This window comes from Occultella aeris (assembly GCF_902703175.1).
Classification (GTDB): domain Bacteria; phylum Actinomycetota; class Actinomycetes; order Actinomycetales; family Beutenbergiaceae; genus Occultella; species Occultella aeris.
On sequence record NZ_CACRYJ010000071.1, the window covers coordinates 1 to 57671 of the forward strand.

The 57671-nt window shown below is 71.4% G+C and carries 44 protein-coding genes (1 of these 44 running past the window's edge); 12 read left to right on the forward strand and 32 right to left on the reverse strand.

Annotated features, from left to right (window positions below; translation table 11 throughout):
- Window positions 1-45: 45 nt before the first annotated feature.
- Entirely contained in the window at window positions 46-2004 is a 1959-nt protein-coding gene (locus tag HALOF300_RS25670; protein ID WP_156743732.1) for an alpha/beta hydrolase family protein, read from the reverse strand.
- Between the two features lie 92 nt (window positions 2005-2096).
- Between HALOF300_RS25670 and HALOF300_RS25675 the strand changes: the two genes are divergently transcribed.
- Window positions 2097-3380, forward strand: coding sequence for a serpin family protein (locus HALOF300_RS25675; RefSeq protein ID WP_197522850.1), 1284 nt, complete (start codon window positions 2097-2099; stop codon window positions 3378-3380).
- Window positions 3381-3420: 40 nt separating this feature from the next.
- Here HALOF300_RS25675 and HALOF300_RS25680 read toward each other — a convergent pair whose 3' ends face one another.
- On the reverse strand, window positions 3421-4875 hold the full coding sequence (locus tag HALOF300_RS25680; RefSeq protein WP_156743734.1) for a GuaB1 family IMP dehydrogenase-related protein: 1455 nt from the start codon (window positions 4873-4875) through the stop codon (window positions 3421-3423).
- A 52-nt stretch (window positions 4876-4927) separates the two neighbouring features.
- Here HALOF300_RS25680 and HALOF300_RS25685 point away from each other — a divergent pair, with 52 nt between their 5' ends.
- Window positions 4928-6619 carry a long-chain-fatty-acid--CoA ligase gene (locus HALOF300_RS25685; protein WP_156743735.1) on the forward strand — a complete coding sequence of 564 codons (1692 nt, stop codon included), beginning with the start codon at window positions 4928-4930 and terminating at the stop codon, window positions 6617-6619.
- A gap of 27 nt (window positions 6620-6646) precedes the next feature.
- Window positions 6647-6976 (forward strand): MazG nucleotide pyrophosphohydrolase domain-containing protein, encoded by a 330-nt coding sequence (locus HALOF300_RS25690; RefSeq protein ID WP_231955779.1) that lies wholly within the window; start codon window positions 6647-6649, stop codon window positions 6974-6976.
- On the opposite strand, the gene HALOF300_RS25695 is transcribed toward HALOF300_RS25690, so the two are convergent.
- From HALOF300_RS25695 to HALOF300_RS25710, 4 genes are all read right to left on the reverse strand, one after another.
- Window positions 6973-7866: a carbohydrate ABC transporter permease gene (locus HALOF300_RS25695; protein ID WP_156743736.1), complete on the reverse strand. Its 894-nt coding sequence runs from the start codon at window positions 7864-7866 to the stop codon at window positions 6973-6975. The genes HALOF300_RS25690 and HALOF300_RS25695 overlap by 4 nt on opposite strands.
- On the reverse strand, window positions 7863-8891 hold the full coding sequence (locus HALOF300_RS25700; protein ID WP_231955780.1) for a carbohydrate ABC transporter permease: 1029 nt from the start codon (window positions 8889-8891) through the stop codon (window positions 7863-7865). The genes HALOF300_RS25695 and HALOF300_RS25700 overlap by 4 nt, the downstream gene beginning before the upstream one ends.
- Before the next feature lie 8 nt (window positions 8892-8899).
- The gene (locus tag HALOF300_RS25705) at window positions 8900-10222 is read right to left on the reverse strand and encodes a sugar ABC transporter substrate-binding protein (protein ID WP_231955781.1); all 1323 of its coding nucleotides are present in this window, start codon (window positions 10220-10222) and stop codon (window positions 8900-8902) included.
- A 65-nt stretch (window positions 10223-10287) separates the two neighbouring features.
- Window positions 10288-11298 carry a LacI family DNA-binding transcriptional regulator gene (locus tag HALOF300_RS25710; protein ID WP_231955782.1) on the reverse strand — a complete coding sequence of 337 codons (1011 nt, stop codon included), beginning with the start codon at window positions 11296-11298 and terminating at the stop codon, window positions 10288-10290.
- A gap of 171 nt (window positions 11299-11469) precedes the next feature.
- Between HALOF300_RS25710 and HALOF300_RS25715 the strand changes: the two genes are divergently transcribed.
- From HALOF300_RS25715 to HALOF300_RS25730, 4 genes are all read left to right on the forward strand, one after another.
- Window positions 11470-13587: a glycogen debranching N-terminal domain-containing protein gene (locus HALOF300_RS25715; protein ID WP_231955783.1), complete on the forward strand. Its 2118-nt coding sequence runs from the start codon at window positions 11470-11472 to the stop codon at window positions 13585-13587.
- A 92-nt stretch (window positions 13588-13679) separates the two neighbouring features.
- A complete protein-coding gene (locus HALOF300_RS25720) occupies window positions 13680-14348 on the forward strand; it encodes a YqaJ viral recombinase family protein (protein WP_156743739.1) in 669 nt (222 codons plus the stop codon).
- An 80-nt stretch (window positions 14349-14428) separates the two neighbouring features.
- On the forward strand, window positions 14429-16339 hold the full coding sequence (dxs, locus tag HALOF300_RS25725; RefSeq protein ID WP_156743740.1) for a 1-deoxy-D-xylulose-5-phosphate synthase: 1911 nt from the start codon (window positions 14429-14431) through the stop codon (window positions 16337-16339).
- 31 nt (window positions 16340-16370) lie between these two features.
- A complete protein-coding gene (locus tag HALOF300_RS25730; protein ID WP_156743741.1) occupies window positions 16371-17378 on the forward strand; it encodes a ribose-phosphate diphosphokinase in 1008 nt (335 codons plus the stop codon).
- Here the strand turns inward: HALOF300_RS25730 and HALOF300_RS25735 are convergent.
- Both HALOF300_RS25735 and HALOF300_RS25740 read right to left on the reverse strand, forming a co-directional pair.
- On the reverse strand, window positions 17351-19411 hold the full coding sequence (locus HALOF300_RS25735; protein ID WP_156743742.1) for a 3-hydroxyacyl-CoA dehydrogenase NAD-binding domain-containing protein: 2061 nt from the start codon (window positions 19409-19411) through the stop codon (window positions 17351-17353). The genes HALOF300_RS25730 and HALOF300_RS25735 overlap by 28 nt on opposite strands.
- Window positions 19408-20634, reverse strand: a complete 1227-nt coding sequence (locus tag HALOF300_RS25740) for a thiolase family protein (RefSeq protein ID WP_156743743.1) — start codon at window positions 20632-20634, stop codon at window positions 19408-19410. The genes HALOF300_RS25735 and HALOF300_RS25740 overlap by 4 nt, the downstream gene beginning before the upstream one ends.
- 193 nt (window positions 20635-20827) lie before the next feature.
- On the opposite strand from HALOF300_RS25740, the gene pflB reads away from it, so the two are divergent.
- Both pflB and pflA read left to right on the forward strand, forming a co-directional pair.
- Window positions 20828-23083: a formate C-acetyltransferase gene (gene pflB, locus HALOF300_RS25745; protein ID WP_156743744.1), complete on the forward strand. Its 2256-nt coding sequence runs from the start codon at window positions 20828-20830 to the stop codon at window positions 23081-23083.
- Complete coding sequence (gene pflA, locus HALOF300_RS25750) at window positions 23083-23874, forward strand: pyruvate formate-lyase-activating protein (RefSeq protein WP_156743745.1); 792 nt, start codon at window positions 23083-23085, stop codon at window positions 23872-23874. The genes pflB and pflA overlap by 1 nt, the downstream gene beginning before the upstream one ends.
- A 13-nt stretch (window positions 23875-23887) precedes the next feature.
- Here the strand turns inward: pflA and HALOF300_RS25755 are convergent, their stop codons facing one another.
- The 3 genes from HALOF300_RS25755 to HALOF300_RS25765 form a co-directional block, all read right to left on the reverse strand.
- Complete coding sequence (locus tag HALOF300_RS25755) at window positions 23888-25054, reverse strand: hypothetical protein (RefSeq protein ID WP_156743746.1); 1167 nt, start codon at window positions 25052-25054, stop codon at window positions 23888-23890.
- 154 nt (window positions 25055-25208) lie between these two features.
- The gene (locus HALOF300_RS25760) at window positions 25209-26480 is read right to left on the reverse strand and encodes an HRDC domain-containing protein (RefSeq protein WP_156743747.1); all 1272 of its coding nucleotides are present in this window, start codon (window positions 26478-26480) and stop codon (window positions 25209-25211) included.
- Entirely contained in the window at window positions 26477-27055 is a 579-nt protein-coding gene (locus HALOF300_RS25765) for a DUF3000 domain-containing protein (protein ID WP_154794315.1), read from the reverse strand. The genes HALOF300_RS25760 and HALOF300_RS25765 overlap by 4 nt, the downstream gene beginning before the upstream one ends.
- 143 nt (window positions 27056-27198) lie before the next feature.
- Between HALOF300_RS25765 and HALOF300_RS25770 the strand changes: the two genes are divergently transcribed.
- The gene (locus HALOF300_RS25770) at window positions 27199-28440 is read left to right on the forward strand and encodes a carboxylate--amine ligase (protein ID WP_156743748.1); all 1242 of its coding nucleotides are present in this window, start codon (window positions 27199-27201) and stop codon (window positions 28438-28440) included.
- 26 nt (window positions 28441-28466) lie between these two features.
- Here HALOF300_RS25770 and HALOF300_RS25775 read toward each other — a convergent pair whose 3' ends face one another.
- The 4 genes from HALOF300_RS25775 to HALOF300_RS25790 all read right to left on the reverse strand — a co-directional run bounded on the left by HALOF300_RS25775 (window position 28467) and on the right by HALOF300_RS25790 (window position 31987).
- Entirely contained in the window at window positions 28467-28946 is a 480-nt protein-coding gene (locus tag HALOF300_RS25775; RefSeq protein WP_156743749.1) for a hypothetical protein, read from the reverse strand.
- A gap of 26 nt (window positions 28947-28972) precedes the next feature.
- Window positions 28973-30886 (reverse strand): HNH endonuclease signature motif containing protein, encoded by a 1914-nt coding sequence (locus HALOF300_RS25780; RefSeq protein WP_331716265.1) that lies wholly within the window; start codon window positions 30884-30886, stop codon window positions 28973-28975.
- Window positions 30859-31389: a hypothetical protein gene (locus HALOF300_RS25785; RefSeq protein ID WP_156743751.1), complete on the reverse strand. Its 531-nt coding sequence runs from the start codon at window positions 31387-31389 to the stop codon at window positions 30859-30861. Before HALOF300_RS25785 ends, HALOF300_RS25780 begins: the two co-directional genes overlap by 28 nt.
- Window positions 31390-31558: 169 nt before the next feature.
- The gene (locus HALOF300_RS25790) at window positions 31559-31987 is read right to left on the reverse strand and encodes an HIT family protein (RefSeq protein ID WP_156743752.1); all 429 of its coding nucleotides are present in this window, start codon (window positions 31985-31987) and stop codon (window positions 31559-31561) included.
- 111 nt (window positions 31988-32098) lie between these two features.
- Between HALOF300_RS25790 and HALOF300_RS25795 the strand changes: the two genes are divergently transcribed.
- Window positions 32099-32629, forward strand: a complete 531-nt coding sequence (locus HALOF300_RS25795) for a hypothetical protein (protein ID WP_156743753.1) — start codon at window positions 32099-32101, stop codon at window positions 32627-32629.
- A gap of 66 nt (window positions 32630-32695) precedes the next feature.
- On the opposite strand, the gene HALOF300_RS25800 is transcribed toward HALOF300_RS25795, so the two are convergent.
- The 4 genes from HALOF300_RS25800 to HALOF300_RS25815 are packed head-to-tail and all read right to left on the reverse strand — an operon-like array spanning window position 32696 to window position 36539.
- Complete coding sequence (locus HALOF300_RS25800; protein WP_156743754.1) at window positions 32696-33451, reverse strand: iron ABC transporter ATP-binding protein; 756 nt, start codon at window positions 33449-33451, stop codon at window positions 32696-32698.
- Window positions 33448-34506, reverse strand: coding sequence for an iron chelate uptake ABC transporter family permease subunit (locus tag HALOF300_RS25805; protein ID WP_156743755.1), 1059 nt, complete (start codon window positions 34504-34506; stop codon window positions 33448-33450). The genes HALOF300_RS25800 and HALOF300_RS25805 overlap by 4 nt, the downstream gene beginning before the upstream one ends.
- Window positions 34499-35488 (reverse strand): ABC transporter permease, encoded by a 990-nt coding sequence (locus HALOF300_RS25810; RefSeq protein ID WP_156743756.1) that lies wholly within the window; start codon window positions 35486-35488, stop codon window positions 34499-34501. The genes HALOF300_RS25805 and HALOF300_RS25810 overlap by 8 nt, the downstream gene beginning before the upstream one ends.
- A gap of 10 nt (window positions 35489-35498) precedes the next feature.
- Window positions 35499-36539, reverse strand: a complete 1041-nt coding sequence (locus tag HALOF300_RS25815) for a siderophore ABC transporter substrate-binding protein (protein ID WP_156743757.1) — start codon at window positions 36537-36539, stop codon at window positions 35499-35501.
- A gap of 217 nt (window positions 36540-36756) precedes the next feature.
- Here HALOF300_RS25815 and HALOF300_RS25820 point away from each other — a divergent pair, with 217 nt between their 5' ends.
- Entirely contained in the window at window positions 36757-37653 is an 897-nt protein-coding gene (locus HALOF300_RS25820; protein ID WP_231955784.1) for an aminodeoxychorismate lyase, read from the forward strand.
- A 26-nt stretch (window positions 37654-37679) separates the two neighbouring features.
- Here the strand turns inward: HALOF300_RS25820 and treZ are convergent, their stop codons facing one another.
- The 13 genes from treZ to pnuC all read right to left on the reverse strand — a co-directional run.
- Window positions 37680-39470, reverse strand: coding sequence for a malto-oligosyltrehalose trehalohydrolase (gene treZ, locus HALOF300_RS25825; protein ID WP_231955785.1), 1791 nt, complete (start codon window positions 39468-39470; stop codon window positions 37680-37682).
- Window positions 39467-41959, reverse strand: coding sequence for a malto-oligosyltrehalose synthase (gene treY, locus HALOF300_RS25830; protein ID WP_156743759.1), 2493 nt, complete (start codon window positions 41957-41959; stop codon window positions 39467-39469). The genes treZ and treY overlap by 4 nt, the downstream gene beginning before the upstream one ends.
- Entirely contained in the window at window positions 41956-44172 is a 2217-nt protein-coding gene (gene glgX / locus HALOF300_RS25835; protein ID WP_156743760.1) for a glycogen debranching protein GlgX, read from the reverse strand. Before glgX ends, treY begins: the two co-directional genes overlap by 4 nt.
- Before the next feature lie 50 nt (window positions 44173-44222).
- A complete protein-coding gene (locus tag HALOF300_RS25840; RefSeq protein WP_156743761.1) occupies window positions 44223-45803 on the reverse strand; it encodes a molybdopterin-dependent oxidoreductase in 1581 nt (526 codons plus the stop codon).
- A 70-nt stretch (window positions 45804-45873) separates the two neighbouring features.
- Entirely contained in the window at window positions 45874-48021 is a 2148-nt protein-coding gene (locus tag HALOF300_RS25845) for a DEAD/DEAH box helicase (RefSeq protein ID WP_156743762.1), read from the reverse strand.
- A gap of 213 nt (window positions 48022-48234) precedes the next feature.
- Window positions 48235-49941, reverse strand: coding sequence for an FAD-dependent oxidoreductase (locus HALOF300_RS25850; RefSeq protein ID WP_231955786.1), 1707 nt, complete (start codon window positions 49939-49941; stop codon window positions 48235-48237).
- 28 nt (window positions 49942-49969) lie between these two features.
- The gene (locus HALOF300_RS25855) at window positions 49970-51403 is read right to left on the reverse strand and encodes an AMP-binding protein (RefSeq protein ID WP_231955787.1); all 1434 of its coding nucleotides are present in this window, start codon (window positions 51401-51403) and stop codon (window positions 49970-49972) included.
- Entirely contained in the window at window positions 51396-52019 is a 624-nt protein-coding gene (locus HALOF300_RS25860) for a hypothetical protein (RefSeq protein WP_156743763.1), read from the reverse strand. The genes HALOF300_RS25855 and HALOF300_RS25860 overlap by 8 nt, the downstream gene beginning before the upstream one ends.
- Window positions 52016-53782, reverse strand: a complete 1767-nt coding sequence (locus HALOF300_RS25865; protein ID WP_156743764.1) for a hypothetical protein — start codon at window positions 53780-53782, stop codon at window positions 52016-52018. The genes HALOF300_RS25860 and HALOF300_RS25865 overlap by 4 nt, the downstream gene beginning before the upstream one ends.
- Window positions 53779-54816 carry a serine/threonine-protein kinase gene (locus HALOF300_RS25870; protein ID WP_156743765.1) on the reverse strand — a complete coding sequence of 346 codons (1038 nt, stop codon included), beginning with the start codon at window positions 54814-54816 and terminating at the stop codon, window positions 53779-53781. The genes HALOF300_RS25865 and HALOF300_RS25870 overlap by 4 nt, the downstream gene beginning before the upstream one ends.
- Entirely contained in the window at window positions 54813-56453 is a 1641-nt protein-coding gene (locus tag HALOF300_RS25875) for a MoxR family ATPase (RefSeq protein WP_156743766.1), read from the reverse strand. The genes HALOF300_RS25870 and HALOF300_RS25875 overlap by 4 nt, the downstream gene beginning before the upstream one ends.
- Window positions 56450-57511, reverse strand: a complete 1062-nt coding sequence (locus HALOF300_RS25880; protein ID WP_156743767.1) for an AAA family ATPase — start codon at window positions 57509-57511, stop codon at window positions 56450-56452. Before HALOF300_RS25880 ends, HALOF300_RS25875 begins: the two co-directional genes overlap by 4 nt.
- Window positions 57508-57671, reverse strand: the final stretch of a protein-coding gene (gene pnuC / locus HALOF300_RS25885) for a nicotinamide riboside transporter PnuC (protein WP_156743768.1). It continues 484 nt past the right edge of the window; the window shows 164 of its 648 coding nt (coding positions 485-648); its start codon lies beyond the right edge, outside the window; its stop codon occupies window positions 57508-57510. The genes HALOF300_RS25880 and pnuC overlap by 4 nt, the downstream gene beginning before the upstream one ends.

Genomic DNA, 57671 nt, shown 5'->3' on the forward strand with positions numbered 1-57671 from the left:
GGGCGGGAGACCGAGCCGGCCGACCCACCCGCGGGTCGGGTCGGGTCAGGCCGGGGTGAAGCCGAAGGCCCGGCCGTAGAAGGCCAGTTCCGCGGTCGCGGCGGCCTGGATGTTCTCGGCGCGACGGAAGCCGTGGCCCTCGCCGTCGAACATGACCAGCTCCACGTGCAGGCCCTTGTCCGCCACGGCCTTGGCCATCGACTCGGCCTGGTTCGGGGGGACCACCCGGTCATCGGTGCCCTGGAGCAGGATCATCGGGGCGCTGAGCCGGTCGGTGTGGTGGATCGGGGAGCGGGCCAGGTACCGGTCCCGCTGCTGCGGGTACGGCCCGATCAGCGAGTCGAGGTAGAGACACTCGAACTTGTGGGTGTCCCGGGCCAGGGCCTCGAGGTCGCCGATGCCGTACAGGCTCGCGCCGGCCGTGAACGTGTCGGTGAACGTCAGCGCCGCGAGGGTCGTGAACCCGCCGGCGCTGCCGCCCCGGATCGCCAGGCGGGCGCCGTCGACCCGGCCGGTATCCGCCAGCCACCGGGCCCCGGCGGCGCAGTCCCGCACGTCCGCGACGCCCCAGGCGCCCCGCAAGCGGTCCCGGTAGGCGCGGCCGTACCCGGTGCTGCCGCTGTAGTTCACGTCCAGGACGGCGAAGCCCCGCGTGGTCCAGAACTGCACGCTCGGCCGGAATCCTGGGGAGGTGGCCCCGGTGGGTCCGCCGTGGCTGAACACCAGCAACGGTGGCAGCTCCCCGGCCGGTCCGGCTGCGCGGGCGGACGTGGGCGGATAGAAGAAGCCGTGCGCGATGCCGACCTCGGAGCGCCACCGGACCGCCTCCGGCCTGGACACGTCGGCCGGGTCCAGGTGCAGCTCGGAGGAGGACCTCAGCACGTTGACGTGCCCGCCGACGAGGTCGAGCTCGACGATCGCACCCGGCTGCGTCGCCGACTCGCCGATGAAGACCACCCGGTCGCCGTGCGCACGCACCGGACCCCACGGCTCCCAGTCGCCGTCCCAGCGCTCCAGCTGGCCGTTCGCAGTCAGCATCGCGCCGAGGAACCGATGCCCGCCGCTGGACCAGGACACGACCAGGTGCGCTTCGTCGAGGATGTCGTGGGTGCGCGGCCCGAAGCCCCACTGCGGCAGCGAGAAGTCCGCCTCGGCCGGGTGCAGGTGCCGGGTGCGGGCCTCACCCTCGACGAACTCGGTGCGGTACAGGTTCCACCAGCCGGTGCGGTCGTCGACGTGGATGAGGTCACCGGTCGGGGTCCACTGCGGCTCGGCCGCGCTCACGCCGGGACCGCCGGCGAGCGAGCGCTCGTGCAGGAGCCGGCTACCACCGTCGGCAACGGAGGCCACGTGCAGCGTGGTCGAGTCCCAGGGCATGCTCGGGTGGTCCCAGGAGATCCAGGCCAGCAGCGCACCGTCCGCCGAAAGCCGCGGCGAGGTGACGAAGTCGGGGCCGTCCACCAGCACCGCGATGGCGGCCGGGTCGGCGACGCCGCTGCCGTCGAGCGGGACGGAGACAAGGGTTGCCCGCGGGTCGGTCCGCTGGCCGCCGGGAGCGCCGTGGTCCTCGGCGACGGCGTAGACGACCCCGCGCTCGGCGTCGACCTCGAGATCGGCGTACCGGCGGCCGTCCGCCGGCACCAGTGGGACCGGGCGGGCGAAGGAGCCATCGCCATCGCGGTCGACCCGGTACAGCAGGTCGTCCTCGCGGCGGGACAGCACCACCCCGGTGGGCGTCACCGCGTAGGACGCCCCGCCGTACTCGTGGGCGCGGGTGCGCACGTCGAACGTCGCGTCGACGACGTCGGTGACGGCGCCCCCGGCCTCGTGCCGCACGAGCGCCTGCCGCCCGCCCTCGCTCGGCCGCCCCTCGATCCAGTAGGTCGCGTCGCCGTCGAGGGCGACCTCGGCGAGCCGGACCGTCCCCGCGGTGAGCTCGGTGACTCCGAGTGGGGAGGGCCATGCGCCGAACGGCGCACGAGTGCGGGTGTCGGTCTCGGTCATGGACCCATCCTTCACCATCGGGGCAATGCGCACCCCCGGTAGGCTGCACGGCCATGGGACGCGGGTCGATGGGGACGGGTGGACGACGGTCGATGGGGGCACGGGCGAGCGTGGCAGGGCTGGGCATCATGGCGTTGGTCCTGGCCGGCTGCACCAGCCCGAACGGGACCACGCCGGGCGTGGAGATCCTTCAGTCGCGTTCACCACGGGCTGCCGTGGCCGTGACCGACGTGCCGGCCGCGGCCGCCGCCACCGTCGCCGCGACCTCGGGGCTCGGCGCGCGGCTCATGGACGCGACCCGAGACGAGAACCTCGTCGTGTCCCCGATCTCGATCCTGGTCGCGTTCGGAATGCTGCGGGAGGGAGCCGCCACCACCACCGCGGCCGAGCTGGACGCCGTGCTGGGCTTTCCCGCCGAACAGCGCGGGGAGGCGATGAACGCCCTGCTCCGCCAGCTCGAACTCCACGACGGCGACCCGGGCGAGGTGCCCGCCGGCGAGGTCCCGGACGTGCCGGTGCTGCACGTGGCCGATCAGGTGTTCCTGCAGGATGGGTTCGCCGTGCAGCAGCCGTTCCTGGACGCCCTCGCCACCCACTACGGCGCGAACGCGGTCCAGGTGGACTTCACCGCGGCCGGCCGCGCGGGCGGGCGCGCCGTCGTCGAGGACTGGGTCGCCGAGCACACCGGAGGACTGATCGACGCGGCGCCGGTGCCGTTCGACCGGAGCACCCGGCTCGCGCTGCTCAACACGGTCTACCTTGCCGCGGCCTGGCAGCAGCCGTTCAGCGGCGGGACGTCGCCGGGGCAGTTCCACCGGCCCGACGGCACGACGGCGACGGCGCAGTTCCTCGAGGAGACCCGTGACCTGGCGTACTTCATCACGCCGCACGGCACCGCTGCGGTGCGGATCCCGTACACCGCGGACTTCGCCATGGACGTGGTGCTCGCCCCCGAGGGCCGGTGGGACCCGGCCGGGTGGCCAGTGATCGCGGCCGGCCTCGATGCCGGGTCGGCCGGCCCCGTACCGGTGGAGCTCACGCTGCCCACCTGGGAGCACACCACCAGCCTCGACCTGAAGTCGATGCTGCGGGAGGCGGGGCTGTCGGAGACCCTCGGCGTGACCTCGGACCTGAGCGGCATCGCGCCGGATCTGTACGTCTCGGCGGCGGCACACGAGGCCACGATCACCGTGGACTCCGCCGGCACCGTGGCCGCGGCCGTCACCTCGGTCGCCGTCGGCCCGACCAGCGCACAGGAGACGTCGCCCGCGGTGGTGTTCCGCGCGGACCGCCAGTTCGCCTACCGGATCGTGCACCTGCCCACCGCTCTGCCGGTGTTCATGGGACAGGTGGTGGACCCGGGCGAAGGACCATGACGCCCGGCCGTGACACCCGGATCGCTCGCAGGTTGGTGGCTCACCAGCCCGCGGGCAGCGGGCGACCCTCGTCGTAACCGACCGTCGACTGCAGACCGACCAGCGCCTTGTCCGCGAACTCCGCCACCGAGCGCGCCCCCGCGTACGTGCATGAGCTGCGCAGACCGGAGGTGATGTGGTCGAGCAGGTCCTCCACGCCGGGACGATCAGGGTCCAGGTACATCCGCGAGGACGAGATCCCCTCCTCGTAGAGCGCCTTGCGGGCCCGCTCGAACGGGGTGGACGTACTGGACGTGCGGGCGGCGACCGCGCGGGCCGAGGCCATCCCGAAGCTCTCCTTGTACGTGCGTCCGTCGGCGTCGGTGTGCAGGTCGCCGGTGGACTCGTGGGTGCCGGCGAACCAGGACCCGATCATCACCTGCGACGCCCCGGCGGCGAGAGCGAGGGCGACGTCCCGGGGGTAACGGACCCCGCCGTCGGCCCAGACGTGGGCGCCCAGTTCCTTGGCGCGCGCCGCGCACTCGAGCACCGCCGAGAACTGCGGGCGGCCGACGGCCGTCATCATCCGCGTGGTGCACATCGCGCCCGGGCCGACCCCGACCTTGACGATGTCGGCACCGGCCTCGACGAGGTCGCTGACGCCGTCGGGCGTGACGACGTTGCCGGCCACGACCGGAACCTGCGGGTCGAGCGAACGGACGGCGCGCAGCGCCTCGATCATCTTCGACTGGTGGCCGTGTGCGGTGTCGACCACGAGCACGTCCGCGCCGGCCTCGAGCAGCCCCGTGGCGTGCGCGGCGACGTCCCCGTTCACCCCGATCGCGGCGCCGACGCGCATCCGGCCCGCGGCGTCGACGGCGGGCGTGTAGATCGATGAGCGCAGGGCCCCGGTACGGGTCAGCACACCGACCAGGACGCCCTCGGCGTCGACAACGGGGGAGAACCGGCGCCGGGCGGCGTACTGGGTCTCGAACGCGGTGCGCAGGGCGTCCGGGCCCTCGAGGACGCGTAGGTCCAGCACCGTCGGGTCCGGCGTCATCACCTCGTGCGCCTGGGCGAACTGGTCGACGCCCTGACAGTCGCGGCGGGTGACCACGCCGATCGGCCGACCGTCGGAGACGACCACGGCGGCGCCGTGGGAGCGCTTGTCGATGAGCGTCAGGATCGTGTGCACCGTGTCCGTGCGACCCACGGTCACCGGCGTCTCGAGGACCGTGTGCCGGGCCTTCACGGAGGCGATCGTGCGGCTGACCTCGTCCAGGGGCACGTCCTGGGGCAGGATCGCCAGGCCGCCGCGGCGCGCCACGGTCTCGGCCATCCGGCGGCCGCTGATCGCGGTCATGTTCGCCACCACCACGGGGATCGTGGTGCCGGTGCCGTCGGAGCTGGCCAGGTCCACGTCGAACCGGGACGCGACGTCGGAGTAGGACGGCGCGAGGAACACGTCGCCGTAGGTCAGGTCGTGGGTGATCGTGTGGCCGGGCAGGAAGCGCATGACCGCCAGCCTATCCGGGCGGCCGCGTCCGGGGACGACTAGGGTCGGGACCATGAGCGATCCGATCCGGCCCTGGGTCAAGAACTATCAGGAGGGGGTCCCGGCCACGATCGATCTCCCCACCGAATCCCTTCCCCGGATGCTCGACGACTCGGTGCAGCGGTTCTCCACGAAGGTGGCGATGGAGTTCTTCGGTGCCCGCACCACCTACGCCGAGCTGGGGGACCAGGTCGCGCGGGCGGCGGAGGGACTGCGCCGGCTCGGTGTCGGGCCGGGGGACCGGGTGGCGCTGGTGCTCCCGAACTGCCCGCAGTACCTGGTCGCGTTCTATGCGGCACTGCGCCTGGGTGCCGTGGTTGTGAGCCACAACCCGCTGTACACAGCCGAGGAGCTGCAGCACCAGTTCGACGACCACCGGGCCGAGGTGGTGATCGCGTGGGACTCCGTGGTGCCCCGGATCGCGTCGTTCTCGGCGGCCACCGGCGTGCGGCACCTGCTCTCGGTGAGCCTGATCGCCGCGATGCCGCGCCTCAAGCGCCTCGCCCTCTCGCTGCCGGTCCCGGCCGCCAGGGCCGGCCGGGCCGCGCTCAGCGGCCCCGCGACCGGGGCGACCGGCACCTGGGGCGACCTGCTCGCGGGCCCGGCCCTCGCCGTCGACCATCCGTTCCCGGACGTGCGCGACCTGGCCGTGCTGCAGTACACGAGCGGCACCACGGGACGGCCGAAGGGCGCCATGCTCAGCCACTACAACCTGCGCTCGAACGCGCTGCAGGGGCAGGCGTGGATGCACGGGGCGGTGCCCGGCGCGGAAACCATCTACGGCGTGCTGCCCATGTTCCACGCGTTCGGCCTCACCCTCTACCTGACGTTCTCGGTGCTCACCGGCTCCAAGCTGGTGCTGTTTCCGAAGTTCGACGTGGACCTGCTCCTCGGTGCGGTGCGGAAGTCGCCGCCCACCGTCCTGTGCGCAGTGCCGCCGATCTACCAGAAGGTCGCGGAGGAGGGCAAGGCACGCGGTGTGGACCTCTCCACGATCCGGTTCGCGATCTCCGGCGCCATGGTGCTGCCCGGCCACGTCGTCGAACTCTGGGAGTCGGTCGCCGGAGGGCTGCTGGTGGAGGGGTACGGCCTCACCGAGGCTTCACCGGTAGCGCTCGGCAACCCGTTCGCACCGACCCGGCGCAACGGCACCATCGGGGTGCCGTTCCCGAGCACCGACATGCGCGTGGTAGACCCCGAGCAGCCCGAGGTGGACGTGCCGCAGGGCGAGCCCGGCGAGCTGCTCATCCGCGGGCCGCAGGTGTTCTCCGGGTACTTCGGTGACCCCGACGCCACCGCGCAGACGTTGCTCGACGGCGGGTGGCTGCGCACCGGGGACATCGTCACCGTGGACGCCGACCACTTCACCACGGTCGTGGACCGCCGCAAGGAGATCATCATCACCGGCGGCTTCAACGTGTCGCCGTCCGAGGTGGAGGAGGTGCTGGTGGCCCACCCCGACGTCGCCGAGGCCGCCGTGGTGGGCCACAAGCGGGCCGACGGCGGAGAGCAGGTCGTCGCCGCCGTGGTCCTTGCCGAGGGTGCCCACCTGGACGAGCAGGCGCTGCGCGCCCACTGCCGTGAGCACCTGACCCCGTACAAGGTGCCGAAGCGGATCGTCGCCGTGGACGAGGTGCCCCGCTCGATGCTCGGCAAGGTGGAGCGCCGCAAGGTCCGTGAGGCGTTGGCGTCCCGCTGGGGCTAGGACCCCTCCGGTGGGCCACCATGGGGTATGCAGTTCATCGAGATGCAGGCCAAGGCCCGAGCGGTGCGCGCGAAGTACACCGAGCTGGAGAGTGCGCGGTACGGACGCTCCTGGACCCCCGAAGAGACCATGCTCGGCTTCCTCGGCGATGTCGGCGACCTCGCCAAACTCGTCCAGGGCAAGGCGGGTGTGCGTCCGCGCGACGACCTCGATGCTGCGCTGGCGCATGAGTTGGCGGACTGCCTGTGGTCGGTCATCGTCCTCGCCGACACCTACGACGTCGATCTGGAGTCCGCCTTCGACGACACCATGCGTGCCCTCAGTGAGCACCTCGACGGCTCGCGGGAAGCGCCCTAACCCTTGATGGCACCGTCGTGGGTCGAGGTGATGCGGCGCTGGAACACGATGAACAACACCGCCACCGGGATCGACATGATCACCGCGGCGGCCAGTTTCAGCGGGTACTGGGTGCCCTGACTGAGGGCCCCCGCGGTCAGCTGGGCGACGCCCTTCGTGAGTGTCTGCAGCTCGGGCCGGTCCGAGGCGACGATGAAGTGGGACAGCTCGTTCCAGGAGCCCTGGAAGCTCAGCACGACGATCGTGATCAGGGCCGGGCGGGCCACCGGCAGCACCACGGACCAGAACACCCGGAACGGGCCAGCGCCGTCGATCCGGGCGGCCTCCTCGACCCCGAGGGGCACGGACATGAAGAAGCTCCGCATGATGAAGATGCCGGCCGCGTCCGCGAGCAGCGGCAGGATCAGGGCCGCGAAGCTGTTGTAGATCCCGAACGTGTTGATGACCAGGAAGCGCGGGATCAGCAGCACCACGCCCGGCACGGCCATGATGGCGACCAGGGCTGCGAACACGAGGCTGCGGCCTGGGAACCGCAGGCGGGCGAGGGCATAGCCTGCCATCGAGTCGAACAGCACCCGGCCCGTCGTCACCGCGAGCGTGACGATGACCGAGTTGCGCACCCAGAGCGGGAAGTCGGAGTTGCGCAGGAGCTCGGTGTAGGCGGCCGTCGACGGCGTGGCCGGGATCAGGGACAGCGGGTCCGTGGCGGCCTCGGCATCGGACTTCAACGATGTCGCCAGGCTGATCGCGAACGGGTACAGGTAGGCGATCGCGAGGACCACGAGCACCGTCAGCGCGACCACGGTGCCGGACCGGGACCGGCGCAGCCAGGCGGGACCGCGGTCGCGGCGCACGGCAGGCCGGCGGGCCGTGGCTACGGCGGCGGTCATCGTGGGTCCTCCCGCTCGCCGAGCAGTCGGCGGCCCACGAGCGTGCACGCCACGATGATCGCGAACAGCAGGAACGCGATCGCGGCGCCGCGGCCCCACTGCTGCTGCTCGAACGAGACCTGGTAGGACAGGTACGCCGGGGTCAGGGTGGTCTTGCCCGGCGTGCCACCGGTGCCCGTGTACACCTGATCGAACATCTGCCAGGTCCCGATCAGGCCGAGCGTGACCACCGTGAACAGCGTGGGGCGCAGCATCGGCACGGTGATCCGGCGGAGCCGCTGCCAGGGCGTGGCACCGTCGACGACCGCGGCCTCCTCGACCTCGCCGGGCAGATGCTGCAGGGCAGCGAGGAACAGCAGCATGAACGTCCCGGACGTGGTGAACACGGCGAGCACGATGAACACGCACATCGCCACGCTCGGACCCGAGATCCAGTTCCACCAGGACAGTCCGAGCAGCAGCGGACCACTCTCGTACGGCGCTCGGACCCCGATCGCGCCGAGGAACAGGTGGACCACGCCGCGGGGGTCGGCGAACCAGTTCGGACCCTCGACACCGAAGACGGCGAGCAGCCGGTTCATCGCTCCGGTCGCGGAGAACAGGAACAGGAACACCACCGTGATGGCCACCGACGACGTGACCGACGGGAAGTAGAACGCGCTCCGGAAGAAGCCGCGTCCGGCGACCACCCGCCGGTGCACGAGGACCGCAAGCGTCAGCGCGAGGATCGTCTGCAGCGGGACCACGGCGAGGACGTAGTACACGTTGTTGCGCATCGCCCGGCCGAAGTCCTTCGTGGCGAGTCCGTCCCCGCCCAACAACTCCGCGTAGTTCGTCGCGCCGACGAACCGTGCGGCCCCGGTCATCGGGTTTCCGACGCCACGCCAGTCGGAGATGCTGACCCAGAACGCCATCGCGATCGGCACCACGAGGAACAGGCCGACGATCACCAGCGCGGGTGCCAGGAACACCCAGCCCGCCACGCCCTGCCGGGTCACCGACCGCCTGCCGGCCTGCTGGGACACCCGACGCCTCACCCCCCGAGCACGGCTTGCAGGTCCACCTGGACCGACGCGAGCATCGCCGCCGGATCGGCGTCCGGCAGGCCCTCGAGCTGTGCGTTGAAGTCGGCGAGCACGGCCGAGGCACCTGGCGCGGACGGGAAGCCCTGCGCGTAGTCGGCGCCGGCGAGGAAGGCGGCCTGGTCGGGGTGTGCGGCGGCCCACTGCTCCCCGGCGGTGGACACCGACGGCATCACCCCGTACGCGTCCGCGAAGGCCAGCTGCTGTTCGGGCGAGACCAGAGCGGTGACCAGGTCTACGGCGGCCTCGGTGTCCGTGCCGGCCGCGATGCCCCAGCAGTTCGTGAACTGCAGGGTGCCCTGGCCGCCCGGTCCCTGTGGCAGTTCGACGACCCGGTAGCGCACGTCCGGGAAGTCGGCGGTCATGGCACCGATGATCCAGTTGCCTTCGATCACCATCGCGGCGCTACCACTGCCGAGCGCCTCGCCACCCCAGCCGGTGTTCAGGCTGGATGGAAAGGCCGCCACTCCGGAGGCGAGCAGGTCCCGGACGTACGTCAGGGCCTCGAGGTTCTCCGCGGAGTCGACCGTGGCTGCCGCGTTGTCCCTGGACGTGAGGGTGCCACCCGCCTCGGCCATGAACGCCCCGATCCGTTGCCACTCCGGCGCGAAGCTGAGGCCCACGTGCTCATCGGTGGTCAGGGTCGTGGCCACTTCGCGCAGCTGCGCCCAGGTGGTCGGCAGATCGGCGTCCGTGAGGCCGGCGGCGTCCCAGTAGTCGGTGTTGATGACCAGGGCGAGCGTCGAGAAGTCCTTCGGGGCGCAGTAGGTGGTACCCGCATAGGTGAACGAGCGGAGCAGGCTGTTGTAGAACCCATCGGCCTCGGGGAGCTCATCCAGGTACGGGTGGAGCGAACCGTTGTCGGCATACCCGGCGAACTGGTCGGTGCTGAGATAGAAGACGTCCGGCGGATCGGCGGCCGCGAAGCCCTGGCTCAGCTGTTGGGTCAGGTCCGCCGCGACGAGGACCTCCGCCGGGGTACCCGATTCGGCGGACCAGGCCGCGACCGCCGCCTCCACCGCTTCCGTCTCGGCGGCCCCGCTGGAACCGATCAGCACGGTCACCCTGCCGTCGTCGATGCCGTCGTCCGCACCACTCGGGGTCTCGTCGGTGAACCCCGTGCCGCCCGAGCAGGCCGCTAGGCCGAGGGCGATCATGGCGGCCGCACCCGTCAGGCCGGCCCTTCGCGGGCGGGCCCGAGCGTCACGTCGACCGGGCGGCACGTGCTGGTGCATGAGCAACTCTCCGGTGGGTGACGGGCGCCAGGTCTTCATCCAACCGCTCCCGGCGTGACTTGGCACGGCTTTCGCGGCCTCGGCGGCGCTCCGCGCGCCGGCGATCAGGACCCGACCGTGCCGGACAACGGGTCCGGCCGGATGCTCGTGCCCCGTACGACCAGCGTCGGAGGGAGGAGTTCGTGGCGTGCGGCGGACCCGCCGGACTCGACGCCGATCTGGCGCAGCACCAGGGCGAGGGCGCGGCGCGCGGACTCTGCGATCGGCTGGGCGATCGTGGTCATCCCGGCCACGTAGGAGACCGCGGAGTCGTCGAACCCGGTCACGGCCACGCGGCGCCCCTGCGACTCGGCGGCCTGCACGACCCCCAGCCCGACCGTGTCGCTGACGCATACCACCGCGCTCGGGGCAACCCGCCGTAGGAGTCTCGCGGCGGCCACCTCGGCGTGTTCGGTGGCGTTGTCCGTCGTCTCCTGCCACCGCTCGTCGGCGCTCAGGCCGAGCTCGGTCATCGTCGACGACCATCCCGTACGTCGGTCGTCGCCGACGCCGGAGCCGTGGGGCCAGCCGAGGTACGCGATCCGGGTGTGTCCCAGCCCGTGCAGGTGCCGGGTCGCCGCTGCCGTACCGGCGGCACCGTCCACGTCCACCCACGGGTGGGTACCGTGGTCGGCGTCCCACGGGCGACCGAAGGTAACGAACGGGACGTCGCGCTCGGTGAGCCAGGTGGTGCGGGGATCGGCCTGGTGGGTGTTCGTGAGGACGAAGCCGTCGAGGTCCGCGCCGGAGAGCAGTTCGTCGAACTGGACGATCTCCTCGTCGTCGCTGGAGGCCGCGAAGAGCATGATCCGGTAGCCACGTTCCTGGGCGGCCTGGGCCAGGGCGTGCACGAAGCGGTCGCCGATGGTGCCGTACACGCTGTAGGTGCCGGGCCCGAGGGCATAGCCGAGAATCTGGGAGCGCCGGGTCCGAAGCTGCCGTGCCGCCCGGGAGGGCTGGTAGCCGAGTTCCGCGATCGACTCGAGCACTCGGGTGAGGGTCTCCGGCTTGACGACGTCGGGGGCGTTGATCGCGTTCGAGACCGTCTGACGGGACACCTTGGCGTGCGCGGCCACCGATTCCAGGGTGACTCGTCGTCGGGATCGCATTGACCGCCTCCCCGCAGAATCGTGATCCAATCCGGGTCAATAATGAAGCAAAACCGTCCCCATCGAATTGGATCGTTCAAACAACTGCCCTAGAGTGGTCCGGGTCCATGGTGACTGTCAAGCATGGAAGGCGGGGTCATGATCCGGCAACCGCTCCTGCATGAACAGTTGGTTGTCCTGGCGGCGCCGACGCAGGCGTGGTCGGGTGCCGACGGTCAGATCCGAGCCGGGCGGCCGGAGCTGCACGGGGTGTTCCACGCGGACGTCCGGGTGCTCAGCGAGGCTCGTCTGACGATCGACGGCGTGGAACCGGAGGTGATCGCGACCGCCGGTGCGGGGGTCGGCACCGTCAGGGTCGTGGGGCTGGCTCGCGGGCTGGATGGGCCCGGCGCGGATCCGACGACGCGGATCGACCTCGAGCGCACCGTCACCCCGGGCCGGATGCGGGAACGGTTGACCGTCTCGTCGGCTGCGGCCGGGGCGGTCCGGGCGACCGTCCGGGTCCGCCTGGCCGCGGATCTGCTCGCCATGGACCTCGTCAAGCGGGGTGCGGCCGGGGACCCGATGGTCCCGACCGGCACCGTGACCGGCTTGAGGTGGGCCGGTGCCGGCGCCGCTGCCGGTGGGATCGGCATCCGGGTGCGGGCCCCCGGGGCACTGATCGATCTCGATGATCCGGCCGCTCCCACCCTGGTCTGGACCGTCGCCGCCGAGCCCGGGCTGCCCGCCGAGCTCGGGTGGGACCTCGAGTGCGAGGACGCGACGGGCGTCGTACGGGCCGCGCGCACCGTCCCCAGCGGGACCGGCGACCCGGTGCGGAGTCGGCTGCCGTGGTCCACGCCGACCGTGGATGCGTGGGACCGGCGCCTGCCGGAACTGCTGAACCGGAGCCTGGACGACGTGGCGGGTCTGCTGATGTCGAGCGCGCAGGCACCGGACGAGGTCTTCCTCGCCGCCGGGGCGCCGTGGTTCTTCACCTTGTTCGGGCGGGACTCGATCTGGGCGGCACGGATGATGCTGCCGTTGGGGACCGAGCTGGCCGGCGGCACGCTGCGCACCCTGGCGGCCTTCCAGGGACGTGTGGTCGATCGCGACACCGGCGAGGAGCCGGGCAAGATCCTGCACGAGGTCCGCCGCGCCCCGATCGGAGCCGGCCGTGCGATGCTGCCGCCGCTCTACTACGGAAGCATCGACGCCACCCCGCTGTGGGTGTGCCTGCTCGCGGACGCGTGGCGCTGGGGCCTGCCCGAGGCCGAGGTGGCCGCGCTGCTCCCAGCCGCCGAGCGCGCCCTGGACTGGATGGTCCGGTACGGGGACGCCGACGGCGATGGCTTCCTCGAATACGACTCCGACGGTCGGGGTCTGGCGAACCAGGGCTGGAAGGACTCGGGCGACTCGGTGCGGTGGAGCGACGGTGGCCTCGCCACTCCGGCCATCGCCCTGGTGGAGGTCCAGGGCTATGCGCATGAGGCCGCGATCGCCGGAGCCGACCTGTTGGCCGCGTTCGGGCGCCCGGAATCGGACCGCTGGCGCGACTGGGCGGGGGAGCTTGCCACGAGGTTCCGGGAGACGTACTGGGTATCGGACGCACGCGGCCCGTACCCTGCGATCGCCCTCGATGCGCGTAAGCGCCCGGTGGACTCGGTGGCCTCGAACATGGCGCACCTGCTCGGCACGGGTCTGCTGAACGCGGACGAGGAACGGGCCATCGTGGACCGGGTCGGTGGCGCGGCCCTCGACTCCGGGTACGGGTTGCGCACCCTGGCCGTGGGCTCCGGCGGGTACTGGCCGCTGAGTTACCACGGCGGTGCGGTCTGGCCGCATGACACGGCGATCGCGGTCCAAGGGCTTGCCCGGGCCGGGTTCGGCGAGGTCGCCGCCCGGCTCGGGGACGGGCTCGTGCGGGCCGCGCCCGCGTTCGACTTCCGGCTGCCCGAACTGTTCGCCGGTGACGCCGCCGCCGACGTGAGCCGGCCGGTGCCGTATCCGGCCTCGTGCCGTCCGCAGGCATGGGCCGCGACGGCTGCGGTGGCGATCCTGCAAGCGCGCCTCGGTCTGACGGCGGACGTCCCGAACGGCGTCGTTCGGTTGCGTCCCGCGGGGTCCGGCCCGCTGTCGGTGTCAGGCCTGCGGCTGGGTACCGAGGAACTGGCCGTGTCCGTCGACGCCCGCGGCGGGGTCGAGGTGCGGGCCCCGGCCGGGTTCCGGGTGGAAGGCCCGGCCGGACTCCGGGTGGCGGGCCCCGGCGGGACGTGAGGTTCACCGTCCGGCTCCGGTGCCCACGCCGGTCGCGGTACGGCCCGCGAGCCTGCACCGGGCTCGGGGCGTGGTCGCGTAATCTCTAGCGGGTGGAGCAGAACCGGTATCGCTACGTGCAGGGCCCGGGCGGCGAACCGGTCACCTCCCGGCAACGCGTCGCCTGGCTGCGGGCCCGGCTCTGGGGCGTCACCGCAACCGATGCGCGCCGACTGGTCACCTCCCGCGGACAGGTCAGCAAGCAGCGCAAGCGGCTGCTGGCCGCCAAGCTGAGCGGCTGGGAGGGACCCCGGTTGCCCCAGTTCGAGCACGGGATCGTGCGCGAGCCGGTGATCGCGGCCTGGGTGCAGCAGCGGTTCGGCATCGATCCGAACTCACACCTGTGTGCGGGCGAGAACCCGCGTCACCTGGCCACGCCGGACGGCGTCGGCGAGCATTCGATCTGTGAGATCAAGACCGCCGTCGCCGACCTCGACGAGGCCGCGGGCGTCTACCGGGATCAGTTGCAGTGGCAGTTGCACGTGACCGGTTGTGAGCGCGTGCTGTTCGTCGTCGAGAACCGCCACAGCTACCGCCGGGACTTCCGCTGGGTCGGGCGGGACGAGGCCCGGATCGCGATGCTCGCAGAACACGCCGACGCGTTCCTGATCGAGCTCGATGAGCACCGTGCCCTGGCCATCGAGGCTGAACGACGCGGCGAGGAGTACCTGCTGGCGGGAGCGACGCCGTCGGGCCATCAGGCCCGGTACCGGACCGCCTGAGGGCACGAACGGTCGTAGCATGGTGCCCGCGACGGCAGTGTCGGCCGACGGCACCGTCGGCACGGGTGGGAGGATCCGCATTGGGTGAGCTCGAGAAGGTGAGCGGACCGGGCGACCTGCGCGGCCTGTCCCCGAAGCGGATGCGGGCCCTGGCGGCGGAGATCCGCACGTTCCTCGTCGAGGAGGTCTCGCGGACCGGCGGGCATCTCGGCCCCAACCTCGGCGTCGTAGAGCTGACCATGGCCGTGCACCGGGTGTTCTCGTCCCCGAAGGACAGCATCGTCTTCGACACGGGGCACCAGTCCTACGTGCACAAGATCCTGACCGGGCGCACCGACTTCACCGGGCTGCGCTCGCGTGGCGGGCTGAGCGGGTACCCGAGCCGCGCCGAGTCCGACCACGACGTCGTCGAGAACTCCCACGCGTCCACGGCGATCTCCTGGGCCGACGGGATCGCGCGTGCGAACCAGGTGCTCGGACGCACGGACCGGCACGCCGTGGCCGTCATCGGTGACGGCGCCCTCACCGGGGGACTGGCGTGGGAGGCCCTGAACAGCGTGGCCGGCAGTGACGACCGGCGGCTCGTCGTGGTGGTCAACGACAACGGCTGGTCCTACTCGCCCACGGTCGGCGGACTGGCCCGGTACCTCGACGCGATGCGTACCGACCGCAACTACGAGCGGGTGCTGAACTGGGGCAAGAACACCCTGCGCAGCGGTGGCCTGCCCGGCCGGATGACCTACGACGCCCTGCACGGGCTGAAGGAGGGCCTGAAGGACGTGCTGCGCCCCCAGGGTCTGTTCGAGGGCCTGGGGATCAAGTACGTCGGTCCGATCGACGGCCACGACCTGGATGCCCTCGAGTCCGCGCTCCGTAACGCCAAGGGCTTCGGCGGGCCGGTCATCCTGCACGCGATCACCGAGAAGGGTCACGGCTACACGCCCGCCGAGCACGACGCCGTCGACCACTTCCATGCCGTCAAGGTGATCCACCCCGAGACCGGGCTGCCGGTCGCCGCCGCCGGTGCCGACTGGACGTCGGTCTTCGCCGACGAGATCGTGGGCATCGCCAGGGCCCGGTCGGACGTCGTCGCGATCACGGCCGCGATGCCGGTACCGGTCGGGCTCGGCGGGATGCAGAAGGAGTTCGCGGACCGCGTCTTCGACGTCGGGATCGCCGAGGAGCACGCGCTCACCTCCGCGGCCGGGATGGCGTTCGCGGGCCTGCACCCTGTGGTCTGCCTCTACGCGACGTTCCTGAACCGGGCCTTCGACCAGTTGCTCATGGACGTCGGCCTGCACCGGGCCGGGGTCACCATCGCGCTGGACCGGGCCGGGCTCACCGGCGATGACGGTGCCAGCCACAACGGGATGTGGGACATGGCGATGGCCAGGATCGTCCCCGGGTTGCGGCTGGCGGCGCCGCGCGACGAGGCGACGATGCGGGAGGCACTGCGCGAGGCCGTCGCCGTCCGGGACGCCCCGACCGTGGTCCGTTACCCCAAGGGCGCGGTCGGTGACCCGATCCCGGCGATCGGTCGGGACGGCGTCGTCGACGTCCTCGCCCGGACCGCCGGCGACGGCGACGCCCGGGTCCTCGTGGTGGGCATCGGCCCGTTCGCTGCCACGGCCGTCGAGGTCGGGACGCGGCTCGGTCGGCAGGGGATCGGCAGCACCGTCGTCGACCCCCGGTGGGCACTGCCGGTGCCGGAGCAGATCCTCGACGCCGCCGCCCGGCACGACCTTGTCGTCACCATCGAGGACGGAGTCGTGCAGGGCGGCGTGGGGGCTGCGATCCGGGACGCCCTGGCCGATCGGGAGGTGGCCGTCGACGTGCGTACGCACGGCATCCCGACCAGGTTCCTCGGCCACGCGAGCAGGTCCCAGCTCATCGCCGACCTCGGCCTGCGGGCCAAGGACGTCGCCCGCGACACGGCTGCGGCAGTGGCCGCGCGCATGGACCGTCGCGCCGCCGTCGACCAGATCCCCTAGCATCGCCAGCAACCCCCCGAGAGGCATGTGCATGCGAGACATTGTGGTGTTCACCGGTAGCGCGCATCCCGCGCTCGCTCGGCTGATCTGTGACGAGCTCGGGATCGAGGTGTCCCCGTCGGAGACGTCCCGGTTCAGCAACGACTGCCTGCAGGCGCAGCTGCTGGCGAACTGCCGTCAGCGGGACGTGTACATCGTGCAGCCACTGGTGCCACCCACTCAGGAGCACCTGATGGAGCTACTCCTGATGATCGACGCGGCCAAGGGCGCCTCGGCCGCGCAGATCACGGCGGTGATCCCGCACTTCGCCTACGCCCGGTCGGACAAGAAGGACGCGTCCCGGATCTCCCTCGGCGGGCGCCTGGTCGCGGACATGCTGGTCGCCGCGGGAGCGGACCGGATCCTCACCATGACGCTGCACTCGCCGCAGGTGCACGGGTTCTTCTCGGTGCCGGTGGACCACCTGACAGCCCTCGGGGTGCTCGCCGACCACTACCGCGGCCGTGACCTGTCCGACTCGATCGTGGTCTCGCCGGACCTGGGCAACGCGAAGACTGCGACGCAGTTCGCGCGGCTGCTCGGCCTACCGGTGGCCGCGGGCAGCAAGCGGCGGCTCGCGGACGACAAGGTGGTCATCGACGCCATCGTGGGCGACGTCGCCGGCAAGCGGGCGATCGTGCTCGACGACGAGATCGCGACCGGAGGCTCGATCGTCGAGCTGATGGCCAAGCTCGCGGAGGAGGGTTGCCACGAGGCGTCGGTCGCCTGCACCCACGGCCTGTTCACCGGCAATGCCGTGGCCCGCCTGGGCGAGCACCCGATGATCACCGAGGTGGTCACCACGGACACGGTGCCCGCGCCGGGCGACTGGCACTCGCTGGTCGTTCGGTCCGTTTCCCAGCTGTTCGCCGAGGCGATCCGGCGGATCCATGAGGGTGAGTCGGTCAGCAGCCTGTTCGACGGCGTCGACCCGACCCACGCCCCACCGCAGCCGTCCCTGTTCGAGAGGGCTCAGCTAGCCACGTCACGGGGCAGGTGACCCGACCGGCGTAGGTACGGCGTGATCCCACCCAGGTGGAACGGCCAACCGGCGCCGAGGATCATCCCGAGGTCGATGTCGGCCGCGTCGGAGACCACCTGCTCGTCCAGCATCAGCGTGACCTCCTCCGCGAGGGCGCCGCCGACCCGGTCCAGCAGTTCCGGCGCCGTGTATGCCCGGCCGGACCGCGACCCGAAGTAGCGCTCGATCGCCGGGTCCACCGGTGAGGCCGCCGTGGGACGGCCCTCATAGGTGACGAAGGCGGCGCCGTCGGTGACCATCCGGGCCAGCCCGGGCGACGTCGGGTATCGGTCGCCGAGGTTCTCGCGCAGCGTGTCAAGGACGTGCATGGCGACGGCAGGGCCGACGAGCTGCAGCAGCTGGAACGGCCCCATGGGCAGGCCGAGCGGCCGCAGCGCGGCGTCGGCGGTGGGCACGTCGGTGCCGTCCTCGAGGGCACCGAGGACCTCGCCGAGCAGGCGCACGAGCAGCCGGTTCACGACGAATCCGGGCGCGTCGGCGACGGCGATCGCCGACTTGCCCGATGCCTTGGCGACGGCGAACGCGGTGGCGTAGGCGGCGTCGTCGGTCCGTTCGGCGCGGATCACCTCGACGAGCGGCATCTGCGCGACCGGGTTGAAGAAGTGCAGCCCGACGACCCGCTCGGGATGGGCGAGGTCGGCAGCCATGGCCGTGATCGACAGCGCGGACGTGTTCGTGGCGAGGATCGTGTCCGCACCGACGACCGTCTCGAGCTCGGCGAACACCTTCTTCTTCACATCGAGTTCCTCGAAGACCGCCTCGATGACGAGGTCGCGGTCGGCGAGATCGGCCAGTTCGGTGGTCGCCGTCACCAGGGAGGTGATCCGGTTCGCCTCGTCAGTGCCGATCCGGCCCTGCTCGGCGAGTTTGGCCACCTCGGCCCGGACGAACCCGAGGCCCTTCTCGGCGCGCTCGGCGTCCAGATCCCGCATGATCACCGGCACCCGCATCCGGCGCGCGAACAGCAGCGCCAGCTGGGAGGCCATCAGTCCCGCACCGACCACGCCGACGGAACGCACCGGCCGGGCCAGTTCCGTGGGCGGCGCACCCACCGGCCGCTTGGCGCGGGAGGACGTCAGGTTGAACGCGTACACACCGGCTTTGAACTCCGGCGAGACGATCAGGTCGGCCAGGGCGTCGTTCTCGGCGGCGAACGACGCGTCCTTGTCACCGTCCGCGGCGAGTGCGAGCAGGTCGAGGGCCACGTACGGGGCCGGTGCGGCGCCCTGGAGGCGGGCGTCCACCTTGGCCCGGGCCGCGTCGACAGCCTCGAGCCACCGGGCGCGGCCGGTGTCGTCGATCGGCTCGGGACGGGTGGGAGTGATTTGCCCGCGAAGTACGCGGGCGCTCCAGCGCAGCGACTCGGCCAGGAAGTCCGCTGGCTCCAGGGCGACATCCATCAGGCCGAGCCCGACGGCCTCGTCGGCCTTGAGCTGGCGGTTGTTGCGCAGCGGGTTCTCCACCACCACGGCCAGTGCCTTCTCGATGCCGATCAGGTGCGGCGCCAGGAACGTCCCGCCCCATCCCGGGATCAGGCCGAGGAACACCTCGGGCAGGCCGAGGTTGCGCACCGAGCCGGCGACGGTCCGGTACGTGGCCGAGAGAGCCAGTTCCATGCCGCCGCCGAGGGCGACCCCGCCGACGTAGGCGAAGGTCGGCACGGCCATGTCGGTGAGGATCCGGTAGGCGTCGTGCCCCGCCTCGGCGATCTCCCGGGCCTGCTCGGTCGTCGTGATGCCGGCTGCCGCCTTCAGGTCGGCGCCGGCCGCGAAGTGGAACGGCTTGCCGGTGACGGCGGCGGCGACGATCTCTCCGGCGGCGGCGCGGGCCGCGACGGCCTCGACGGCCTCCCGCAGCGACGCCATGCCGCCGGCGCCGAGCGTGTTCGGCTTCGTGAAGTCGAGGCCGTTGTCGAGGGTGATCAGGGCCAGGGTGCCGAGATCCTCGAGCTGGACGTCGCGGACCAGGGCGCGGGTGATGCGCTCGCTCATCGGTTGTTCTCCTCGGTGGCAACGGTGTAGTCGGGGTGGTGGGGGTTCTCCCAGATGACCGAGCCACCCTGGCCCAGGCCCACGCACATCGCGGTGACGCCGTAGCGGACCTCCGGGTGCGCGGCGAACTGGTGGGCGAGCTGGGACATCAGGCGTACGCCGGACGCGGCGAGCGGGTGCCCGACGGCGATCGCGCCACCGTAGGGGTTGACCCGAGGGTCGTCGTCGGCGATGCCGAACGCGTCCAGGAACGAGAGCACCTGCACGGCGAACGCCTCGTTCAGCTCGAACAGGCCGATGTCGGAGATGGACAGGCCCGCGAGCTCCAGGGCGCGCTCGGTGGCCGGCACCGGACCGAGACCCATCACCTCGGGCGGGACGCCGGCGTACGCGTAGGAGACCAGGCGCAGCTTCGGGGCCAGGCCCCACGCGGCGGCGACGTCGCCCGCGACCAGCAGGGCCGCCGTCGCCCCGTCCGTCAGCGGCGAGGACGTCGCAGCGGTGACCCGCCCGCCCGGCCGGAACGGGGTCGGCAGGCCGGCCATGCCCTCGACCGTGGTGCCGGGCCGGGGCGGCTCATCGGCCGTGGCCAGACCCCAGCCGCGGTCGGGGTCGGGCACGCCGACCGGGACGAGGTCGCCGGCGATGTGCCCGGCGGCCAGCGCCGTCGCGTACTTCGCCTGGGAGGCCGCCCCGAAGGCGTCCGCCCGTTCCTTCGTCAGGGCCGGGAACCGGTCGTGGAGGTTCTCCGCGGTCGCGCCCATCACCAGGGCGTCCGGGGAGACGATGCGCTCGGCGACGAACCGGGGGTTCGGCTCCGCGTCACGGCCGAGGGGGTGACGGCCCATGTGTTCGACGCCGCCGGCCAGGGCGGCGTCGACGGCACCGACGGCGATACCGGACGCGAGCGTGGTGACGGCTGTCATCGCGCCCGCGCACATGCGGTCGATCGCGAAGCCCGGGACCGTGGTCGGCAGCCCGGCCAGCAGGGCGACAGTGCGGCCGAGGGTCAGGCCCTGATCGCCGGACTGGGTGGTGGCGGCGATGGCGACGTCACCGATGGAGTTGACCGGGACGCCGGGGTTGCGCCGGAGCAGGTCCCGTACGACCGCGACGGCGATGTCGTCCGCGCGGGTGTGGGCGTACAGGCCGTCGGGCCTGGCCCGTCCGAAGGGGGAGCGGACCGCGTCCACGAGGACGACGTCTCGACCGAGCAGGGGCATGGCGGCGACCTCCGGGTCACAACGGCGGGACTTGATGTGGGACTGCGAGTACTAGGTAACTCTGGGGCCACTCTACCCGCCGCCGATGTGATCAGGCACACCAGCCCGGGCGGTCTTTGGTCCCGGGGGAACGTGGTCCGGCGTTCCTAGGCTCGAAGGTGCAGCAGGTGGACCGAGTGAAGGGAAGCGCACGATGAGCATCACGACGCAGGACCGGGCGGCCCACGAGGCCTGGCACGACTTCGCAGCCGGTCCGTGGCAGGAACGTATCGACGTGCGCGACTTCATCCAGCGCAACTACACGCCCTACACCGGCGACGGAGACTTCCTGGCCGGGCCCACCGAGCGGACCACACGTGTCTGGGGCCGGCTCCTGGCGATGTTCCCGGACGAGCGCGAGCGCGGTGTGTACGACGTCGATGCCGCGACGCCGTCGACCATCACGTCGCACGGCCCGGGCTACATCGACCGCGACGACGAGATCATCGTCGGGCTGCAGACCGACGCCCCGCTGAAGCGCGCAATCATGCCGAACGGCGGCTGGCGGATGGTCGAGACCGCGTTGCAGACGTACGGCTACCCGGTGGATCCCGACCTCGCGAGGGTGTTCACCCAGTACCGCAAGACCCACAACGCCGGCGTGTTCGACGTCTACCCGCCTGCCGTGCGCCGGGCCCGGTCCAGCCACATCATCACCGGCCTGCCGGACGCCTATGGTCGCGGCCGGATCATCGGCGACTACCGGCGCCTCGCGCTCTACGGCGTGGACGCGCTGATCGAGGACAAGCGCCGCGAGCGGGCTGAGTTGGACGAACTGCCCTCGGTCGAGGACGTGATCAGGTGCCGCGAGGAGAACGCCGAGCAAATCCGGGCACTGGAGGATCTCCGGACGATGTCGGCCAGTTACGGGTTCGACGTCTCCCGGCCGGCGCGCACCGCCGTGGAGGCGGTGCAGTGGCTGTACTTCGCGTTCCTGGCCGCGGTGAAGGACCAGAACGGAGCGGCCATGTCCTTGGGCCGGACCTCGACGTTCCTGGACGTCTACCTGCAGCGGGACCTCGAGGCGGGAGTACTCGACGAGACCGCGGCGCAGGAACTGATCGACGACCTGGTCATCAAGCTGCGGATCGTGCGGTTCCTACGCACGCCGGAGTATGACGCACTGTTCTCCGGGGACCCGACCTGGGTCACCGAGTCGATCGGCGGCATGAGCACCGACGGGCGGACCCTGGTCACCAGGAACTCGTTCCGGATGTTGCAGACGCTGTACAACCTCGGGCCCGCGCCGGAGCCGAACCTGACGGTGCTGTGGAGCCCGTTGCTGCCCGAAGCCTTCAAACGGTTCTGCGCCAAGGTGTCGATCGACACCTCCGCGATCCAGTACGAGTCCGACGAGCTGATCCGCGGCGACCTGGGTGACGACGCAGGCATCGCCTGCTGCGTATCAGCCATGGCGATCGGCAAGCAGATGCAGTTCTTCGGCGCCCGGGTGAACATCGCGAAGGCGCTGCTGTACGCGATCAACGGCGGCAGGGACGAGATCACCGGCCAGCAGGTGGCCCCCGAGACCGCGCCCGTGACCGGTGACCTCCTCGACTACGCCGACGTGCGGGCCCGGTACGACGGGCTGCTGGACTGGCTCGCCGAGACCTACGTGGACGCGCTCAACTGCATCCATTACATGCACGACAAGTACGCCTACGAGCGGCTCGAGATGGCGTTGCACGACCGGGACGTCCTGCGCACCATGGCCTGCGGGATCGCAGGGCTGAGCGTCGCCGCGGACTCGCTCGCTGCGATCCGGTATGCGAGGGTGCGCCCCATCCGGGACGAGCGTGGCCTCGTCGTCGACTACGAGGTCACGGGTGACCACCCGCGGTACGGCAACGACGACGACCTGGCCGACGAGATCGCCGTCGACCTGGTGCGTTCCTTCATGGCGAAGATCCGCGGGCGCGCCACCTACCGCGACTCCGTGCACACCCAGTCGGTGCTGACGATCACCTCGAACGTCGTCTACGGCAAGCACACCGGGAACACCCCGGACGGCCGACGCACCGGGGAACCGTTCGCGCCCGGCGCGAACCCGATGAACGGGCGGGACACGCACGGGATGCTCGCCGCGGCACTGAGCGTGGCGAAGCTGCCCTACAGCGAGGCCCGGGACGGCATCTCGCTCACCACCACGGTGGTGCCGAGTGGGCTCGGCCGCACTGCGGAGGAGCAGGTTTCCAACCTGCGCGGACTACTTGACGCGTACGTGGGCAGCGGCGGGTTCCACCTCAACGTGAATGTGTTGAACCGGGAGACCCTCGAGGACGCCATGGAGCACCCGGAGAAATACCCGCAACTGACGATCCGGGTGTCCGGGTACGCCGTGAACTTCGTCAGGCTGACTCGCGAACAGCAGCTCGACGTGCTCTCGCGGACGTTCCACGGGAGCCTCTGATGAGCGTGGCGCCGACGGCGATGGGTGCGGACCGGTCCATCCGGCTCGCCCGGATCCGGCTCGGGGACCTCGGATCGGTGCACTCCTGGGAACTCGTGACCGCGGTGGACGGACCGGGGACCCGGATGACGCTGTTCCTGTCCGGGTGCCCGTTGCGGTGCCTGTACTGCCACAACCCGGACACCTGGCGGATGCGCGACGGGCGGCTGACGTCGGTCGAGGACGTTCTGGCCCGGGTGGGCCGGTACCGGCACGTGTTCGCCGCAACCGGCGGTGGACTGACCGTCTCCGGCGGTGAGGCGCTGATGCAGCCGACGTTCCTCGGCCGCATCCTGGCTGGGACGAAGGAGCTGGGCGTGCACACCACGCTCGACACCTCCGGATACCTCGGTGCGAACGCCACGGACGCGATGCTCGAGGTCACCGACCTCGTCCTGCTGGACGTCAAGTCCGGGGACCCGGAGACCTATCGGCGCGTGACAGGTCGGGACCTGGCGCCGACGCTGCGATTTGGGCGGCGGCTGAGCGACCGTGGGATCGCGACATGGATCCGGTTCGTGCTGGTCCCGGGCCTGACGGACGATCCGGACAACGTGTCACTGGTGGCCGATTACGCCGCGTCACTGGCCGGGGTCGAGCGCGTCGAGGTGCTGCCGTTCCACCAGATGGGCCGCGAGAAGTGGGCACGGTGCGCTCTCGCCTACGACCTCGCCGACACCCAGCCGCCCACACCGGAACTCACCGAGCGGGTACGGGAACAGTTCCGCGAGCGTGGGCTGCTGGTGTACTGACGCCGGCCGGTGGTCAGGGCAGCACGTCCTCCTGTGCCTGCCAGAAGAGGTTGCGGTGGCCCGGCTCCTCCGTCTGGCCGTAGACGTTCGCCGCGCCGATGTACAGATCCTGCGGGATGTGGGTGTCCGTACCGGTCCGGCCCCAGATCAGCGTGTCCCGGTCCGTCTGGGTGCCCACCCGGGCGAGGTCGAGGGTGCCCGCGGAGCCGCTGAACAGGTAGACGCCGTCCTGTGCGGCGACGCCCTGGACCTTGTCGATCGAGGAGTCCTTGTCGATCCAGAAGTTGGTCTGTGATCCGACGATCCCGTCCTGACCGGCCAGGTCACCCGAGTCGGTCAACGGCCACCGGACGACCTCGGTCGTGACGTCGTCGGCCGCGTACTCGGACGAGACCAGCGCGGGCTCCCCGGTCCAGTCTGTGGAGATCGAGGACAGCCTCGGGACCCCGTACGGACCCTGGTCGACGCCGACGTAGGTGCGGTCCGGGACGAGGAAGTAGCCCTCGTCGTCGGTCATCGCCGTGCGCAGGTCGAACCTGTGGATGCGGTCGGTCGCGGCCACGTACAGGTAGGGACCGGCCCAGGCGACGCCGCCGTTGTGGCTGGCCAGCGGCTGCGTGGTCCAGCCGTCGTCGGTCTGCACCGGCAGTCGGAGCGGGACGGTGCGGTATCGCCAGTCGTCGGTGGAGACGAACGTCAGCGCCGAGTCCACCGCGGCGTGGTCGTCGGGGGAGGTGCGCTCGTACCAGGCCGAGACCAGTACCTCGGTGGCCGGTGCCTGCGCCCAGTTGGACTCCCCGCTGCCGGCGAGCCCCTGCGGGTACCAGCGGTCGTCGGTGTTCAGGTCGTCGGGCCAGGCGCGGCAGGACTCGCCGCACTCGCTGGTCTCACCGGTACGGCTCGCGATGAGATCGGTGAAGCTCACCGGCGCCACGCCGGGCAGCTCGCCGATCGCTTCGAGGGCCTGCGAACGGTCGGTGATGTCCAGTTCGTAGGTACCTGGCTCGTTGTGCGCGGCCTCGTCGAGGGCCGCACCGTTTCCGGCGGCTCCGGCCGGGCCGGGCACCGCGACAGCGAGTGCGCTCACCCCGATCAGGATGCCGATGACGCGCCCGTGGGAGCGACGGCCGCCGCGCCGGGTCGTGGCGCCGGTGGATGGATGTGCCTTCTGAGGGTGCATGATGCCTCCCCTAATCGAGTGCAGATCGCCATCGACCGTACGTCATCGTGCGCCGGAATGCAGCCCCGATTTCGTACCCGGCCGCCGCCGCGGGGCTGTGACCAGGCCGAACGCGGGGCCAACGGCGCCGCGGCACCCGACGGGCCAAGGCTGATCAGGCTTCGTCGGCGCTCTCGGGCGCCTGCTCCGGCTCCTTGGGCCGGGGCGGGGCCAGCAGGGCTCGTGCGATCGGTTCGGAGACGAGATCGACCTGCCAGGGGCGAGCCCCAAGGTCGGTGAGTGCGATCGACACCGTCTCCGGGGTGACCCGACGCGGTGGCGCCCACGCGATCCGTCGCTGGAACTCCGGGGTGAGGAGGTTCTCCTGCGGAACGTCGAGGCTGTCGGCGAGCTCACGCACGTCGTGGCGGACGTTCTCGAGGCGGACGGCACCCTCGGGGTTGCGGTCCCGCCAGGCGCGCGGCGGGGGCAGGGTGTCGCCGAGCGGGGTCCGCTTCGCCGGTAGGTCCGCGGGACCCAGCGTGAGCGCTCGGGCGACGGCCGCGGCCCAGGTGGGCAGGCGGCGGGCGGCGCCGCGGTTCTTGAACGGGCGGAGCTCGGCGAGCGCAGCCTGGCTACGGGGCTTGGCCTGCGCGGCGGCGACGATCGCGGCGTCTGGGAGGATCCGGCCGGGGGAGATATCGGCGCGCTCGGCCTCGATCTCTCGCGTGTGCCAGAGCTCGCGCACGATCGCGAGGCCCTGGGTGTCGCGGACCAGGTGCGTGCCGGAGGTGCGGCGCCACGGGTCGATCCGCGGCGAGGGTGGTGGCGCGACGCGGATCGCCTCGAACTCCTGCTCGGCCCAGTCGAGCTTTCCGGCCTCCGCGAGCTGAGCGGCGAGCACGTCGCGCAACTCGACGAGTACCTCGACGTCCAGGGCCGCGTAGCGCAACCAGCTCTCCGGCAGCGGACGCTCGGACCAGTCGGCGGCCGAGTGTTCCTTCGCGAGGGCGAAACCGAGCTCGCCGGCGACCATGGGGCCGAGGCCGACCCGGTCGCGGCCGAGGAGCCGGCCGGCCAGCTCGGTGTCGAACAGGCGCGACGGCGTGAAGTTCAGTTCAGCGAGGCACGGCAGGTCCTGGTTGGCCGCGTGCAGAACCCACTCGACGCCGTCGAGTGCGGCACTCAGCCCGCTGAGGTCCGGGAGCTCGCGCGGATCGATGAGGGCGGTGCCGGCGCCGGCGCGACGGATCTGCACGAGGTAGGCGTGCTGGCCGTACCGGTAGCCGGACGCACGTTCGGCATCCACGGCGACCGGCCCGGTGCCGGCGGCCATCCGCTCGGTGACCTCGTCCAGGGCGGCGGCGGTGCTGGTGACCTCGGGTACCCCACCCGCCGGCTCGAGGAGGGGGCGTAGTTCTGGGGCCGCGGGCTCGTCGTCGGTCATCGCTTCCTGTTCAGTGGGCTCACGTTGTCCGGGATCGGCGGTAGACCGGCAGTCTGGCAGGACAGCAGCGCCCAGGCACGCAGGTGCGGTGCCAGGTCGGTGCCCTCCGGGGTCCAGGAGGCCCGAATCTCGATCTCCACCTCGCCGGACCGAAGGTGCAGGCCGCCGAAGGTCTCCGAGAGCACGCGGGTGACGGTGCCGGAGAGCGAGTGGTGCTCGGCGCCCTCTGCCTCGAGCGCGTCGGTGAGCCAGGACCAGCCCACCTCGCCGAGCATCGGGTCCGCGGAGAACTCGGGCTCCAGCTCCGCCCGGGCCATGATGATCACCCGGAACTCGCCGTTCCAGGCCTCCTGGCCCTCGGGGTCGTAGAGCACCACGAACCGTCCGTTGCCGAGCATGTCGTCCGGGTCGCGGGTCGGGTTGACCTCCCCCGTGAGTGCCAGGGCGTACGGCGCGATCCGCGTCGGAGCCGGCACCTCCTCGAGGTGGAACTCCGGACGCATGCGGTGCCCACGCAGGCTCAACAGAGCCGCCTCGAAGTCGGGGGGCGCGACCGGCGTCTGCTGCACGTTCACTTGTTCAGGCTAAGCCGCGCGGGGCCAACCCACGAGAGGCGCGCCGAAGGTGGGCCGCTAGACTCACCCACGTTCCGCCGTCGGGCATCGGCCCCGCGCAGCGAACCACCCACCCGCCAGAACCGCACGGAGGACGCGCGCCCATGACCAACCGGACGCTCTGCCCGGTGCTGCTCGGCACCGACCTCGGCATCTACGCGATGGCGCGGTCCTTCCACGAGGCGTACGGGGTGCGGTCGGTCGTCATCAGCGAGCTGCCGCGGGGGCCGATCAACGACTCGGCGATCCTGGACAACGTGCTGATCGGCGACGGCGCCGACGACGACAGGATCCTCGCGGCGCTCGACACCGTTGCCGCGGCGCACCCCGGCGCGGACCGGATCCTGGTCGTCAACTCCGACCACCAGCTCGCGTTCGTGCTGCGGCATCGGGCGCGGCTCGAGGAGAGCTACGTGATCCCGTTCGCCGACGCGGCGACCGTGGAGGCCCTTGCGGACAAGACCTCGATGTACGCGGTGCTGGAGCGGCTCGGGATCCTCGCGCCGGCCACCATGGCGGTCACGGCGCTGCCGAGGGACGAGCCGGCGTGGCGGGCCGCAGCGGCGCAGCTGACGTTCCCGATCGTGATGAAGCCGTTCGCGGGCGCCGAGTTCGAGGAGCTGAAGTTCGCGGGCCGGCGGAAGGTCTACGCGCTCGACGACGCCGACACGCTCGTGCGCGAGCTGGAGCGGATCGCCGCCGCCGAGTACGGCGGGACGATGCTGCTGCAGGAGCTCGTGCCCGGTGACGACACGTGGAACCGGGTGGTGAACTGCTACGTCGACTCCCACGGGGACCTCACGATGGCCGCCTCCGGGCGGGTGTTGCTGGCGATGCACCAGCCAACCTTCATCGGGAACTCGGCGATCATCATGGTCGACTACGACGCCGAACTCGTGGAGTCAGTGCGCACGGTGCTCGCCGAGGTGGGGTTCCGCGGGTTCGCGAGTGTCGACTTCAAGATCGACCCGCGGGACGGCCGGGCCCGGTTGCTGGACATCAACCCGCGCCTGGGGCGGTCGCACTACTACGCGAACGTCGGCGGGGTGAGCACCGCGCAGGTGCTCGTCGAGGACCTGGTCCGTGGTCGACGGGTCGAGCCACAGCGGGCGACGGCGGAGGGCATCTATGCGTACATCCCGACGTTCGTGCTGGGTCGGTACGTGCGCGACGCGGCGCTGCTCTCGCAGGCTCGTGGTGTGCTGGGGCGTCGCCGTGCCGTGCACCCGCTGAAGTACCGCAAGGACCGGAACGTGAAGCGGTGGGCATACCGGCTGCTGGCGCAGGTCAACCAGTTGCGGGCGCTGCGGGCGTACTACCCGCGGCCCACCGACAGCGGGTTCTGAACCGGGCGCGGACGGGTCGTCGCGCGTCAGCCGACGAAGTCGGTACCCGCGTAGAAGTGGAGCACCGGCACGCCGAGCTCGTCGCGGGCTCGCGAGGCCCAGTCCTGGTGGAACGTGTCCTCGACGGCGTGCGGCCGGGTGACCACGATCAGCTCGGCAGCGTTCAGGTTGTTGACGGCCTGCTTCACGGCCGGCAGCGGGTCGTCCGCGATGACCGAGCCGGATGCCGTCGCACCGGCCGCGGCGAGACGCTCCAGCGACGCGCCGAGCGAGATGTCCGCGGTGAACTCGGCCTTCTGCTTGTCGGCACGATGGACGAGGGCATCCCAAGCCGCGCGCATCTCGAACAGACTCAGGTGGTCGATGAAGTCGGTGACGATGTTGCGCTCGGTGTCGGCCGGCACCAGTACCTCGAAGGTCGCGTCCGGGTCGTCGTGAAGATTGAGGATGTTCTTCACGTCGCTCTCGCGGAGGGCTTCTTCGGTGAGGATGAGAAAGGTCGGCATGAGGCGAGCATAGTGTGGCCGGCCGGTCAGAACGGCGGCGGCCCGTCCCGACGATCCGCGCCTGCGGGGGCCGCCGCACGGGTGAGGTGGAACGTGTCCCAGCCTGCGAGTTTGCGATAACGCTGACCGGTGGGCGTGGTCCACTCGAACACGCCGGGCGTGGGCTGGACGAGGCGGTAGCGGGCGTGCGTCTTCAGCAGATGGTGCCGCTTGCACAGTGGCCCGAGGTTGTGTGCCGCCGTCGGACCGGCAGGGTAGGGCACCGTGTGGTCGAGTTCGGAGTCGATGGCCGGTTGCGAGCAGCCCGGGGCCACGCAGATCTGGTTGCGCTGGCGCACGTGGTCCGCGAGCCCGACCGGGGGAGTGTAGGTCGTGGTGCCGACGTCCAGGATGGTGCCGGACGCGGGGTCGGTGAGCAGACGGCGTAGCGTCGCCTGCGCGGCGTAGGCGCGCGAGTCCTTGGCCGGGATCGGCCCCAGCGCGGTGACGTACGCCGGGGCGTCGCCGCCGAGGAGGGTGGTGATCGGCATTGTGACGTCCACCCGGGCCCGACGGCCGGCCGACGAGCTGATCGGGTATCGGTGCAGCACCGTGCCCGACGGCGGGACGGCCTGCGTAGGCTCCGGTTCGGAGGCGGGAGGCGACGTGAGATCTACCTCGCTGCGGGAGAGGACGAGGCCGAACGCAGACCGCGGTGTGGCCGCTGCCCCGAGCGCGGATGGCGTTGTCAGCCAGGCGCCGCGGAGGTAGGCGCCGCCCTCGAACAGTCCGGGGTCAACGCGCTGGTACCTCGGCGTCGGGTGCGGCGTGGGCAGGGGCGTGCCGTGGGCCGCAGCCGCGCCGGTCCGGAGCGCTCCGCCGGTGGGCGGAGCGGCGCCTGTGGGCGAGGCCGTGCCGGCGGGCGGAGCGGTGCCCGTGCGCGAGGCGGTTCCGGTGGACAGGACTGCGCCGGTTGGAGCGCCCGCCTGCGGTGGAGGGGGCACGGGCATGCCAGGGAGCGCACCGACGATGGGAGTCACCGGCCCGGGTGGCGCGTTGCGCGCGCGTTGCCGGCGCTCATCCTCGCGCACGCGGTCGCGGTCGCGGTACCACTCGATCCCGGCGGGGCTCAACGCATTGATCACCACCTCCCGGTCGCTTCCGGTGCGCTCGGCGATCGCGAGACACCGTGCGATCGCACGAGCCGTGGGCACGACACCGTCCGCCATGAGCGCGGCGGCGTCGAACGGGGCAACCAGGCCGAGAGTGACCGGTGGCAAGGTGCACGGGACGCCGACAGGCACGGCTGGGGTCACCGGGCCGGCCGCGGTGCCTGGAGCGGGCGGGCCGGACACGGCAGTGCCGGACGGCGCAGCGAACGGCCGGCCGTTCGTCACGGGAGGCGCGTTCGTCACCGACGCGCCGGCGATCGGAGCATCCGTACCCGCCGGGAGCTGGATCGAGATGGTCCCGGTGGCCAGGGCGGTGTGCCCGAACAGGCCGAGGAAGTCCGCCCGCAACTGTTCGATGGTGCTCGGGTCCCTGTTGGCACGCGTAGCGCGCGCGGCACCGTCGAGGGCGGCGTCCACAGCCGCTGCGTCCAGCGTGGGCATGACGGCGTAGAGCCCACTCATCCTGTCGCCGAGCGGTCTCGGGCGATCGACCCGCCGTCGCTTGGCCGCCTCCTGCGCTCGCTGGGTGAAATGCGCGTGGTCCACCTCCGCGACCGCACGCGCCAGATCTTGGCGGACCTGATGGTGCGGCCGGTGCCGTGCCTTGGGGAGGACGATGCCCTGCACCTCGATCGCCTGGTCCGAGCACAGGTGCTCGACGGCGGCCACGATCAGTTCGGCCTTCGCGACGTCGATCTCACCGGCGGCGAGGGCGTCGGCGGTCGGGATGCACTCGTGTCGCAGCGCATCGCCGGTTCGGATCAGGTTGCGGCCGCGTTGTTGGAGCAGCCGAGCCGCATGGCCACCTCCTCGCCGGCGAAGTTCGTGTGCTTCGTCCCGGCCGTGCGTGCGGCCGCCGGACCCAGTTCAAGCCGCACGTCCTGTCCCACAAGGGAGGCGCGTTCGCGGACCTTGCCGGCCGCCCACGAGCTGACTCGGTCCCAGGCTGCCATCTCCTCGAGCGTGGTGTACGAGTCTCCGCGCCGACTGTCCGCCGCCAGCAGCAGCCCCAGCAGCTCGGGCCCAGGGGCGAGTCCGGCAAGGTCGTCGGCGTCGACGGTCCTGGATTCTGCTTCGGCCGGATACGGGACGCCGGGCTCCGTGGCGGGAACTCCGAAGATCTCCGCGAGGAGCTCCTCCGGCACCTCCTCCAGCCAGTCGATCGGGACGGTCAGCTCGCCGTCCGCATCCAGCCAGGAGGCGCACTCGGCGGCAGCGTCGGCGCGGTCGGCGGCTGCGAGTGCGGCCGCCTCAGCGTCGGTGAGCCGCTCTTCGTCGGTGCGTGACTCCATGCTCCAACTCTAGAACACACGTGCGACATCGGGTACTGGGCTGTGGACAAACACTTGGCTCCAGGCGAGGAGGGGCGAGTCAAGGCTGCCCTGGCCAGGGGTGGCCGAGTCAACGGGTGCCCGGATGGGAGACCCAAAGGCCCAGGCTGCGTCTCAGCACCTGCCGAGGTCAGTGCTCGGGCACGAACTCGGCGTGCCCGTCGCGCCGGAGCTGCTCCCGTAACGTTGCGGCCGCCCGATCGGCGTCCGCATCGGGGACCTCGCGCATGACATTGCGCAGGTCGAAATCATCCGGGGTCCGGCTCGGCCACACGTGCACGTGGGCGTGGGGGACCTCATAGCCTTCGATCAGCACCCCGATCCGCTGAGCGTCGAACGCGCTCCGCTGTGCCACACCGATCATCTGCGCCACCGCGAAGACGTGCGCGGCCACGTCCGCCGGGAGGTCGACCCACTGGTCGACCTCCGCCCGCGGGACCACCATGGTGTGTCCGAGCCGGCGTGGTTGGATCGTCAGGAACGCGACGCAGATCTCATCGGCCCAGACGAACCGGCCGGGGATGTCGCCGTCGATGATGCGGGTGAACAGGGTCGCCATGGCCGCCACCGTAGCGCGCAAGCGGTCGGCTCACGTGACGACCGCGGCGCCCGTGGTGCTCGCCACTCTCCCTCTCCGGGTCGAGAACTGCACGCGAGTACCTTTCCCCTCATGGACTCGGTCGATGATCCGTTCGCGGCGTGGAGAGCGTTGGAGGCGCAGCGTGAAGCACTTCCGCTCGAGACTCAGGCGATCTTCATCCTTATCTGCGTCGAGAGCATCTTGTCGATGCGCCCAACACGAGACCCCGCGGGCCAGGAGTACCTCCGCGTCATCTGGGACTTGTTCGACGGGGACCGCTCAAGGCTGCCGATGGTCGCCGACACCTTGGAAGAGCGCGTAGACATCGACGACCGCGACGAACTGGCCGCCCTGTTCCACGCGGTCAGGGCACTTCGTGGATCCCACGAGGACGCCGCGTGGGGAGCGCACCGTCTGCTCGACGACGCCTACGAACGCATCCCCAGAGCCGTCGACCAAACCTCCTTCCCACCGCTGGCTGATGAGACAGCACACGAAGTCGTCCAGGACGAGCTTCGCTGGCAGCGCTCAGTCCTCGAATCACTGAGCGCCGCGGACCTTGCTGCGCGCATCGTGTACCTGCGTGAGCGAGCACGAACTCGCCGCGGGGTTGGCCACTGAGGCACACGCCGCAGGCGCCAGTAGCGCGTGATGGCCATCAGCTGCGGGGCTGCGGGCCGATAGGGCTCAGTAGTACACCGCCAGCGCCCCGTTCGGCCCGTCGATGACCTGCACGTCGGTGTCGAAGACCCGGGTCAGGACCTCATCGGTCATGATCACATCCGGGGTGCCGAACTCGACCACCCGCCCGTCCTTGACCGCGCAGATGTGGTCGGAGTACTGCCCGGCGAAGTTGATGTCGTGCAGCACCACGATGATCGTCCGGCCGAGCTCGGTCGCCGCACGCTTCAGGTGCCGCATCATCTGCACCGAGTGCTTCATGTCGAGGTTGTTCAAGGGCTCGTCGAGCAGTACGTGGTCGGTCTCCTGGCAGAGCACCATCGCCACATAGGCACGCTGGCGCTGCCCGCCGGAGAGCTGGTCGAGGTACCGGTGCTCGAGGTCCGTCAGCTCGAGGAAGTCGATCGCCTTGCTGATCGTGTCCTCGCAGTGCTGCGTCAGCCGGCCCTTCGAGTACGGGAACCGCCCGAAGCCGACCAGCTGTCGGACCGTCAGCCGCGTGATGAAGTGGTTCTCCTGCCGCAGGATCGACACGATCTTGGCGAGGTCCTTCGAGGCGGTGGACGCGACGTCGAAGCCCGCGATCTCGATCGCGCCCTCGTCCATGCCCATCAGCCGCCCGATCATCGTCAGCAGGGTCGACTTGCCCGCCCCGTTGGGGCCGACCAGCGCCGTGATGCCACCCGTCGGGATCTGCAGGTCGACCGGCCCGATCGTCACCTCGTCGCCGTAGCTCTTGCGTACGTTGGTCAGGGTGATCACAGCCGGCCCTTCCTGAGGATGACGAAGAGGAACACCGACCCGCCGACGAGCTCGATGATGATCGAGACGACGCCCTGGGCGTAGAAGACGTTCTTCATGATGAAGTACGCGCCGGCCAGCACCACGAAGCCGGTGAGCACCGCCACCGGGAAGATGTGCCGATGATCGGCGGAGCCGGCGAACTGGTAGGCGAGAGTAGCCACGAGGAAGCCGAGGAACGTCATCGGGCCGACCAACGCCGTCGACGTGGCCATCAGCAGGGACACGAGGAACAGCACCTTCATGATCTCGGACTTGTGGTTCAGTCCGAGGTTGATCGTCGCCTCGCGGCCGAGGGTGAGGACGTTCAGCCGATGGGACCGCAGCCACAGCGCGACCGAGGCCACGACGCACAACGGGATCGCCACCGGGAAGTAGTCCGGGTCCGCATTGGAGACGGAGCCGAACAGGCGCGCGGTGAGCACGTCGAAGTCGCTCGGGGTGAGCAGCCGCTGCATGAACGTCGAGATCGACCCGAGCCCGCCGCCGATGATGATGCCGATCAGCAACATGATCTGCAGGTTCCCGTACCGCCCCGAGAGCAGCCACCCGTACAGCAGCAGGGACAGGCCGACCATGACGGCCACCTGAAGCACGAACTGGGGCAGCCCGGTCAGCGCGACGAGCCCGGTGACGCCGAGGAAGTAGATCGCGGACGTCTGGATGGCGATGTAGAGCGATTCGAAGCCCATGATCGACGGCGTGATGATCCGGTTGTTCGTGGCCGTCTGGAAGCTCACGGTCGCCGTTGCCTGGCAGACGGCGACGATCGCCATCACCAGGATGGACGTCGCGCGCATCTGGGCGATCCGCCAGAACCCGTCGGACCCGACCGGCAGCGGGTTGTCCCACGCGAGCAGACCGAAGGCGAACCCGACGGCGAGCACGACGAGGACGGACAGCACGATCCAGTAGCGGCGGCGTGCGCGCGGGTGCGGGAAAGATCCCGACGTGCGCCGGCGCACCGGCGGGGTGCGGCGCTCGGCGGCCGGCCGGGTGATCGTGGCCTCAGCCATGACGTCGCTGCCGCAACAGGAGGGCGATGAACGCGACGGCGCCGACGACGCCGAGGATGAGCGAGACCGGCACCTCGAACGGCGCGATGATCGTCCGTCCGACCAGGTCGCACACGGTCACGATGGCGATCCCCAACAGACACACCCACGGCAGGTTGCTGCGCAGGTCGTCGCCCCGGAACATCGAGACGATGTTCGGCACGATCAGGCCGAGGAACGGCAGGTTCCCCACCACCACGGTGACGACGCCGGTCGCGATGGCGATGAGTCCGGTCCCGAGCATGATGACCCGGTCGTAGTTCAGGCCGACGTTCGTGGCGACCTCCTTGCCGAGCCCGGCCACCGTGAACCTGTCCGCGACGAGGAAGACCGCGACCACCACGACCGCCACGATCCAGAGCGCCTCGTACTGGCCGCGCATGACCGAGGTGAAGCTCCCCGCGAACCAGATGCCGAGGCTCTGCAGCATGTCCGTCTGCAGCGCGATGAAGGTGGACACCGAGCCGACCACGGCGCCGAACATGATCCCGACGATCGGCACGATCAGCGAGGACTTCAGCGAGACCCGGCGCAGGAACAGGAAGAAGACGAACGTCCCGACGAACGCGGCGAGGACCGCTCCGCCCATCCGGGCGGCGATGCTCGCGCCCGGGAACAGCACCATCACGCCGAGCAGGCCGAGGCCGGCCCACTCGGTGGTCCCGGTGGTGGTCGGCTCGACGAACCGGTTCTGGGTGAGCAGCTGCATCATGAGCCCGCACATGGACATCGCGGCCCCGGCGAGAACCAGCGCGAGGGTCCTCGGGATGCGAGTGATGGCGAACATCCTGGCGCCGTCCGGGTCGCCGAAGATGTCGAACTGCCCGGTGAACAACGAGACGACGAGCAGCACGGCGACGCCGAGCGCGCCGAGGAGCAGCCTCCAGTCGAAGAGGCGGCCCTCGGCGCGACCCGGCGTCGCTTTGGAGAGGGTCGTGGTCACGTCGCCCGGCTCAGGCTTTGCCCTCGAGCGCGTCGGCGAGGGTGTTGAGGAACTCCGTGTAGGTCTGGATGCCCTCGTTGGTGTAGGTGTCCGCCGGCATGTAGACGATATTGCCCTCGGTGACGGCGGTGACGTTCGCCAGCGCCTCGGATCCCTCGAGGATCTCCGCGCCGGGCACGTAGGCCGGGTCGTCCGCGCTGATGGCGGCGTCGCGGTCCATGACGAGGATCCAGTCGGGGTTGGAGTCTGCGATGGCCTCCACGGAGATGTCGTCACCCTGGTGGTCGTCGGTGCCCTCGGGCACCTCGAGGGCCGGGGTGAAGCCGAAGATGTCGAAGAGCGGCCCGAGTGCGCGGCCGATGCCGGGTGCGATGTAGCCGATCTCGCCGCCGGAGGTGTTGACGGCCATGACCGTGCTGTCGGCGGAGTAGGCGGCCTCGACGCGTGCTATCGCGGCGTCGAAGTCCGCGATCAACTGCTCGGCGTCGTCCTGATGGCCGAAGACCTCACCGAGCACCGTGATCTGCCGACGCAGTTCGGAGTCGAACGGCTCGCCGTCACGCGGGTCGAGCTCGAGGATGACGGCGTCCGGGGCCAGGTCCACGAAGTCGTCGTGGTACTGGGCGAAACGCTGGCCGTTGACGATCAGGTCGGGTGCGACGGCGACGACGGCCTCGAGGTCCGGCTCGTTGTGGTTGCCGAGGTCGATGATCGTCTCGTCCTGGGTGTAGGCGATGGTGTCGGGCATCAGCGACACGGCCGCGGCGGACAACTCGACGCCCCAGTCCGAGAGGGTCTCGAACGTGCGGTTGTCGGTCGCGACGATCGACTCCAGCGGCAGGTCGATCGTCTGGGTGCCGTTGTTGTCCTCGACCTCGACGGACGTGGCCTCAGCGGTGGTGACGTCCTCGGCGGTCGTCTCGTCGCCGGCGGTGGCCTCCCCGCCACAGGCCGCGAGGGCGAGCACGCAGGCGGCGGCCAGGGCGGCCACGAGGCCGCGGGTGGCTCGTCGGCTGCTGGGGGCATGGGCGAGGGTGGGACGGGGTGACATGGATCAGTCCTTCGGCGCGTGATGTCGGGAAGGCGACCGAGTCGTGCTCGGCCTGGACACGTTCACCCTATGGGTGAGCAAAGCCTTACCTAACCAACGTCTCCATGAGATTGATCACAGCCAAGTGTCATAAAACGTTCATGGCCTGGCTGGTCGCCGAAGGGTCGACGACGACGGCGCTGCCGTTCTCTAGGTCGCCGCGCCTATGCTTTCGGCTGTGTCGACAGAACCCGTGCTCGTCCTGGTCAGCGCTCCCACCGAGGGCGAGCCGGTCGCCGGGCCGGGCTTCGCCCTGGCCGACCCGACCGTGCCGCACCTGGACGTCAACGACCTCGGCGCCGTCCGCGGGGACGGGGTGTTCGAGACGATCGGGGTGATCGACGGACATCCGCAGGCCCTCGATGCCCACCTGCTCCGGTTCGCGCGGTCCGCGGCGCAGCTCGAGCTGCCGGCGCCGCGCCTGGACGTCTGGCGCGAGGCGGTCCTGGCCGCCGTCGAGGCCGCGCGCTCGGCGGGCACGCTCGCCGCGGAGGCCGGCGCGAAGACCGTGCTCACCCGCGGCGTGGAGGGGACCGGCGTGGCCACGGGCTGGGTTCGGCTCAGCGCCGCGCCCGACATGAGCACCGCCCGGCGCGACGGGGTCCGGGTCATCACCCTCGACCGGGGCTTCCCGGCGGACGTCGCCCAGCGCGCCCCGTGGCTGCTGCAGGGCGCCAAGACGCTCTCCTACGCGATCAATATGGCCGCCCTGCGGCACGCGCGCAGCCGCGACGCCGACGACGTGATCTTCGTCAGCTCCGACGGCGCCGTCCTCGAAGGGCCGACGGCGAACGTCCTGGTGCGCATCGGCGACGAGGTCATCACGCCGCCCACCGACCAGGCGATCCTCGCCGGAACAACCCAGGCGCGGGCGTTCGACTTCTTCGCCGGCCGGGGTCTGCGGACCAGCGAACGCCGTCTCGGCGTGGCGGAACTGGCGGACGCGGACGGCCTCTGGCTCACCTCGAGCGTCCGGCTGGTGGTCCCCGTCACCACGCTCGACGGTGTCGCGTGCGCCGTGGACGCCGACCTCACCGAGGGCCTGTTGCGGCACCTGCGCACGGTCACGGACTGATCCACGCCCGGACTCTGCGGTGCCGGTCAGCCCAGCACGGCCACACTCTCGGCCGGAAGCCGCACGCCGTCGGCCGTGATCGCGTCCGGGCGTAGGTCGTCCGAACTGAGCAGCACCCGCAGGCCGGCGACCTCGGTCAGCGGCACCACGTGTTCGGCCGGCCCGACGTTGATCGCGATCACGACCGAGCCCCGCCTGATCCGTAGCCACTGCGCGTCGGCGTCGTGGTCCACCATGGTGGCGCGCCGGTCCCCGCTGCGCAGGTCAGGGGTGCGGGCCCGGAGCGCGATCAGGTCGCGGTAGAACGCCAGGATGCGAGCGTGGTGACCACGCCGGCGCTCGTCCCGGTCCAGGGTGGATGCGGTGACGGTGGCCGCGTCCTGCGGATCCGGGGGCAGCACGTCGTCGCCGTACAGCTCCGCCCAGCCGTGCGCACCGAACTCGCGGGCCCGGCCGTCCCGGATCGACTGCGCGAGCTCCGGCTCGGCGTGGTCGGTGAAGAACATCCACGGCGTGCTCGCGCCCCACTCCTCGCCCATGAACAGCATCGGCGTGAACCCGGTCGTCAGCAGCAGCGCCGCGGAGATCGCCTGCCGCCCCTCGCTCAGGCTCGCGGCCGGCCGGTCGCCCCGACCCCGGTTGCCCACCTGGTCGTGGGTGGTGGTGGACACCACGAACGCGTGGCCGCTCACGTCATCGGGCACGGGCGCGCCCCACACCTGGCCGCGGAACGACGAGAACACGCCGTTGTGCACGAACACGTCGGTGAGCGCCTTGGCGAGGGCCTCGTAGGACCCGAAGTCGGCGTAGTAGCCGTGCCGCTCGCCGGTCAGGAACGCATGGATGGCATGGTGCACGTCGTCATCCCACTGCGCGGTCATGCCGAGGCCGCCGTCGGAGACCGGCGTGACCATGGCGACGTCGTTGAGGTCCGACTCGGCGATGAGGCCGAGCGGCCTGCCGAGGTGGTCGGCACACTGCCCGACGGCGGTGGCCAGTTCGGCGAGCAGGTGCACCGAGGAGTCGTCCACCAGGGCGTGCACGGCGTCGAGCCGGAGGGCGTCGAGGTGGAAGTCGCGTAGCCACCGCAGCGCGTTGTCGATGATGAACGCGCGCACCTCGGTCGAGCCGGCGCCGTCGAGATTCACAGCCTCACCCCACGGTGTCTCGTGGCGGTCGGTGAAGTAGGGGCCGTACCGGCTCAGGTAGTTCCCTGACGGGCCCAGATGGTTGTAGACCACGTCGAGGGCGACGCCGAGGCCGAGTCCATGGGCGCCGTCGACGAACCGCTGCAGTGCGCCCGGCCCGCCATAGGCCTCGTGCACGGCGAACAGGTCCACTCCGTCGTAGCCCCAGCCGGCCCGCCCCGGGAACGCCGCCACCGGCATGAGCTGGACGACCTCGACCCCGAGGTCCACGAGGTCGCCGAGCCGGGTCAGTGCCGCGTCCAGGGTGCCTTCGCCGGTGAACGTGCCGACGTGCAGTTCGTAGAGCAGCGCGCCGCGCACATCGATGCCGGGCCAGTGGGCGTCGGTCCAGGCATGTGCGCCCGTGTCGAAGGTGCGTGAGGGCGCGTGCACCCCGTTCGGCTGCCACGGGCTGCGCGGGTCGGGGAGCGGGTCGCCGCCGTCGAGCCGGAAGGCGTAGTCGGTGCCGTGAGGGACCGACTCCGAGGTCTCCCACCAGCCACCGTCCAGGGCGTGCATGGGCACGAGCCGGTCACCCAGGTCGGCGGTGACGTCGCGCGCCGACGGCGCCCAGACCCGCAGGCGTGCGGCGCCGGTCGCCTCGCTGCCGCCCGGGCCGTTCCCGCTCACGGCGCGGCCTCCAGGACCGCCACGGGAGAATCGGCGAGGAGGACGGCCAGATCCACCGAGCCGCCGTCGTGCTCGGCGCCGGTCAGTACGTCCCGCCAGGATCCTTCGGGAAGTACCACGGTCCTCGCCCCCCACCCGCCACCGGCGGCGAGGCCCACCGACAGCCTGGTGACGACCGTGACCACGGCGGGGACGCCGTCGGCCGTGCGGGCGAACGCGACCGCGTGTCCCGTGGACGTCGGCAACGGCTCGTAGCCGGCGATAGCGCCCACGAAGGCCTCGGGCCGGCGGCGTCGCAGGCGCAGCACCGCGGCGGTGAGCCGGAGCTTCTCGGCGGCCAGATCCCGGGGCGAGGCACCGCCGTCGAGCCGATTGAGCTCGCGGGCGAGCGGCTCGTGATCCACCGGTCCCCGGTTGTCCGGGTCCACAAGGGCAACCAAGGTTGACTCGGCGCCCTGATAGGTGTCAGCGACCCCGGGCAGGGTGAGCTGGAGTGCCTTGGTCGCGAGCGTCGCGGCACGCACCGGCTCGGCGGTGAGGCGGACCCACTCGGTGAGGATCTGCGCCACGTCCGGGTCCCCACTGAGTGCGGCCACGAAGGTCGTGAGCGCGTCCTCGCCGGCGGTGTCGGGCGAGGTCCAACTGGTCCAGGTCTTCGCCTCCCGGGAGGCTTTCACGAGGTACCCGGAGAGCCGCTCCGCCGTGATCGGGCCGTCGGCGGTCCATGTGCCGGCAAGTGTCTGCCAGAGCAGGTTCTCGGTGCGGCCGTCGAGGTCGGCGGGCCGGACCTGCACGGTGGTGGCACGCAGGGCGGTCACGGCTTGCTGCCACGGCCCGGACAGCTCGGACAGCACACCGACCCGGGCGCGGACGTCCTCGCCGCGCTTGTTGTCGTGCGTGGACCCGGCGGTCATCGTGGCCGGCCGTTGCATCTGGGTGTTCGCGGCCCAGGCGTGCAGCTCGTCGCCGTCGATCGAGAACGTCTGCGGCGCACCACCGACCTCGCACAGCGCGGTCAGGTGCGTCCACCGGTAGAACGCCGTGTCCTCGACGCCCTTGGCGACCACGGCCCCGCAGACCTGCTGGAACCGGACGATCACCTCGTTGCGGCGCGCTTCATGGTGACGTCCGGCGCTGCCGACCTCGCGGCCGAGTACGAGGTCGACCACGACCTCGAGGGTCTCCGCACGGTCCGGCTCGAGCCGGGTCGCGGCCACCTGCGCCCACTCGCGGACTAGGTTCTCGCTGGCCCCCGGAGCCACCTCGCCGGGGACCACGTATGCGCGGTATCGGTCACAGGCCACCACGAGCTCGGTGACGCAGTCGGTGATCGCGCGCAGGGTGTGGTCGCGGAGCCGGACGTCGTCGTGGCACAGGTCCGCGATCAGGGACGAGAGGCGATGCACCTCCGCGTACAGCGGGCCGGTGGCGATCTCCCGCTTGGCCGTCTCGGTCAGCTGCGGCAGCGTCCCGACCGAGTCGCCGGTGAGTTCGGTCAGCACAGCGCCGAGCGGTCCCGCGCCGGACGGGTCGATGAGGACCTGGCCGATCCGCCACGCGGCGTCGTACCCGGTGGTCCCGGCGGTCGGCCAGTCCGCCGGCAGCGTCTCGTCCGCCTCGAGGATCTTCTCGGCCACGGTCCAGGCGCCGCCGGTGCGCTCGTCCAGGCGCCGGAAGTAGCCGCGGGGATCCGCGAGCCCGTCCGGGTGGTCGATGCGGAAGCCGTCCACGAGACCGGCATCGAAGAGTTCGAGGAGCAGTGCGTGCGTGGCATCGAACACCTCCGGGCGTTCCACCCGGATGGCCACGAGCGAGCCGACGTCGAAGAACCTGCGGTAGTTCAGCTCCTCGTCCGCGACCCGCCAGTAGGCGAGCCGGTAGTGCTGGCGCTCCAGCAGTTCGGCGAGCGGCAGATGCTCCGTGCCGGGCCGGATCGGGAACCGGTGCTCGAAGTAGCACAGCACGGGTTCGTCGGCGCTGATGCCGGACTCGGGCTCGTCCAGCCGGGACACCGTCAGCTCGCCATCGGCCATCGCGGCGCCCAGCCGGCGCCCGAGGACGGGCATCAGCACCTGCGCACCCTCGCCGAGGTCCACATCGAACCAGGACGCGTACGGCGACTCCGGCCCCTGCGCGAGCACCGACCAGAGCACCTTGTTCAGGCTCGCCGGGGTGGGCACCGCCATATGGTTCGGCACCACGTCGACGATGACGCCGAGGTCACGCGCCCGGGCGGCCGCGACGAGTCGTTCGAACGCCGGCCGGCCACCCAGCACGTCGGACAGCCGGCCGTGGTCGATGACGTCGTAGCCGTGCGTGGACCCGGGTGCGGCGGCGAGCACGGGGGACAGGTACAGGTCGGTGACACCGAGGTCACTCAGGTAGCCCACCTTGGCGGCGGCGTCGTCGAACCCGAGGTCCGGGCCGAGTTGCAGACGATAGGTCGAGATCGGGGTGCGGCGGGCGAATCCGTGGGTGCGGTCGGTCACTGCGTGCGGCCTCCGCGCGTGCGTCTGGTGGTCGGGGGAGTCTCGGCGGCCGCCGGTGACGGCGCGGACAGGGCGCTCTCGGTCTCCACCGCACTCAGGCGGGCGAGGATGACGATACTGCGGGCCGTGACGGCGACCTGCTCGCGGGGTTCGTAGGAGGCCCCTAGGTCCTGATCGGTGTCGGTACTGAGGACCGGGCTCCAGCCGGCACCGAAGTCGGCGTCCGGCAGACTGAACTCGATGTCGTCGGCGTCGGCGTTGATGAGCAGGTAGAGGGAGTCGTCCGTGACCCGGCGTCCGCGCACGTCCGGTTCCTCGATCGCCTCACCGTTGAGGAACACCGCGACCGACCGGGCGAACCCGGTGTTCCAGGCGTCGGGTCCCATCGCCGTGCCGTTCGGTTCGAACCAGGCAAGATCGGGCAGCTCCGGCAGGCCGTTCGCAGGCGACGTGGAGCCGTTGAAGAACCGGCGACGGCGGATCACCGGATGGTCCGCACGGAAGGCGATCAGGCGGCGGGTGAACGCGAGCAGCGCGTTCTGTTCCTCGTCGAGGTCCCAGTGCACCCAGGCCAGTTCGTTGTCCTGGGCGTAGGTGTTGTTGTTGCCGTCCTGGGTGCGGCCCATCTCATCGCCGTGGGCGATCATCGGCACCCCTTGGGACAGCAGCAGGGTGGTCAGGAAGTTGCGCTGCTGGCGTGCCCGCAGCGCGTTCACCTCCACGTCGTCCGTCGGGCCCTCGACGCCGCAGTTCCAGGACCGGTTGTGGCTCTCGCCGTCCTGGCCGTCCTCGCCGTTGGCGTCGTTGTGCTTGTCGTTGTAGGAGACCAGGTCCCGCAGGGTGAAACCGTCGTGCGCCGTGACGAAGTTGATCGACGCGATCGGGGTGCGCCCGGTCTGCTCGTACAGGTCCGAGGATCCGGTGATCCGGCTCGCGAACTCGCCGAGTGTGTCCGGCTCGCCGCGCCAGAAGTCGCGCACGGTGTCCCGGTACTTGCCGTTCCACTCGGTCCACAGCGGTGGGAACCCACCAACCTGGTACCCGCCGGAGCCGAGGTCCCAGGGCTCGGCGATCAGCTTGACCTGGGAGATCACCGGGTCCTGCTGGATGATGTCGAAGAACGAGGACAGCCGGTCGACCTCGTGGAACTGACGAGCCAACGTGGCCGCGAGGTCGAACCGGAACCCGTCCACGTGCATGTCGGTGATCCAGTACCGCAGCGAGTCCATGATCATCTGGAGCACGTGCGGGGATCGCATCAGCAGTGAGTTGCCGGTGCCGGTCGTGTCGAAGTAGTGCCGCTTGTCGTCGTCGACGAGCCGGTAGTAGGAGGCGTTGTCGATCCCGCGGAAGGACAGCGTCGGGCCCAGGTGGTTGCCCTCGGCGGTGTGGTTGTAGACCACGTCGAGGATGACCTCGATGCCCGCTGCGTGCATGGCCTTGACCAGGCTCTTGAACTCGAGCACCTGTTCGCCCCGGGTGCCGAACGCGGAGTAGTCGTTGTGTGGGGCGAAGTAGCCGATCGTGTTGTAGCCCCAGTAGTTGCTCAGGCCCTTCTCCGTGAGCGGGGGGTCCTGGACGAACTGGTGCACGGGCATGAGTTCGATCGCGGTCACGCCGAGGTCCACCAGGTGGGAGACCACCGACGGGTGCGCGAGCGCGGCATAGGTGCCGCGGATCTCGTCCGGCACGTCCGGGTGCAGCATCGTCATGCCCTTGACGTGCGCCTCGTAGATGACGCTGTCGTGGTACTCCCGGTCCGGTGGCCGGTCGTGGCCCCAGTCGAAGAACGGGTTCGTGACGACAGAGGTCATCGTGTGCGGCAGCGAGTCGTCGTCGTTGACGACGGTCTGGAAGTCGGGGTCGTCGAAGCGGTAGGCGAACAGGGCTTCGTCGCCGTCGATCTGGCCGTCGATCGCCTTCGCGTACGGGTCCAGCAGGAGCTTGTACGGGTTGCAGCGGTGGCCACGGTCAGGGTCGTACGGGCCGTGCACCCGGTAGCCGTACCGCTGCCCCGGCTGCACCGTGGGCAGGTAGACGTGCCACACGTATGCGTCCGTCTCGGTGACCTCGCAGCGGGTCTCGTTCCCGTCGTCGTCGATCAGGCACAACTCGACCCGCTCCGCGACGGAGGAGTACAGCGCGAAGTTCGTTCCGGTGCCGTCGTAGGTGGCACCCAGGGGGTAGGGATGTCCGGGCCAGGTCTGTTGCATATGCCCAAGAGTGCCATCTCGGTACGATCCGCGCGTGACGGCGGCTGCGCTCAGTCGACGTACACGTAGATGGTGTGCCAGCCGGTGGCGCCGTCGGGGATCACGCCCTCGACCGTCGAGGTCTGCACGCCGTCCGGGTCGTAGGCCCGGGAACGCAGCGTGTGCTGGCCGGGTTGGGCATCGGTCCAGGACCAGGACCACTGTCGCCAGGTGTCCACGCTCGCCTCATCCGCCAGCGTCGCCTCCTCCCACGGACCCTCGTCTACCTGGAGCTCCACCTTCGCGATGCCGCGGTGCTGTGCCCAGGCGGCCCCGCCGACGGCGACGTCCCCGGCGCTCACGTGGGCACTCGGACGCGGGACGGAGATGCGCGACGCGGTCTTGATCGGCCCGCGCTCGGACCAGCCGCGGTCGGTCCAGTAGGCCGTCGCGTCCGCGAACCGGGTCACCTCGAGCTCGACGACCCACTTCGTGGCCGAGACGTAGCCGTAGAGTCCCGGCACCACCATCCGGACCGGGAACCCATGCTCGGTCGGCAGCGGCTCGCCGTTCATCCCGACCGCGAAGATCGCGTCGCGGTCGTCGGTGAGCACCTCGATCGGGGTGGACGCGGTGAAACCGTCGATGCTGCGGGAGAGGACCATGTCCGCCTCGGGCAGCGGCACCGCCTCGGCGAGGACCTCCCGGATCGGTAGCCCGAGCCAGAGCGCGTTGCCGACCAGGTCGCCGCCCACCGGGTTGGACACGCACGTGAGCGTCACGTGGGTCTCGACGAGGTCCCGGGCGAGGAGGTCGTCCAGGTTCAGCTCGACCTCGTTCTCGACGAGCCCGTGCACCCGGACCGTCCATGCCGCGGGATCCACGTCCGGCACGATCAGCGCGGTGTCGATCCGGTAGAAGTCCTCGTTCGGGGTGACGAACGGCTCGACGCCCTCGGTGGCGGATTGCACGCCGTCCGGCAGCGGCGGCGCGGGCATCGCGGGGGCCGGCAGCTGGAGCAGGTCGCGGGCCCTCGAGGCGGTGGACCTCGCCGCCGTGACGATCACGCCCGTGAGCGCGGAGGCCGCCGCGACGACGCCGACCACGGTCGCCGAGCGCATGAACGAGCGCCGGTCGGTCCCGACGGCGTCCCGGGACGCGTCATCGAGGTCGTCGCCGGGGTCCTCGCGGGGACCGTTGAGTGTCTCGACCATCGCGCGCAGCGCGATGACACCGGCACCCGCGCCGACCAGCGCCGGCAACCAGGCGAGCATCCCGGTACCGGCCCGCCCCATGGCGGCCACGCCACAGATTCCGGCGAGAACGACCACGGCGAGAGCGGCCGCCGTCGGGCGTCGCACCGCGAGAAGGCCGATGCCGTAGGCGAGCGCCGCAGCCACCAGGGCCATGCATCCGAACAGCACCGCCTTGTCCGCAGTCCCGAACGTTGACGCCGCGAAGTCCTTGAGCCAGGTGGGCGTGGCGTCCACGACGGCGCCCCCGAGGGCGATGAACGGGGAGGCGTCCGGGTCGATGATCGCGGCCACCAGGTGCCCCACGGTCAGGGTCAGCGCCGCGGCGAGCAGACCCGCGACACCCGCGCTCCGACGGATCGTGGCGGGGGTGGGTGGCGAGATCGTCGAGACGCCCATATTCACGAGGGTACGCTCCGGCGCGCGCGCGCGGCCGGAGGCCCGATGGGGACCTCTGCCCGGCGGGCGATCAGCCCTCCAGGGCCTGCACCATCAGGTGCACGAGGGCGTCGAGCTGGACCGAGTCGCTGCTGACGATCTCCTCGTCGCTGCCGTCCAGGGCACGGGCGGCCAGGCTCTGCTTCGCGTCGATGAGCTCGGCGATCTTGGTGTCGATCGTGTGCGCGGCGAGGATCCGCCAGGCGGTGACCGGCTCCTCCTGACCGATCCGGTGCACACGGTCGATCGCCTGGTCCTGCTCGGCCGCGGTCCAGGAGAGCTCGGCGAGGACCACGTTGGAGGAGGCGTGCAGGTTGAGGCCTACGCCGGCCGCGAGCAGTGAGCACACCGCAACGGACACGTCGGAGTCGTTCTGGAACGCGTCGATGGCGGCCTGTCGCTGCGTGGTGGTCTGATCGCCACGGATCGACACCGTGCGCAGGCCCGCGTCGGCGAGCATCCGCTCGGCGGTGTTCATGACGTCGATGTGCTTGGCGAAGAAGACGACCTTGCCGACCGAGTGCACCAGCTGCGCGGCGTAGTCCGCGGCGAGGGTGGCCTTGGCCTGCCCGATCTTGCGGACCATCGTGAACACGTTGTCGCCGTCGGCGGTCGGTGAGGTCGAGTCCAGCTCGGCCTGCGCCACCCGGCGCATGAGCTCCAGGTCCGGCTCGTGGTTGTTCGGGATGCCACCCTCGCGGGCCTCGAGCATGCGCAGGTACCGGTTCACGAGGCGCTGACCGAGCTCGTGCTCGGCCGCGCGGATCGAGCGGCCGATCTCGCCGTCCAGCTCCACCGGAAGATCCGCCACCCGCTTCGCGGGCAGGTCCTTCGCGACGGCGGCCTTGGTGCGGCGCACGATGCCCATGTCGATGACGGCGGCGCGGGCCTGGGGGTAGAAGCCGCGATCGGCAGGGGTCAGCCCGGTGGCCTCGAGCCGGCGGGTCAGCCGCGGGGACGGCTGCTGGCCGTCGGTCCAGCCGAGGAACTGCCAGATGGCGTTGAAGTCCTCGACGTCGTTGATCAACGGGGTACCGGTGAGCGCCATCAGCAGTGGGTTGTGGGTGGGCTCGCGGTCGCGGATCCGCTTGGCGAGGGACAGTACGTGCTGAGAACGCTGGGACGTGAGGTTCTTGATGAAGTGGGCCTCGTCCACGACCATCGAGCGGAAGCCGAGGTTGGACAGCCAGGACAGGTGCCGGTCCAGGATCGCGTAGTTCACCACGAACACGTCCGCGAACGCGTCCATGTCCCGGCCGTCACCGTGGATCACGGTGACCCGGCGCTGCGGGGTCCACCGCTCCACCTCGCGGGACCAGTTGATCTTCACGACGTTCGGGACCACGGCCAGCATCGGGTAGGCGTCCGCAACGGAGGCCGCGATCACCGCCTGAGCGGTCTTGCCGAGCCCCGGCTCGTCGGCCAGCAGGAACGTGCGGTGGCCGCGGCGCACGCTCTCCAGCAGCTGGATCTGGTGCGGCATCAAGTCGAGCCCGGGTGGGGAGAAGCGGTCGATCTTCGGGACCGGAGGCAGATTCATGCTGGCGGCGCCACCGCCGGCGCCCTGCTCGAAGGCCCGGTACAGCGGGTCGATCAGATCCCAGCCGGACAGGTAGCCGACCGGCTCGGGGTCGGCGGGCCGGGACAGGTCCGGTTCGAGGAACGGGTTCGCGCGGACCCTGGCGCGCACGGCGACGGGCACGACCTGCTTGGCGGCGAGCTGCTCGGGCACGACCTCTTCGCGGCGTTGCTCCGGCGCCTTGATCTGGCGTTCCTCCTCGCTGAGCTCGGCACCGGACTCGAGCAGCCAGTCCAGGCGCATCCGCTGGGTGGCGGCAGACGGTGTCCCGTTCGGCTCGAGCAGCGACAGCAGGGAGGTGTCCTGGGCCGCGGTACGCGCGAGGATGGTGGCGACGCCGTCGAGGCGCTTCATCAGCTCGGTGCGGGTGCCGCCCGAGAGTGACTCGTCCGCCTTGATGCGAGCCCGCTCGGAGCGCACCAGGAGCGCGATCACCTGGAACTTGGTGCGGTTCGTCGGCCCCACCTTGCCGTTGGCGGACTTCGCCTCCACCTCGCGCACCCGGCGGGCGAGGATGGGTAGCAGGGGCGCGGGGTCGTTCTGGCGGGCAGAGCGGGTCCCGTTGCGACCCGAGGTACGGCGGCGGCCGTTCGACGGCATGATCCTCCTGGAAAGGTCGAGGCCCGGACCATGGGTCCGCACTCTCGAGAGGCGTGGCGTCCCGGATGCGGCGACGGACTTCAGAGCCGACGTCATAATCGACGGTCGGGCCGACCCGCGTGGGGACCTGCGCTAGGAGCGATGCTACGGGAAAGCGGCCTTTCCGTGCACGTCCTCACCGCATCCCGAACTGTGGCCCCCCTCACACCCGGTTCAGAGCGCGAGGTGGGAGTGCACCTGGGCGACGGCGGAGGCGCCCTCACCGCTGGCGGCCGCGACCCGTTTCATCGACCCGTCGCGCACGTCCCCGGCAGCGAAGATTCCCGGCACCGTGGTCTCCAGCGGGGCAGGTGGGAGCCCGTCGCGCCAGCGCTCGGTGGGCACGTCGCGACCGGTGAGGACGAAGCCCCTGGCGTCGCGGACGACCTCCGGCGGGAGCCAGCCGCATCCGGGATCCGCGCCGAGCAGGAGGAACAAGCCATCCGCGGATACCCGGTCGGGCTCGCTACCGGCGCCCGCCAGGGCGAGCCACTCCAGATACCCGGAACCGCCGCCGTCGACCACCCGTGCGCCGGTCCGCACCGAGATCCGGCGGTGCGTCCCGATCTCGTTGACCAGGTAGGCGGACATCGTCGCGGCCAGCCCGTCCCGGCGCACCACGATGGTGACGCTGCGGGCGAACCTGGCCAGGTGCAGCGCTGCCTGCCCCGCGGAGTTTCCACCGCCCACGACGAAGACGTCCTTGCCCGCCATGTCCCGGGCCACGCTCGAGGCGGCGCCGTAGTACACGCCGCGGCCGATGAGGGACTCGACGTCGGGTACGCCGAGGCGGCGGTAGCTGACCCCGCAGGCGATCAGGACCGCCCTCGCCCGTAGCTCGCCGTCCTCGTGCTCCACGACGTGCGGCTGACCCGGTGCCGTGGCCGGGCGCAGGCCGACCGCATTGCGGCCGGTGAAGATCCGGGCGCCGAACCGGGTGGCCTGGACCCGGGCGCGCAGGGCGAGACGCATCCCGGAGATGCCGCGGGGAAACCCCAGGTAGTTGCGGATCATCGAGCTCGTGCCGGCCTGTCCGCCGACGGCGTCGGCCTCCAGGACCACGGTGTTCAGCGCCTCGGAGGCCCCGTATACGGCCGCGGCGAGCCCGGCCGGACCGGCGCCGACGATGAGGAGGTCGGCGATGTGATCTGGCCCGAGGTCGTCCGGGGTGCCGTAGAACGCGCTGGCCACCGATCGCTGGGTCGCTTCGGCCAGTGGTGGACGGCCGAGGCTCTCGACGATCGGCAGCGCCGCGTCCGGACCGACCGCCGCGCGCAGTCGGCGGCCGACCTCGCTGTCCGGGGAGAACCGGGCGTACGCCATGCCCATCCGGTCGAGGAAGTCGCGGATGCCCGGGACCTCGCCGGACCGACCGTCATCCACGATGGAGACCTGGGTGACCTCCGGAGCCCGGGAGGACCAGGCCCAGTCCGAGAGGAAGTCCGAGATGGCGCCGTGGAACTCCTCGTCGCGCGGGCCCTGGGGGATCATCAGGTAGCTGTCGATGCGCCCTTGCGCCAGGGCGGCGCGCAGCCCGGCCAGCCCCGTGAAGAATGCCTCCGGCGCGGCCAGGATGATCCGGCGGCTGCGCGGGGTCTTGAGCCGGAGCGCGTCCATCAGCAACAGCGCGTCGCCGCTGACTCCGTGGTCGACGCCCACCAGGGCGACGTCCCGGCCACCGGTGACGAGCTGGACGAGCATCGCCTTGGCCGCCGGGCCCTCGACCACGGTGCGCACGTCGTAGTCCCGCGCATACCGGCTGGAGAACTCGGACTCGAGGGCGGCACGCCGGTCGGCGATGGTGACGACGACGATGACGGGAGGCGCTGCCGGATGGTCGGGTACGGCGGGCGCGTGGGGCAGCGTGGGTGGAGTGGTCACGTGGGCGAAGGTACGCCTGATCGACGCGCTATGGCGTGGCGCCGGGGAGGTCGGAGCTGAAGCGGCGGGGCTTTCCCGGGCCGAGGTCGGCTGGTCGGGCCAGGCGGGCGCTCCGCGGGCGGCGCCCGAGCAGGCGCTCGATGCTGCGCAGGGCGGGTTCCTCGTCGCCGCCGACGGCGCGCAGACCGAGCGCGCCGTCGGCGCCCTGGTGCAGGTGCCACGCGAGCGTGCCGTGGGCCTGGAGCACCTGGGTCAGGCCGACGGCGTCCACCCAGGTGCCGTCGGAGGCGGCGAACCGGACCGGGGTCCGGCCTTCGAGGTCGGCCAGGGCGCCGTCCGCGGTGAGCCTCGCGTGGTCACCGGTGCGGTACCGCAGCAACGGCAGGTACGGGTTCTCCGCGGAGGTCACCACGATCTCGCCGCGGTGCCCGGCGGCGACGCCGCGCCCATGCGCGTCGAGCACCTCGACGTGGTGATCCCGTGGGAGCAGGACGTGCGGTCCGCCGTCGACCGAAGCGGCGACCGGCCCGGTCTCCATCAGCCCGTAGACGTCGATCACGGGTGCGCCCCAGCGGGTACGGAGCAGGTCCCGGGCCGCAGGGGAGAGCGCGTTGGCGCCGCTGATGACGGCGACCGGGTGCAGCGCGACCTCGACGTCGGCGAGATCCACCAGCGCCGACGGTGTCGACGTGATCACCTGCGGCTGGACGGCGGCGAGGAACGCCTCCCGGTCCCCGGGCCGGCGCCAGGCGCTGGGGTGCAGGTTGATCCTGGCCAGGCCCGCCTGCTCGAATGCCGAGAGCAGGCTCGCGTAGGTGAACGCGGTCTCCTGGGAGACGACGCTGAGCACCGCGAGCCGGCCGGGGTCCGGGACCCAGTCCGCGCCGGCGAGCGCGACGAGCCGGCGCAACTGGATCAGGTCCGAGCCCACCGTGCGGGCGTGCTGGGGCAGCACCAGCGCGGCGCCGGTGCTGCCGGTGCTCGTCCCCGTGAACGCGTCCGCGAGGGATCGGTCCACCGGCACGAACGAGGCGAGGTCTGCGGCCAGGTCGGCACGGGTGATGGTGGGCACGTCCGCGAACGCCGGTGGTGTGCCGCGCCAGGTTCGCCGGTAGCGGGGCACGGTGGTGGCAGCCCGTTCGAGCAGGCCGGTGACCCACGACGGAGTTGCGGAGCCGGCGCTGGGTGGTTCGGTCCCGCTGATCTCGGCGTGCAGGTGCGCCAACGCGGCGAGGTCGTCGGCGTCGAGGCGGTCGCCGCACTCGTGCACCCACATGGGAGCGTGCGGATGCGCCCGCAGTGCGGCCAGCCGTGCCGCGCCGGGCCCGGTCAGGGTCGGCCAGCGTTCGGCGTCGGTGAGTGCGGTGTCCGCGAACGGCTCGTACTCGCCGAGGACCGGGTCGCCGTCGTGGTGCGGCGGTAGTGGTCGAGCCGGTGTCGCATCCATGGCGTCCTCAGACATAGGTGGTCCTTGCGGCGGCCTCACGGGCGCGCTTGTCCGCCAGTTGGGCGGCGAGCTCGGCCGCTCGGCGCTGTTCCTGGGCAAGTTCGGCCAGCGCTGCCGCGAGCGCGGGACTGCTCAGCGCGGTCAGCCGGTCAGTCGCGACCGCCTCGCTCTCCCCGCCCGGGCGTAGCCCGAGCAGGTCGAGGAACAAGCGGGCGGCCTCTTCCCGGGACCGCGAGTCGGCCACCCACTGTGTCGGCGGCACGTAGGCCGCGAGGGTGCCGACCATCCGTTGCGCCGTTTCGGTCAGCCGCTCCGGCGCCCACCAGCCGGTCCACGGACGCAGGGCGGGCCCGTGCAGCAGCGCCGCGAGGATCCCGATGGCGGCGCGGGTCGGACCCTGCGCGAGCTGTGCGAGTGGCTCGGCCGGGCCGTGGGCATCCCCGCCGCCCGGACGTTCGCGGGCGACGTCGGCGAGGGTGTCCGACCACAGCGCGAGGGCGTCCACCCCCGGATCCCACACGTCCGGCGGCGTCGCGGCGAGGTCGCGCATGAGGTCGGCCAGGGCCGGCCCGGGCGCGGTCCCGGTGCGCCCGCCCGGCTCGCTCGACGCCAGGTGCGTGGCGGCTCTCATCGTCTGTTCTCCGCATTCTCAAGATCCCAGACCCGGGCGGCGAAGTCCCGCGCGAACGGGATCAGGTCGTCCCAGGTGGAGACGGTGTAGACGTCGTAGTCGCCGGCCATCTCGGCGTACTGCTTGCGCGACGACTGCCCGAGGTTCAGGATCAGGGAGCCGCCACCGCGGGCGGCCACGAGGCAGTCCGCTGCCTCGCTCGTCGTCTCTCGGTTCCGCAGGAACATGGAGTTGACCCCCGAGTCGGAGACGACGGCGATGTGGCACCGACGGCCCGTCGCGGACCTCTCCCGGGGCCGGTCCTGCGTGCCGGTGCCGAGGTGGGTGGCCATCAGGTGCTCGAGCGGGAACGAGGTGCTCCCGCCGAAGTAGGCGACGACGGCGGCCAGGACCTCGTCGGCGTTCTCGGTGAACCCGTCGGTGCCGGCGACCTCGTTGGGGCCGGCCCACGTGGTCGCCTGCACCCTGGCCCCGGCGCGCAGCGCCGAGAGGGCCATGATCGCGCCGGCCAGTGCGAGCGGAGAACGCTGCCGCTGCGGATCGGGGATGGAGCCGGAGGAGTCGAGGTACAGATCGAGGTCGACGGGTACCCGGTCCGGTTCGGTGCCGGCGTCGCTGAGGTAGTCCCGGCGCTGCAACGTCACCCCCGGGATCGGCACGGGGCTGCGGACCAGCGACCCGGGCCAGTCGATGGCGCCGAGGTCCTCGCCGACATCCCAGTCTGTGAGGCCGGCCAGCAGCGGATCGGGGTGGGCGGGGGAGACGGTGCTCGGGAACGGCACCAGATGCGGGGCGGCGTTCTCGGCGTACCAGGCGATCGCGGCCCGGACCGGGTCCGACTCGAGGCCGAGCTGGCGCAGCACCGCCGCGTACGCGGCCGGCTCGAGCCCGTGCGGCCGTTCGTTCGTGACGGGCCCGGAGCCCTGGTCCGCGCCGGGCTCGTCGGATCCCGGCAGTGCCGGCACGCTCGGCACCACCCGCGGGTCGATGCTGGGATGCAGGGCCGGCGCTGCGAGCGACGGGTCGCTCGCGAGGCCGGTCGGGATGCCGCCGCCGTCCTCCTGCTGGTGACACACGACGCGCGAAAGGGTGAGCATCGGCATCTCCTCGGGATCGGGCACCAGTTGACGGACCAGTGCTCCGAACCCCGCCGCCCCACCGACGGGGTCGTCGGCGTACGCGCGCACCGCCCGGGCGAGCAGTTGCGCCTCCCGCTCCACGGGGCGGTCGGGTACGTCGGGGCCGGCGAGCGACCCGGTCGGCAGCGACCAGAGCAGCTCGTCGGTCCGCATCACGAGCCGCATGACGGTGTCCTCGCGGCGCGGCGGGCCGATCTGCCGCCATACCTCGTCCATGCGCAGACCGGCCCGGCGCTGCAGGCGGTCGTTGATGAGGAGGTCCGACCACAGGTTCGCCATCACGGGGGCGAGGTCGTCGCGGTCCACCAGGCCCGTTCGCATCCGGATGAGCACTCGGGCGGCGGTGCCGAGATCGCCCGGCGAGAGCACGTGATGGCCCACCTCGTGGGCGAGGATCTCGGTGGGCAGGCCGCTCAGCCCCATCTGCTTGATGAGGTCGAGGGCGATCGAGACCCGGACGTCGCGCAGATTGAACCAGGCGAAGGACCGCACGCCCTGCGGCCGGTCCGTCACACGGATGAGTTCCGGGCTGCTCAGTCGTAGGTGGCTGCCCCACGCGGCCAGGGCGTCCGGCCACGCCGCGTGCCACCGGGCGGCGAGCTGCTGCCGCTCCTGTGCCTTCATCGCCGGGCCACGTGCAAGTAGTAGGAGTGCTCGTGGGCCTGCACGGTCACAGTGCTGGATGGGCCAGCGGGGCCCGACGGCGAGGGCGCGGCCCAGGCGGGCCGGTCGCCACCGGCGGGGGCCGGCCTTGGCACGGCCCGGGAGCCGTGGATGTCGGCGCGGACCTCCCAGTACCGATAGGGCGGGAGATCGGCCTGCGAGTGTGCGGGCTCGATGTCGTCGGTGCCGGCAGCACCATCGTTCGGCGCCGACTCGGTGCGCACCCACCAGCGCAGCCCGTCCCCGCCGAGCAGTTCCGGGATCCGGACCCAAGGCCCCCCGAACCCGCGGAAGCCGCCGATGCGCCACGGACCCGTCAGCCCGGGCCACCACCATGGGTCCTGTGCGTTCCGGGCCAGCACGTCCCAGGGGTCGGCGTCGGCGGCCACGGGGGCATCCCACGGTGAGCCCGCCGCCCCACCCGGGCGCAGCCGCGCCGCACCGCCGAGCACGGACTCGGGCAGGTCGGCGGCCGCGCCGAGGGCCGCGCTGCGCCACTGCACCGCCCCGCACCGCCAGGCCGCGACGGTGACGGCGCCGCGCAGGTGGGTCGCCTCCGTCGCACCCGCCATGGCGGCACCGACGAGGTCGCGCCAGCGCACCGCGTCGACGGTGCCGCGCAGCCGGGTGACGGCCGTGATCAGGTCCGACAGCGCCGCCGCCGGATCCGGGCCGAGCGCCGGTGCGAGCCGGGGGACCCAGTCGAGCAGAACCGTGGTCGTCGGGTCGTGCGGATGCCACCGGCGCGCGCTCACGCGCGCGGCGGCGCGCGCCAGTACCTCCTCGGCGAGGGGGTCGAGACGCCCGGCCGGCAGCCCGGCCGTGGCGACGCCGTCAAGCATCACCCCGATGCGCTGCAGCGCGCGGTGCAGGTCCGCCCGGGGTGCTCCGGCCGCCTGGGCGCGGGCGAGGACGTCACCGACGTGGGAGCGTCGGCCCACCGCCCAGGTGCGCCACGCGCCACCCGGCTGCGCTGCCACGTCGGTCGCGGTCACGGGTTCGAGGACAGCCAGGTCAGGTAGTTCGTGTAGCGCTGGTGTGCGTACTTCAGCGCCAGTGCGTCGTCGTACAGGTGCCCGTAGAGCTTGCGAGCCATCGACCAGGAGTCGAGCACCCGCTCGATCCGGGCCAGTCGCACCCGTACGCTCGCGGCATCCACGCCGTCGAGCCCCGCGTGCAGCTCGTCCAGGAGCTCACCGACCGCATCACTGCCGTCCCGGTCGAGGGTGTCGTACTGCGCGCATGCGTCGTCGAAGATCCCGCGCAGCCAGGAGATCCGGTCCGTGCGCAGCGGGGCGCCCTCGTCGCCGTCGAACACTCCGGCCCGCAGGTCCGGGCTGATCTTGTCGTGCAGCACGAACGGCAGCACCGCGCGGACGTCCTCGATGCCCACCTCGGGGCGGCCCCGGAAGAACGCCATCGCCTTCGAGTAGGAGATGAGCGACTGCAGGGACCGGACCGAGAGCCCGTTCAGGGCGGAGGTGCCGATGTCGGAGAGTCGGTCCCGCCCGGTGTCCTGCGCTGCGATCTGGTGCACGTCCGCGCCGGCAAGGCGGGCCGTGTCCTTCGTGCGGTACTCGAACTGCACTCCGGCGCGCTCGAGGAACTCCAGCTGGGCGGCGAAGAACTCGATCCGGCGGCGCACGTCCGCGGGCATCGGCAGGGCCCGGATCGCGGCGTCGAGGGCGTCGTGCTCGGCCTCGGTGAACACGATCCCCTCCGGCACGTGCTCCTCGGGACGGAGCCGGCGCGCGGCCCGGTCCACCAGCTGGTCCAGGAACCGGGTGTTGAACGGCAGCGCGTGCGCCACGACGTCGATGCGGTCCTTGAGCGCCTCGACCACCTGGTAGGTGCCGCCGCCGGCGTCGTCATTGGCGGTCAGGTACCAGGCCGATGCGCCGGTGGAGTAGATCTGGTCGTAGACCTCGACGTAGCCGTCCGCGAGCACGGTGAGCAGCGCCGACTGGGTGCGCGTCGGGATCCGGTTGTACTCGTCCACGATCTTCACCCGCATGCCGAGCCAGGTGCGCCAGGCGACGTCCACCTCGCCGAGGGAGTCGGCCGAGATCAGGTCCTTCGGCAGCGGCGTGCCGAACATGTCCGTCACGGTCAGCTGTGGGTGGCCGTGCTGCATGGCCCGGCGCACCTCGCGGATCGGGTAGCCGGCGAGGATCCCCATCAGCACCGCGGACGCGGTCTTCCCACGGCCCGGCCCGCCGAGCAGCAGGCACCGGCCGCGCACGGCGAAGGTGAGCAGCGGCAGCAGCACGAAGCTCGAGTAGGACTGCGCGGACGGCAGCCGCAGCTCCGCCGCACTGTCCCCGAGCGCGAACGAGCGGCCGGCTGCGCCCGGGCGTTCGAACTCGATGTCGTAGTGCGGGGAGATGATCGCGTGGTTGACGATCCAGAAGTAGGCCTGCCGCACCTTCTCGTCGAGCCTGCTCGGGCCGGCCGACTCGGGCGCGAGCGGGGCGAACAGGTCGTCCACGCTCAGTTCGCGGCGGTCCTCGCCGCTCGCGGTGGGCAGGGTGGGGGCGGCGGAGACATCGCTGCGCCGACCCTGCTCGACGGCGGAGGCCGGGTCTGTGCTGTTGCGTGCTCCGTTGCTCCGGGGTGCTTCGGCCTCGTTCATCGGCGAGTCCTGCTTCCTGCGCGGTGCGCGTCGGTGCCGGCCTGTGGCAACGGATCGGCCAGCCGCCGGCCGTGGTCGAGGGCGTCGACGAGGTCGACGGCGGCCGCGAGCCTGCCGGCGGGGGAACCGCGCAGTTCGTGCCAGGGCACGCCGGAGCCGTCGAGGACCTCACGGAACCGAGCGCTCATCGCGTGCCGCAGGTGTTCGCCGTCCCGCAGGCCGTCCTGGACGAAGCCGATCTCGTCGCCGGTGAGCAGGTACAGATCGGGGCGCCGGCGCGCGGCGAGGGCCGTCACCGACGGCGACGCGGCTCCCACGTAACGCTCGTGCCAGACGGTGGTGGCGAGCACGTCGGTGTCGGCGATGAGGAGCGGTCGCGGGGTCCGCGCCGCGGCGGCGTCCTCAAGGCGGGCCTGTTCGGTGGCGACCAGGTCGAACTCGCTCGAGTGCCAGGGCGCGCTCAGCCCACCGGGCCGGATCTCGCTCCAGGTCCGCCCGAACTCCGGCACCTCCGGTGTGCCGTAGTGGGCGGTCAGGTCCCTGGCCAGGGTGGTGGTGCCGGTGGACTCCGCGCCGAGGACCACCACCCGCGTGGTCAGGTACGCGCGCACCGGCGCCGGCAACGCCCACCAGTGGCGGTGCGGATCGGCGCGCACGGCGGTCCCCGAGACGGGCACCTCCTGACGGGCCGGGTCGACCCGCACCCATTGGGCATCCAGCCGGTCCGCGAGCTCCACGCCGTACGCGTCCGAGGTGAACACCGCGTCGACGGGTTCGTCAAGCAGGGAGGTGATGACGGCGAGGTGGGTATCCCAGGCGGCGTCCGAGCCGTAGTCCACGGGGGTGTCGTCGACGGCGTGCACCACCCGGGCCTGGGGTGCTTCGGCGCGGATCCAGTCCGCACGGACCGATGCCGGAATCGACTCCACGGACGAGACCAGCACCTCGACGGTGAGGGCGTCACAGGAGCGCAGGCCGGTCCGGATCAGGTTCAGGTGGCCCGCGTGCAGCGGGTAGAACTTGCCCAGGACGAGGCCGTGCCGGAAGCGACGCGTCACGGGTGACCCGCCCGCGCAGTGCCCACGGCGTCCGGGTCCGCGGCATCGGCGTCAAGCACACCCGCGCCCACCCTGCCCACGGCGGGTGCACTGGCCAGCGCCTTGCGCCACTTGCGCATCCCGACCACACACATCGCGAGGTAGACCACGTACAGCACCG

What these genes read in the sequence shown, in the direction of transcription:
- HALOF300_RS25670 (WP_156743732.1), bottom strand. Translation starts at nt 2,004, where the DNA reads ATGACCGAGACCGACACCCGCACTCGTGCGCCGTTCGGCGCATGGCCC.
- HALOF300_RS25675 (WP_197522850.1), top strand. Translation starts at nt 2,097, where the DNA reads ATGGGGGCACGGGCGAGCGTGGCAGGGCTGGGCATCATGGCGTTGGTC.
- HALOF300_RS25680 (WP_156743734.1), bottom strand. Translation starts at nt 4,875, where the DNA reads ATGCGCTTCCTGCCCGGCCACACGATCACCCACGACCTGACCTACGGC.
- HALOF300_RS25685 (WP_156743735.1), top strand. Translation starts at nt 4,928, where the DNA reads ATGAGCGATCCGATCCGGCCCTGGGTCAAGAACTATCAGGAGGGGGTC.
- HALOF300_RS25690 (WP_231955779.1), top strand. Translation starts at nt 6,647, where the DNA reads ATGCAGTTCATCGAGATGCAGGCCAAGGCCCGAGCGGTGCGCGCGAAG.
- HALOF300_RS25695 (WP_156743736.1), bottom strand. Translation starts at nt 7,866, where the DNA reads ATGACCGCCGCCGTAGCCACGGCCCGCCGGCCTGCCGTGCGCCGCGAC.
- HALOF300_RS25705 (WP_231955781.1), bottom strand. Translation starts at nt 10,222, where the DNA reads ATGAAGACCTGGCGCCCGTCACCCACCGGAGAGTTGCTCATGCACCAG.
- HALOF300_RS25715 (WP_231955783.1), top strand. Translation starts at nt 11,470, where the DNA reads ATGATCCGGCAACCGCTCCTGCATGAACAGTTGGTTGTCCTGGCGGCG.
- HALOF300_RS25730 (WP_156743741.1), top strand. Translation starts at nt 16,371, where the DNA reads ATGCGAGACATTGTGGTGTTCACCGGTAGCGCGCATCCCGCGCTCGCT.
- HALOF300_RS25735 (WP_156743742.1), bottom strand. Translation starts at nt 19,411, where the DNA reads ATGAGCGAGCGCATCACCCGCGCCCTGGTCCGCGACGTCCAGCTCGAG.
- HALOF300_RS25740 (WP_156743743.1), bottom strand. Translation starts at nt 20,634, where the DNA reads ATGCCCCTGCTCGGTCGAGACGTCGTCCTCGTGGACGCGGTCCGCTCC.
- pflB (WP_156743744.1), top strand. Translation starts at nt 20,828, where the DNA reads ATGAGCATCACGACGCAGGACCGGGCGGCCCACGAGGCCTGGCACGAC.
- pflA (WP_156743745.1), top strand. Translation starts at nt 23,083, where the DNA reads ATGAGCGTGGCGCCGACGGCGATGGGTGCGGACCGGTCCATCCGGCTC.
- HALOF300_RS25755 (WP_156743746.1), bottom strand. Translation starts at nt 25,054, where the DNA reads ATGCACCCTCAGAAGGCACATCCATCCACCGGCGCCACGACCCGGCGC.
- HALOF300_RS25760 (WP_156743747.1), bottom strand. Translation starts at nt 26,480, where the DNA reads ATGACCGACGACGAGCCCGCGGCCCCAGAACTACGCCCCCTCCTCGAG.
- HALOF300_RS25770 (WP_156743748.1), top strand. Translation starts at nt 27,199, where the DNA reads ATGACCAACCGGACGCTCTGCCCGGTGCTGCTCGGCACCGACCTCGGC.
- HALOF300_RS25775 (WP_156743749.1), bottom strand. Translation starts at nt 28,946, where the DNA reads ATGCCGACCTTTCTCATCCTCACCGAAGAAGCCCTCCGCGAGAGCGAC.
- HALOF300_RS25785 (WP_156743751.1), bottom strand. Translation starts at nt 31,389, where the DNA reads ATGGAGTCACGCACCGACGAAGAGCGGCTCACCGACGCTGAGGCGGCC.
- HALOF300_RS25790 (WP_156743752.1), bottom strand. Translation starts at nt 31,987, where the DNA reads ATGGCGACCCTGTTCACCCGCATCATCGACGGCGACATCCCCGGCCGG.
- HALOF300_RS25795 (WP_156743753.1), top strand. Translation starts at nt 32,099, where the DNA reads ATGGACTCGGTCGATGATCCGTTCGCGGCGTGGAGAGCGTTGGAGGCG.
- HALOF300_RS25805 (WP_156743755.1), bottom strand. Translation starts at nt 34,506, where the DNA reads ATGGCTGAGGCCACGATCACCCGGCCGGCCGCCGAGCGCCGCACCCCG.
- HALOF300_RS25815 (WP_156743757.1), bottom strand. Translation starts at nt 36,539, where the DNA reads ATGTCACCCCGTCCCACCCTCGCCCATGCCCCCAGCAGCCGACGAGCC.
- glgX (WP_156743760.1), bottom strand. Translation starts at nt 44,172, where the DNA reads ATGCAACAGACCTGGCCCGGACATCCCTACCCCCTGGGTGCCACCTAC.
- HALOF300_RS25840 (WP_156743761.1), bottom strand. Translation starts at nt 45,803, where the DNA reads ATGGGCGTCTCGACGATCTCGCCACCCACCCCCGCCACGATCCGTCGG.
- HALOF300_RS25845 (WP_156743762.1), bottom strand. Translation starts at nt 48,021, where the DNA reads ATGCCGTCGAACGGCCGCCGCCGTACCTCGGGTCGCAACGGGACCCGC.
- HALOF300_RS25855 (WP_231955787.1), bottom strand. Translation starts at nt 51,403, where the DNA reads ATGTCTGAGGACGCCATGGATGCGACACCGGCTCGACCACTACCGCCG.
- HALOF300_RS25860 (WP_156743763.1), bottom strand. Translation starts at nt 52,019, where the DNA reads ATGAGAGCCGCCACGCACCTGGCGTCGAGCGAGCCGGGCGGGCGCACC.
- HALOF300_RS25865 (WP_156743764.1), bottom strand. Translation starts at nt 53,782, where the DNA reads ATGAAGGCACAGGAGCGGCAGCAGCTCGCCGCCCGGTGGCACGCGGCG.
- HALOF300_RS25875 (WP_156743766.1), bottom strand. Translation starts at nt 56,453, where the DNA reads ATGAACGAGGCCGAAGCACCCCGGAGCAACGGAGCACGCAACAGCACA.